The organism is candidate division WOR-3 bacterium (assembly GCA_039802005.1).
GTDB lineage: Bacteria > Hydrothermota > Tepidihabitantia > SM23-42 > JAOAFX01 > JAOAFX01.
The window spans coordinates 115,344-156,351 of the sequence record JBDRVV010000001.1; the positions used below are offsets into that span (position 1 = coordinate 115,344).

Annotated in this window: 39 protein-coding genes, 1 tRNA gene, 3 pseudogenes and 1 riboswitch (1 of these 44 running past the window's edge); of the genes and pseudogenes, 32 read left to right on the top strand and 11 right to left on the bottom strand. The window is 36.7% G+C overall.

Annotated elements, in window-relative coordinates:
- Both ABIL69_00565 and ABIL69_00570 read left to right on the top strand, forming a co-directional pair.
- Positions 1-1,591: the 3' portion of a hypothetical protein gene (locus ABIL69_00565; protein ID MEO0122486.1), read on the top strand. Its footprint begins 131 nt before the window's first position; 1,591 of the gene's 1,722 nt are visible here — the last part of the coding sequence; the start codon falls outside the window, past its left edge; the stop codon is at positions 1,589-1,591.
- Positions 1,588-2,121 carry a small multi-drug export protein gene (locus tag ABIL69_00570; protein ID MEO0122487.1) on the top strand — a complete coding sequence of 178 codons (534 nt, stop codon included), beginning with the start codon at positions 1,588-1,590 and terminating at the stop codon, positions 2,119-2,121. Before ABIL69_00565 ends, ABIL69_00570 begins: the two co-directional genes overlap by 4 nt.
- Before the next feature lie 3 nt (positions 2,122-2,124).
- On the opposite strand, the gene ABIL69_00575 is transcribed toward ABIL69_00570, so the two are convergent.
- From ABIL69_00575 to ABIL69_00585, 3 genes are read right to left on the bottom strand one after another with little or no spacing between them, the layout of a single operon-like run.
- Positions 2,125-2,697, bottom strand: a complete 573-nt coding sequence (locus tag ABIL69_00575; GenBank protein ID MEO0122488.1) for a hypothetical protein — start codon at positions 2,695-2,697, stop codon at positions 2,125-2,127.
- Between the two features lie 9 nt (positions 2,698-2,706).
- Positions 2,707-3,639: a hypothetical protein gene (locus tag ABIL69_00580; GenBank protein MEO0122489.1), complete on the bottom strand. Its 933-nt coding sequence runs from the start codon at positions 3,637-3,639 to the stop codon at positions 2,707-2,709.
- Positions 3,624-4,913 carry a FlgD immunoglobulin-like domain containing protein gene (locus ABIL69_00585; protein ID MEO0122490.1) on the bottom strand — a complete coding sequence of 430 codons (1,290 nt, stop codon included), beginning with the start codon at positions 4,911-4,913 and terminating at the stop codon, positions 3,624-3,626. Before ABIL69_00585 ends, ABIL69_00580 begins: the two co-directional genes overlap by 16 nt.
- An 84-nt stretch (positions 4,914-4,997) precedes the next feature.
- Between ABIL69_00585 and ABIL69_00590 the strand changes: the two genes are divergently transcribed.
- From ABIL69_00590 to ABIL69_00600, 3 genes are all read left to right on the top strand, one after another.
- Positions 4,998-5,171 carry a hypothetical protein gene (locus ABIL69_00590; protein ID MEO0122491.1) on the top strand — a complete coding sequence of 58 codons (174 nt, stop codon included), beginning with the start codon at positions 4,998-5,000 and terminating at the stop codon, positions 5,169-5,171.
- A 6-nt stretch (positions 5,172-5,177) separates the two neighbouring features.
- Positions 5,178-7,139, top strand: a complete 1,962-nt coding sequence (locus ABIL69_00595; GenBank protein ID MEO0122492.1) for a diguanylate cyclase — start codon at positions 5,178-5,180, stop codon at positions 7,137-7,139.
- A gap of 35 nt (positions 7,140-7,174) precedes the next feature.
- Positions 7,175-7,268, top strand: a tRNA-Sec gene (locus tag ABIL69_00600).
- On the opposite strand, the gene selB is transcribed toward ABIL69_00600, so the two are convergent.
- From selB to pyrR, 5 genes and pseudogenes are all read right to left on the bottom strand, one after another.
- The gene (gene selB / locus ABIL69_00605) at positions 7,253-9,175 is read right to left on the bottom strand and encodes a selenocysteine-specific translation elongation factor (GenBank protein MEO0122493.1); all 1,923 of its coding nucleotides are present in this window, start codon (positions 9,173-9,175) and stop codon (positions 7,253-7,255) included. The genes ABIL69_00600 and selB overlap by 16 nt on opposite strands.
- Positions 9,172-10,557 (bottom strand): L-seryl-tRNA(Sec) selenium transferase, encoded by a 1,386-nt coding sequence (gene selA, locus ABIL69_00610; protein MEO0122494.1) that lies wholly within the window; start codon positions 10,555-10,557, stop codon positions 9,172-9,174. Before selA ends, selB begins: the two co-directional genes overlap by 4 nt.
- Positions 10,554-11,837 (bottom strand): dihydroorotase, encoded by a 1,284-nt coding sequence (locus ABIL69_00615; protein MEO0122495.1) that lies wholly within the window; start codon positions 11,835-11,837, stop codon positions 10,554-10,556. The genes selA and ABIL69_00615 overlap by 4 nt, the downstream gene beginning before the upstream one ends.
- A complete protein-coding gene (locus tag ABIL69_00620; protein MEO0122496.1) occupies positions 11,830-12,753 on the bottom strand; it encodes an aspartate carbamoyltransferase catalytic subunit in 924 nt (307 codons plus the stop codon). Before ABIL69_00620 ends, ABIL69_00615 begins: the two co-directional genes overlap by 8 nt.
- 104 nt (positions 12,754-12,857) lie before the next feature.
- Positions 12,858-13,373 (bottom strand): annotated as a pseudogene (pyrR, locus tag ABIL69_00625) (bifunctional pyr operon transcriptional regulator/uracil phosphoribosyltransferase PyrR).
- 75 nt (positions 13,374-13,448) lie between these two features.
- Between pyrR and arcC the strand changes: the two are divergent.
- Complete coding sequence (gene arcC, locus ABIL69_00630) at positions 13,449-14,387, top strand: carbamate kinase (GenBank protein ID MEO0122497.1); 939 nt, start codon at positions 13,449-13,451, stop codon at positions 14,385-14,387.
- A 4-nt stretch (positions 14,388-14,391) separates the two neighbouring features.
- Here the strand turns inward: arcC and ABIL69_00635 are convergent, their stop codons facing one another.
- Positions 14,392-14,982 carry a Yip1 family protein gene (locus ABIL69_00635; protein ID MEO0122498.1) on the bottom strand — a complete coding sequence of 197 codons (591 nt, stop codon included), beginning with the start codon at positions 14,980-14,982 and terminating at the stop codon, positions 14,392-14,394.
- 131 nt (positions 14,983-15,113) lie between these two features.
- Between ABIL69_00635 and ABIL69_00640 the strand changes: the two genes are divergently transcribed.
- From ABIL69_00640 to ABIL69_00765, 26 genes and pseudogenes are all read left to right on the top strand, one after another.
- Entirely contained in the window at positions 15,114-16,058 is a 945-nt protein-coding gene (locus tag ABIL69_00640) for a GNAT family N-acetyltransferase (GenBank protein ID MEO0122499.1), read from the top strand.
- A gap of 61 nt (positions 16,059-16,119) precedes the next feature.
- Positions 16,120-16,962 carry a hypothetical protein gene (locus tag ABIL69_00645; GenBank protein ID MEO0122500.1) on the top strand — a complete coding sequence of 281 codons (843 nt, stop codon included), beginning with the start codon at positions 16,120-16,122 and terminating at the stop codon, positions 16,960-16,962.
- Between the two features lie 208 nt (positions 16,963-17,170).
- Positions 17,171-17,320: a hypothetical protein gene (locus ABIL69_00650; GenBank protein ID MEO0122501.1), complete on the top strand. Its 150-nt coding sequence runs from the start codon at positions 17,171-17,173 to the stop codon at positions 17,318-17,320.
- Positions 17,321-17,409: 89 nt separating this feature from the next.
- On the top strand, positions 17,410-18,180 hold the full coding sequence (locus tag ABIL69_00655; GenBank protein ID MEO0122502.1) for a hypothetical protein: 771 nt from the start codon (positions 17,410-17,412) through the stop codon (positions 18,178-18,180).
- 114 nt (positions 18,181-18,294) lie between these two features.
- A pseudogene (locus ABIL69_00660) lies at positions 18,295-18,540 on the top strand (T9SS type A sorting domain-containing protein).
- 360 nt (positions 18,541-18,900) lie between these two features.
- Positions 18,901-19,755, top strand: coding sequence for an ATP phosphoribosyltransferase (hisG, locus tag ABIL69_00665; GenBank protein ID MEO0122503.1), 855 nt, complete (start codon positions 18,901-18,903; stop codon positions 19,753-19,755).
- Positions 19,752-20,810, top strand: a complete 1,059-nt coding sequence (gene hisC, locus ABIL69_00670) for a histidinol-phosphate transaminase (GenBank protein MEO0122504.1) — start codon at positions 19,752-19,754, stop codon at positions 20,808-20,810. The genes hisG and hisC overlap by 4 nt, the downstream gene beginning before the upstream one ends.
- 1 nt (position 20,811) lies before the next feature.
- Positions 20,812-21,396 (top strand): imidazoleglycerol-phosphate dehydratase HisB, encoded by a 585-nt coding sequence (gene hisB / locus ABIL69_00675; GenBank protein ID MEO0122505.1) that lies wholly within the window; start codon positions 20,812-20,814, stop codon positions 21,394-21,396.
- On the top strand, positions 21,393-21,989 hold the full coding sequence (gene hisH, locus ABIL69_00680; GenBank protein MEO0122506.1) for an imidazole glycerol phosphate synthase subunit HisH: 597 nt from the start codon (positions 21,393-21,395) through the stop codon (positions 21,987-21,989). The genes hisB and hisH overlap by 4 nt, the downstream gene beginning before the upstream one ends.
- Positions 21,983-22,738 carry an imidazole glycerol phosphate synthase subunit HisF gene (gene hisF, locus ABIL69_00685; protein ID MEO0122507.1) on the top strand — a complete coding sequence of 252 codons (756 nt, stop codon included), beginning with the start codon at positions 21,983-21,985 and terminating at the stop codon, positions 22,736-22,738. The genes hisH and hisF overlap by 7 nt, the downstream gene beginning before the upstream one ends.
- Positions 22,732-23,724: a phosphoribosyl-AMP cyclohydrolase gene (hisI, locus tag ABIL69_00690; protein ID MEO0122508.1), complete on the top strand. Its 993-nt coding sequence runs from the start codon at positions 22,732-22,734 to the stop codon at positions 23,722-23,724. The genes hisF and hisI overlap by 7 nt, the downstream gene beginning before the upstream one ends.
- Complete coding sequence (gene trpD / locus ABIL69_00695) at positions 23,721-24,767, top strand: anthranilate phosphoribosyltransferase (protein MEO0122509.1); 1,047 nt, start codon at positions 23,721-23,723, stop codon at positions 24,765-24,767. The genes hisI and trpD overlap by 4 nt, the downstream gene beginning before the upstream one ends.
- Positions 24,742-25,515 carry an indole-3-glycerol phosphate synthase TrpC gene (trpC, locus tag ABIL69_00700; GenBank protein MEO0122510.1) on the top strand — a complete coding sequence of 258 codons (774 nt, stop codon included), beginning with the start codon at positions 24,742-24,744 and terminating at the stop codon, positions 25,513-25,515. Before trpD ends, trpC begins: the two co-directional genes overlap by 26 nt.
- Complete coding sequence (locus ABIL69_00705; protein ID MEO0122511.1) at positions 25,503-26,591, top strand: prephenate dehydrogenase/arogenate dehydrogenase family protein; 1,089 nt, start codon at positions 25,503-25,505, stop codon at positions 26,589-26,591. Before trpC ends, ABIL69_00705 begins: the two co-directional genes overlap by 13 nt.
- A complete protein-coding gene (locus ABIL69_00710; GenBank protein ID MEO0122512.1) occupies positions 26,578-27,201 on the top strand; it encodes a phosphoribosylanthranilate isomerase in 624 nt (207 codons plus the stop codon). Before ABIL69_00705 ends, ABIL69_00710 begins: the two co-directional genes overlap by 14 nt.
- Positions 27,183-27,962: a shikimate dehydrogenase gene (aroE, locus tag ABIL69_00715; GenBank protein MEO0122513.1), complete on the top strand. Its 780-nt coding sequence runs from the start codon at positions 27,183-27,185 to the stop codon at positions 27,960-27,962. Before ABIL69_00710 ends, aroE begins: the two co-directional genes overlap by 19 nt.
- Positions 27,955-29,022 (top strand): chorismate synthase, encoded by a 1,068-nt coding sequence (locus ABIL69_00720; GenBank protein ID MEO0122514.1) that lies wholly within the window; start codon positions 27,955-27,957, stop codon positions 29,020-29,022. The genes aroE and ABIL69_00720 overlap by 8 nt, the downstream gene beginning before the upstream one ends.
- A complete protein-coding gene (aroB, locus tag ABIL69_00725; protein MEO0122515.1) occupies positions 29,015-30,565 on the top strand; it encodes a 3-dehydroquinate synthase in 1,551 nt (516 codons plus the stop codon). Before ABIL69_00720 ends, aroB begins: the two co-directional genes overlap by 8 nt.
- Entirely contained in the window at positions 30,547-31,005 is a 459-nt protein-coding gene (gene aroQ, locus ABIL69_00730) for a type II 3-dehydroquinate dehydratase (GenBank protein MEO0122516.1), read from the top strand. Before aroB ends, aroQ begins: the two co-directional genes overlap by 19 nt.
- Positions 30,986-32,189: pseudogene (gene trpB, locus ABIL69_00735) on the top strand (tryptophan synthase subunit beta). The gene aroQ and the pseudogene trpB overlap by 20 nt, the downstream one beginning before the upstream one ends.
- A 27-nt stretch (positions 32,190-32,216) precedes the next feature.
- Entirely contained in the window at positions 32,217-32,927 is a 711-nt protein-coding gene (gene trpA, locus ABIL69_00740) for a tryptophan synthase subunit alpha (protein MEO0122517.1), read from the top strand.
- 52 nt (positions 32,928-32,979) lie between these two features.
- Positions 32,980-33,990: a 3-deoxy-7-phosphoheptulonate synthase gene (aroF, locus tag ABIL69_00745; GenBank protein MEO0122518.1), complete on the top strand. Its 1,011-nt coding sequence runs from the start codon at positions 32,980-32,982 to the stop codon at positions 33,988-33,990.
- A gap of 53 nt (positions 33,991-34,043) precedes the next feature.
- Positions 34,044-34,331, top strand: a complete 288-nt coding sequence (locus tag ABIL69_00750; GenBank protein ID MEO0122519.1) for a hypothetical protein — start codon at positions 34,044-34,046, stop codon at positions 34,329-34,331.
- Between the two features lie 12 nt (positions 34,332-34,343).
- Complete coding sequence (locus ABIL69_00755; GenBank protein MEO0122520.1) at positions 34,344-35,945, top strand: AarF/ABC1/UbiB kinase family protein; 1,602 nt, start codon at positions 34,344-34,346, stop codon at positions 35,943-35,945.
- A gap of 18 nt (positions 35,946-35,963) precedes the next feature.
- Positions 35,964-36,152: riboswitch (cobalamin riboswitch) on the top strand.
- A gap of 24 nt (positions 36,153-36,176) precedes the next feature.
- The gene (locus ABIL69_00760; GenBank protein MEO0122521.1) at positions 36,177-37,880 is read left to right on the top strand and encodes a hypothetical protein; all 1,704 of its coding nucleotides are present in this window, start codon (positions 36,177-36,179) and stop codon (positions 37,878-37,880) included.
- 11 nt (positions 37,881-37,891) lie between these two features.
- Positions 37,892-38,878 (top strand): hypothetical protein, encoded by a 987-nt coding sequence (locus tag ABIL69_00765; protein MEO0122522.1) that lies wholly within the window; start codon positions 37,892-37,894, stop codon positions 38,876-38,878.
- Positions 38,879-39,252: 374 nt separating this feature from the next.
- Here the strand turns inward: ABIL69_00765 and ABIL69_00770 are convergent, their stop codons facing one another.
- On the bottom strand, positions 39,253-39,516 hold the full coding sequence (locus ABIL69_00770; GenBank protein MEO0122523.1) for a T9SS type A sorting domain-containing protein: 264 nt from the start codon (positions 39,514-39,516) through the stop codon (positions 39,253-39,255).
- A gap of 174 nt (positions 39,517-39,690) precedes the next feature.
- The coding region (locus tag ABIL69_00775) for a DUF5916 domain-containing protein (protein MEO0122524.1) at positions 39,691-41,008 on the bottom strand (1,318 nt) is incomplete at its 5' end.

The window sequence follows — 41,008 nt, forward strand, 5'->3', positions numbered from 1 at the left end:
TGCATTGCGATACGCTGAAGAACTTTCCCCGTCAAGTATTATTCTGATTTCGGATGGCAATCACAATTTTGGACCTGCACCAGAAGAGATTTTTGACAATTTCAAGACGCCTGTTTATTGTTTTGCTGCAGGCAATAAATATATTAAAGACCAGTCAATTGTAGATGTATTTTATTCTGATTACACATTTCTAAATGATACGGTTAAAATTGAGGTTGTACTCGAAACAAGGGGGTTAGGTGGTAAGATCGGTAGGATTGATTTAAAAAGTGATGGGATACAAATTACGAGGGATTATAAGTTATCTGAAGAGGTGTCACGACAATCAATTGAATTTAGGGTTTTGCCCAATAAAATTGGTGAACAAAAATTTAATGTTGTTCTCAGACCTCAGGTTGATGAATCTGATTATAACAACAATGATTTTAATTTTGTAATAAAGGTATTTGAACGTAAGATTTTAGTGCTTTATTATACAGACCATCCTTCTTTCAACACACAATTTATCATAAATTTTCTTAAAAGAAATATTGATGTGGAATATGCGGAGATAATTCGTATTTCAAAAGATAAGTACCTTACTAAAGGGAGAGGTGTTAATAATGGTAATATAGATTTAAACAAGTTTGATATAATGATTATTGATAATGTTGATGGAAATTTAAATTGGGATTTAAAAGATTTTCTTAATGGTGGTAAGGGAATTCTTATTATGGGAAATATCACCGGGATGAATAATGTTTTAAACGAAATTCTACCTTTTTCGGTAACTGGTTCGCAACTTGAGGAAGAATTACGGATTAAGATTTTATTACCGTTTTCGGTACTTTCACCTAAAGAAGAATATGCACCAGTCTCAAAGATAAATCGTGCCCTGGGTGTGAAACAGAATACAACACTTATAGCCCGGGCAGGTGAATTCCCTTTGATTGGCTACCGAAAGGTTGGCAATGGCGTTGTTTTTCAAATCAATGTTTCAGAACTTGGCATATGGCATTTTACGCAAATTAATTTAAAAAATAAAGATATTTTGAATCCGTTGATTGAGGATGTTTTAAGATTTCTCTCACCTTATGGAAAAAGTGAACGGTTATTAATGAGAACAGCAAAAAATCAGTATCGGATTGGTGAACAGATAAAGATTGAATTGAAGGCATATGACCAAAATCTTCTGCCCGGCACGGGAGGCGAATTTTATATTAATTTTCAAAATAAAAAAATTCCTTTCTTTGAGGTAAAACCAGGAATATATGAAACATCCTTTTTTTCTGAGAACCCCGGCGAATTTGTTATATCTGCAATGGGCAATCTTTATAATGATACATTGAGGAGTAATAAATTAAATTTAAAGATTGTTGAAATCGAGACCGAGCCCGAGGAATTGGTCAATGAGCAATTGCTTGAAAAAATTGCATTGAAAACCAACGGCGGATATTACGATATTTCTCAATTGAAGAAATTTAATCTCATTGAAAATAAAAAAAGATATGAACTTGTAAAATTTTCCTTTGATAGACCGATTTTTTATTTTTTGATATTTCTCTTAATTCTTATTGACTGGATTATCAGAAAAAAAGGAGGTTCGATATGACACCGCAAGACCTTGTTGCAAAAGGATTCACTCCTGAATGGGCAGTTTTTTTCACCTCAATGATTCCGGTTGTGGAATTGCGTGGTGCATTACCACTGGCGATAAATCTATTCAAAATTCCCTGGCAAAAGGCATTTATTATCTCTTTTATTGGGAATATACTTCCTGTTCCTTTTATTTTACTTTTTTTAAAACCGGTTACTGATTTATTATGTAAGGTATATCTGTTTAAAAGATTTTTTGACTGGTTATTTAGCAAAACCAGAAAGAAGAGCAGGGTGATTGAAAAATATGAAGAACTTGGACTTCTTATATTTGTTGCAATTCCTCTGCCGGGGACTGGAGCCTGGACTGGTGCCCTGCTTGCTTATTTAATGGGGCTTGATTTCAAAAAGTCAATATTTTTCATCGGTATTGGAGTATTTATTGCGGGTGTGATTGTAACTTCTCTATGTCTTATCGGCTGGATAGGTGCAATAATTGCTGTATGTGCAATGGTGATTTTTGTATTGATAAGGATATTTTATTAAAAACTACATAATCAAACTCATTCCAATACCGGTGAGTATTGGAACTGAAAAATTGTCATCCCAGGGAAGAGGCAGGGCTTCAAATATCGTTGACATAAGAGCACCAGAAAAGAGAATCCATAACGGTACGTTTAATAAAGAATGGAGAATAATAACAACAATTAAATTTGAACAAAAATAGGCTATGCTTCCAATGAGTGTTTTTTTAAATAATTTTGGTCCTCTTATATTCTGTCCGAACATTGCAGCAAATGTATCGCCGACAATGACAAAAGTACAGGCAGAAATTACAATGGGACGGGAGAATAGTAATGCCGTAATCAAACAACCTAATAATAAAAATGTTGCACCGCTAAGATTTGTTAATTCTCTTCTCCTTAAAAAAGAACCGAAGAAAAGGATAAATCCTTCTTTCACACCATTTACATGAAGACGAATAAAGTCAACCGCAACAATGACTACTGTTACAATGATTAGTAAAGATCTTGCTGATGGCTGGGGTAGAAGATAATATAAGACTGGTATAAAGATTGCCCAGAGGTTCATTAATTTACGAAAAATTTCAGCCTTAAGCATTATTTTTTATTAAAATTCAATACCGGCAGAGAATTTGTTTGATATCCCAAGATCCTGGTGGGTTATGAGACCATAATCAAAGGTTAGTTTTTTATATTTTAAACCCACACCTGCGGTATAACGATTATTACTTTTACCCAGCCTTCCATAAATTTTATTTTGATATGCAATTTCTATTCCATTATTCAACATAAAATCATTTAAAGAAAGGTCTTTTACAATATCTGATTCTATTGTCAAAACTAAATTCATTTTTGTTATAGGAATATTCGGTGCTATGCCAAGGCATATCTTGGGTGATATATACTCCTTTGTTTCGCTTTCCCAGTAGATAGGGGCAAGAACAAAATCACGTATGCTAATACCGGCATTTAGATTGCTTAAATTCAATTTCAATCCGATATCAAACCCGCCACCAATACCGGTGAGTACCGCGAGGTCGCGATAATATATTTTCAGATTCATTCCATAAGAAAAAATATTTTTTAATTTACTGAAATTTAGATAAAAGACCATATCCTTTGTTGATACTGTATCATAAGGAATGGGTATATTTTCATCCCCGGGCTGTTTGGTTGTATCGGGAAGGGTTGTTAATTTAATGCTGCCGACATAAACCATTTGAGCCCCGACACCATAAATAATACTTTCCTTTGGAATAACTATAGCACCAAACTCATTTTTTACAATACCGGCAAAATTCTCTGCATGCATAATGTGAAGGGATTTATTAATGAGAAACGAACCTGCAGGGTTTAAAACAATATAACTTGGGTCAATGCCCTGTGCAACGCCGGTACCACCCATACCGCAAGTCCTTCCGCCAACGATTAACTCCTGAAATTCACCTGCATATTTTGTGCCGAAACAAAGACTGACACAAAAAAAGATTGTGCCCATAAAACAAAGACAAAAATTATTAATTTTTATGTTCCTATACATTTTACAACACCCCTTAAATATTTTTTTACCCTTGCGCCATGCCCGTGGCGAGCCCTGACAGTTATTCTGAATTCATATTCCCCGGGTGGCACAACATTACCTTTATCATCCAGTCCATCCCAGACAATTAGAACTTCACCGGCAGGTTTTTTTAATCCGTCTATCAAATTTGCTATTTTCTGTCCTGCCTGATTATAGATATCAATATCAATCCTTGCTTCGTCTGTAACATATAGTGCCAGTGTTGTTCCTGGTTGTTTCGCCGAGAAAACGGATGGGAAACAACCAACAAATATTGCGTCTATTGAAATCCAGAGATACTGTCCGCCTTCTTTTTCGGTGATAAAAACCTGACCATATCGTCTTCCAATAGTAATACCACGCGGTGAATGGAATTCTCCCTGTCCAACCCCGGTTCTTCCTTCAGATATTATATATGTTAAATTACGATCAAACTTATGTATCTGGTCATTTTTCTCATCGGTCACATATATATTCCCAAAGTAATCAATCGCGCAATACAGAAAGTTCGCTTCAGCAAGACCAATTTCAAAACTATATAATGAGTTCAAAAATCTCCCAGAAGTCGCAAATCTGGATACCCTTTTACCATCGTTATCAATTATCACAATAAACTCATCTTTATAATGGTTATTAGGTGCATCTGCATCAATTACTTCAATGCCCATTGGATGGAAGATTTCACCATAAGATTGCCCTTCTCTGCCAAAAGATCTCAATAGAGAATCTGCAGGAGAATAAACATATATTTTTGAGTTATCGTAATCTGTGATATATAAGTTATTCTTTGAATCAAGGGATACATCAAATGGCCTGCCTGGAAGTTGTATCTCGCCAATCAACTCTAATTTACCTTTTGCGTATTGCAATTTTACAACCCTCTTATTTCCAAAATCAGCAACACATACTAAACCATCTTCATTGGCAGTTATTCCTTTGGGCTGGGAAAACATTTTCTCATTTCCAAATAATTTTACAGCCGATAACCCAATATTATAAACAATTTGTCCTGAGCCGGAATTCACTGCAAAGACGGTTAATTCATCATCGTCTTTCTTTGTCTTTGGGTCATCAAGTTCTTTTAACTTTACTGCGGCAATACCCTGAGGGTCATTGTAATCGAAATTTGGTCCGATATACAATCTTAAATAATACTTTGATGCACGATAAAAACCAAATGTATGTTCAAATGGTGGTACTGCCAGGGTTTGGGGCTGATACTGGCAGATAATGAAAAAAATTAACCTGAACACTTGATAATTATAAAGATTTTTTGCCATTTGTCAATAAACAAATACCATTGACATTATAATAAAAATTTATAAAATAATCAATATATGCAACAGACGATAGTTTTAGATAATAATATAGAAGGGCTAGTTGAAATTATTGTTTCAAGGGGACAGACCTGGGGATCTCCATTGATTATCGGTTATTTAAGAAATTGTACAAATGTTTCTGATATATTCCTGGCTGATTTGGTACCACATTTGATAAAAAGAACCGGTTGAAGCAGAATGATATTTTTTTATATTGCCGCCCTTATCTATGCCATTATATCGGCGCGGGGAATTTTACAATATAATATTGATATCAGATTTGGCTATGTATTACTGGGTGTAGTAATTGCATATTTTTTACTATACACGCTGAGAAAAAAAATTCAATTACATCACACGTTAATTGCGGGTATCATACTGAATCTATTAATTCAGTTAACGGGTGGATTAAAATCGCCATTTTTTTTACTGTACTTTCCAGCCATACCAATTATTGGTTATAAAGAAACTCAAAAACATTACTGGATTTTTGCTGGTATATTGTGTTTGACGGAATTAAGTTCAAGTATCTTTAAAAAACAATTTAACCCCTTTTCTATTATATTTTTTGTAATTACCATTATTGTGACAGCGGTAATAATTGATAAGATAACTAAACGTGAAGATAAACTAAAAAAATCTTTAGCACGATATGAAGCAAGGGATTATTTCTTTGGACCCGCAAATTTTGAAGCAAAAAATCTTATCACATCAATAAAGGATATTGACCGTCATCCCGGGATTGAAAGGCCATTACTTTTTTATGTAAAATTTGTTCATAGTATTTTTAAATCTCATACCACTGCAATTTTTTCTTATAATGAAGATAAACTCATTCTTGTGCAGGGTTTTTCTTGTTCAGAATTATTCCTCTCTGACTCTGTAATAAATGTGGAGAGGGGACTATATCGCCAGATAATCTTAGAAAAGAAATCTGTGCTTATAAAAGAATTTGTTCAGAGCTCGGAAGAACTCGGTTATTATCGTGGTGATGTCAGAATTAATTCGGTAATGATTGCGCCAGTTTTAATACTCGATAGAGTGGAAGGTATTTTTGTTGTTGACCGCAGGGGAGATGGTTTCACCGATGAAGACAAGATTCTTTTTGATGAAGCAACGAAGGGAATAGGATTTTTGATTTCAATGCTGAGATTGTATGAAAAAGAACGATATGAATCTAAATATCTTTCTTCTATTGCAGAACTTGCGCGCAGATTGCAACGCGGATTGGAATTAAAGACCATTGTTAGCGATACAGTAAGATCGTTTAAAGCCGTCTTAAATTGTGATGAGTTATCCATTGCCTCAGTAGATGAATTGAATAATCAGGGAACGGTTCTTGAATCTACCTATCTCAAAGAAAATACAAAATTCGGGCTCGATGAAGGGCTTGTGGGATTGGTTGTTAGACATCGTAACTATATAATGAAAGAAGATTTGAGTGAAGGTAATCTGATTGTATTAAAGAAAGGTGAGAAGAAAAATCGCGGGTCATTTCTTGGTGTACCGGTCAAGGGAGATAATGAAGTCCTCGGGGTGATATGGCTTGAGGACCACAGACGAAAAAGATTTGGTGAGGAGGATGTTGAGGCATTACACATACTCGCCTCTCAGCTTACCCTTGCCTGGCAGAGGGCAATCCTTTATGAGAGGGTAAAAGAACTTTCAATAAGGGATGGCCTTACTGGTTTATATAACCACAGGCATTTTCAGGAATTGCTTGAACAGGAGATAAAAAAACAAAAAGAATTTGTCCTTATGTTATTTGACATAGATTATTTTAAAAAGATAAATGATACATATGGACATCAGGCAGGTGACGAGGTTTTGAAATTCATCGGAAGATTGATTTCGCAAACTGGCATTGCCGGTCGATATGGTGGAGAAGAATTTGCAATAATACTTCCTAATAGTAATTTGAAGAAAGGGGTTGAAATTGCGGTGAGGTTAAAGGACCATATCAATAAATCTGAGGTGCTATTTAATCAGGTGAAGATAAAATTTACAATAAGTGTTGGTATTGCTCACTATCCAAAAGATGCAAAGAATAGGGTTGATCTCATAGAGCAGGCTGACCGGGCCCTATATTCAGCAAAAGAAACAGGCAGGAATAAAATCGTTATTGCAAAATCATTGAATGAAAAAAAATCTAATAATTGACAAAATTGTTTTGATAAATATAATACAATATGTTTGGAGGCGGATGGGTGCTGGTGTGCCTGACGGGCTTCAAACCCGGTTATCCCTCGAAAGGGGGATGGTAGGTTCGATTCCTACACGCCTCCGCCAGTTCCTAACACTCTGATTTCTCCTCGTTTAATGGTGATGCCTTTTGAATCAAAATAAATCAAAAGTGGAAGTGCAAATTTTCTGCTGGCGTTTAATAAATCCCTGAATTCAGAAACCCTAATTTCTTTATGCTCCATCAGGAAATTGATTATCTTCTTTTTTGCTTCTTCAACCATTTCTTTGTGGAATACAACACCTTCCCCAACGTTGACAAGGGTCCCATTATCAAGGAGATAACGGTATGCCTTCTTTACGAGTTCAGGGGGTCCAATTCTTTGTTCTATTATTTTTTCTAACTCCGGGGGCTGAAACCTTGCATCAATATATATATTTTCCAGTTTTTTAACCATTCTGCCAAGTTCTTCATCAAGGGCAACTTGAAAATCATAAAGGCTTATTTTCCCATCGTTGGAAATCTTAATCTTAGATACCTCTTTTAAATGCTGTATGGTAAAATTAAATAAGGTATTATCCAATCCTTTGGGCAATTTATTTAACAATTCAAGTCTTGGTATGCCAACAAGGGTTGGGTTATTCTGATGAAAGGTTTTAACAATTCCTACTATCATCTCTTCAAGTTTATCTAAATTTTTACGGGAGTAATATAAGTTGCGTTTTTCATCTACCACAAGCAATGTTTTTTGATTCAATAAATCTTGAATTATATTTTTCACATTATCAACCGGAAGATTTATATCATGCGCAATTTCTTCGGGTCTTAAGGGCAAGGTAAAACTTTGATTCAAATTTTCTTCTACGATTACCGCAGGCTCCTGGGTTTCAATTTTTTGCAAGTGTGATAAAATCTCTTCATCGAATTCTTTTATTTTATCCGCTTTTGGAACCAATATAACACCACCACCGATTGTCACCGGTGGGGAATAGGTTCGGATTACAAATCTGTCTCCAATATCACAAACTGCAGGTGTTTCAAGCCGGAATTGTACCATTAACTTTTCGCCGGGTTCCATTGTTTTCTTTTCTAAAATCACAACCCTTGCGAGAATTTCGCTCGTCCCGAGATGCAGTCTTATTCGCGAGAAGGTTTTTAATGGATGTGATGAATGCAAAAGGTACAGGGAGCCATTCATAAATAGAGAAGGTTCAAAAAATCCCGGCTGGGCAATTACATTGCCTCTTTCAATTTCTTCTTTCTCAGCACCCGCAATATTAATTGCGGCACGAAATCCGGTACCAACTTCTTCAACTTTTTTGTTATGAACTTCTATGCCGCGTATTTTTAATTCCCTTTTTTGGGGAAGCAGTTCTACTGTGTCGCCGACTTTTATCTTACCTGAAAGTACTGTTCCAGCAACAACTGTGCCAAAACCCTTCATTGTAAAACATCTATCAATCGGCATTCTAAAAATGCCTTTGTCCGTTTTTGGCTCGGTCTGTTCAATCATCTGTTGGAGAATCATTTTTAAAGTATCAATGCCATCTCCAGAAACATTTGATACAGGGATTATAGGTGCTTCTTGTAGAAATGAATCTTTAGTTAAATGTTTTATATCATCTACCACCAGGTCAAGTTGTTGGTTGTCTACCAGATCAATCTTGGTTATGACAATGACCCCCCTTTTTATCTGAAGTAATTTTAATATTTCAAAATGTTCAATTGTCTGGGGCATTACCCCGTCATCCGCAGCAACAACAAATAATACAAAATCTATTGTGCTGGCACCAGCAAGCATATGACGGACAAACTTTTCGTGTCCTGGAACATCAATTATTGTGACATCATCACCATAAAATGCAAAACCCAGATCCGTAGTCATTCCCCTTTCTTTTTCTTCCTTCAATCGGTCCGGGTCTGTCCCGGTCAAAGACTTTATCAATGCACTTTTGCCATGGTCTATGTGTCCTGCTGTTCCAATGACGATGTGCTTCTTAATTGACTCGATCATTTATTACTCAAAATATTTAATATTTTATCAATGATAATTTTTTCCTCTCCCTTAAATATGGTTCGGAAATCAAGTAAATAATGGCCATTTTCAATCCTGCCAAATATTGGTGGATTAGAAAGGCGCAATCTTTTTGCAAGATGCTCAACCGAAAAATTTTTGGGCTTGATTGCTAAAACATATGTTGGCAATTGTTCAGTGCTCAATGAACCACCACCTATTTCAGATACCGACCATCTGACCTCCAATTTTAGATCAGGTAAATCCTGTAATTTTTTTGCACACCACCGTGCCTGTTTTTTAATATCCTGAATTGGTTTTAAAAGTAATGACATAACGCCGTGATTTTCTAAGATTATTTCTTCCTTTCTTAAAAATAACTGGAGTGTTGCTTCAAGGACAGCACTCGTTAGTTTGTCACATCTCAATGCCCTTGTCAGCGGGTTCTTTTTTATTTTTTCAATATATTCTTTTTTGCCAATGATTATTCCACACTGGGGACCACCAATCAACTTATCACCGCTGAAACAAATTATATCTGCACCGATCTTTACGCTTTCCTGAACCAGGGGTTCTTTAGGTAGATTATATTTTGAGAAATCAATCAAAGCGCCACTTCCTAAATCATCAATCACCGGTAAATTATATTTCTTTCCCAGCATGACGAGTTCTTCAAGTGGCACCTGTTTAGTGAAACCCGATATCCGATAATTTGATTGATGAACCCTCAAAATTGCAGCAGTATTTTCGTTTATCGCTGACTCATAATCTTTCAAGTGGGTCCGATTTGTTGTTCCAACCTCACGCAATATCGCACCGCTCTGAGCCATTACATCAGGAATTCTAAACGAACCGCCGATTTCAATTAATTGCCCGCGGGAAATAATAATTTCTTTGCCTTTACCAATGGTATTGAGTATCAATAATGTTGCTCCGGCATTGTTATTTACAAACATTCCAGCCTCTGCACCCGTTATGATCTGGAGTAATCTGCTTATTTTTTTATAGCGGTCAGCCCTTTTCCCTTCTTCATCTATCTGTAGTTTTGAATACCCGATACTAACAGAATACAATGATTGTAATATACCTTCAATATATGGTGCCCTACCCAATCCAGTGTGAAGGATAACTCCCAATCCGTTTATTGCGTAGGTGTAATAAGGCTTTATTAAATCATTTAATTCCTCAATAATTGAGTTTTTTAAATCATCAATACTTAAAGTTTCTTTATCAATTATCCTTTTTCTAAAATCTTCTGTTTTCTCACGAATAACTTTTATTATATATGCATGCTCTAATTCGTCAGTAAAATCTTTTAATTCAGGAAAATTCAATATTTTATCAACAGAAGGAATTTCCCTTACATCTTTTATTTCATTCATATTTGAGCTTGATATTTTATCTCGCCATTTCTAATTACATATTCGGCTCGGCCGGTGAGTTCTTTATTCAAAAATGGCGTATTTCTTGATTTTGATTTTATATTTTCCGAACTTAATATCCATTTGATACCTGGATTGATTATTACAATATCGGCAATTGTCCCTTCTTTTATTACACCAAGTTTTTCTTTTAATATCTGAGCGGGCTTCACGGTAAGTTTATCAAGGACCTCAAGCCAGGAAAATCTTTCCAGATTAATCAGTTGCATTATTATCATAGAGAGTGCGGTCTCAAATCCAATAATCCCAAATGGTGCTAAGGCAAATTCAAGTTCTTTCTCAGCCTGTGTATGTGGGGCATGGTCAGTGCTGATGCAATCTATAGTTCCGTCGCGCAATCCTTCAATTATTGCCCTTCGGTCAATCTCGGTCCTTATCGGTGGATTTACTTTGTAATTTGTGTTATATGTTTCAAGGACGCTGTCATTGAAGAAAAAATAATGGGGACAGGTTTCGCAGGTTACATCAATGCCTTCTTTTTTTGCCTTTCTTATCAGTTCTACAGAACCCTTTGTGGAAATATGACAGAGGTGGAGTTTTGCACCGGTAAATTTACTAAGCATCAAATCCCTCGCCACGATTACCTCTTCTGCAATGGCTGGTGACCCTGAGAGCCCGAGTCTGGTTGATACTTCACTTTCATTCATCACCCCGCCCTTACTCAAATTTTCATCAATGGGATGTTCAAATATTGGTACGTCAAAAATCTTTGAATACTCCATAGCATAGCGCAGGACCCGCGCATCGCTGACAGTATTGCCATCATCAGAAAAACCTTTAACTCCGGCTCTTATTAACTCACCGAATTCAGAAATTTCTTTCCCTTCCCGTTTTTTGGTGATTGTTCCAATCGGGAAGACCCTGCAGAGATTTACCCTTTCTGCCTCTTTTATTATATAATTTACAATACCTTCGTTATCGATTGGTGGTTCTGTGTTGGGCATACAACAGATAGTAGTAAATCCACCGGCGATTGCCGCCCGTGAACCACTTTCAATAGTCTCTTCATCGGGACGACCCGGATCACGGAGATGACAATGAAGGTCGATAAAGCCCGGACTTATAATCATTCCGCTTGCGTCAATAATTTTGTCGGCATCAATCTTAAGATTACGCTCAATCTTCTGTATTTTATTTCCTTCAATTAGTATATCAGTAATGCGGTCAAATTTTGATTTTGGATCAATCACCCGTCCATTTTTGATCAACAGGCTATTCAATTTTACCCCCCGCATGGATAAATAGTATTCCCATCCTCATTGCCACTCCGTTCTTTACCTGTTTTAGAATTACCGATTTTGGTCCATCTGCTACCTCCGGGTCTATCTCTATGCCGCGATTAGTTGGACCCGGGTGCATAACGATACTCTTTGGTTTCATTTTCTTAACGCGTTCAACAGTCAAACCATACAAATTGCGATATTCTCTAACCGAAGGGAAAAGTCCTGATTCCTGTCTTTCCAACTGTATTCTTAATACCATTACAACATCAAAATCACCAATAATTTCATCAAGATTATAAAAGACTTCTACACTTAACTTATCAATATCAATCGGTATAAGGGTTGGTGGCGCGCAGACCGCGACATTTGCCCCGAGCGTTTTTAATCCAAAGATATTGGAACGGGCGACCCTTGAATGAAGTATATCCCCTACAATCAATACATTGAGATTTTTAATATAACCAAAATGCTGACGCATCGTCATTATATCAAGTAATGCCTGAGTAGGATGTTCATGTGTTCCATCCCCGGCGTTTATGACAAATGCATTAAGGTTATCAGCGAGAATCTTTGGCGCACCTGAAGCAAAGTGTCTCACAACTACACCATCAACCTTCATTGCTTCAATATTCTTTGCGGTATCTAAGAGTGTTTCTCCTTTTTTAACGCTTGATGTACTTGATGAAAAATTTACAATATCTGCAGATAATCTTTTTGCGGCCATGCTAAATGAAATTTGGGTTCTGGTGGATGGTTCAAAAAAAAGTGTGAGTATTGTTTTACCACGTAACGCAGGAATGATGGGAATGGGACGTTCCAATACTTCAAGAAATTTTTCTCCAGTATCTAAATAATTGATTATATCTTTGCTACTTAACCCCTCAATCCCCAAAAGGTCTTTTTTTGGATTCATTATTTTTCAGTTATTTTTAATTGTTCAATTTTTGGTCGGGAATGATGAGCCATCTTTATCCGACCTTTTTTTACCTTTATATTTTTTGTCTTTGCTTTTCTGTGGACAAATACGAGGTCCTTACCATCAATTTCTTTAAGATATACATCCACAATTTCTTTTTCTAATGTTGTTATCCGTTTACCAACATAATCTGCCTGGATGGGAAGTTCTCTATGCCCGCGGTCAATGAGGACCGCAAGTTGAATCTTTTTTGGTCTACCAAAATCAAGGATTTCTTCTATTGCGGCACGAATCGTTCGGCCGGTGAATAAAACATCATCAACGAGGACTACGATGCGATTATTTATATCAAAATTTATATCAGTTCCTTCTATTATCGGTGTTTCTGATACAAGCTGCAGGTCATCACGATAAAGGGTTATATCAAGGGCACCAATCGGAACTCTTGTCTTTTCACAATCATCAATCTCCGTACCAATACGCTGGGCGAGTATATCACCGCGCCTTTTTATGCCGATCAGTGCTAAATCCTTTGTTCCTTTATTTCTTTCAACTATTTCACGGGCAATCCTGGTGGTAATCCTTTTTATATCAGTGGCTTCAAGAATTTTTTTCATAACTGAATTTAATTATAAATAAAAATTGACCGAAGTCAAGACTTGACGAAAAAAAGGGATTGGGTATAATAAAAAATGAAGAAGGCAGTTATCGCCCTTGGCGGAAATGCTATTTCCATGACCGGAAGGGATGATATACATGTCCAGTTTGCCAATACGAGGAAAAGCCTTGAAATAGTTGTAGAGCTGATAAAGCAAGGATACCATATTGCTATTACCCACGGCAATGGTCCCCAGGTGGGTAATGCCCTTTTAAGGGTTGAGAGAACTGCCCAGGAGATTCCTGCCCTGCCACTCGGTGTGATTGTTGCGGATACCGAGGGTGGAATGGGATATATGATTGAACAGAGTCTACAGAATAAATTGAAAAGATTGGGTATTGAAAGGGATGTTGTTACGATTGTAACGCAAATAATTGTGGATGCCAATGACCCATCAATAATAAATCCTACAAAATTTGTAGGTCCTTTTTATAATGAAAAACAGGCAAATAAACTGGCTGAATTATTTAACTGGACAATAAAAGAAGACCCGGGACGGGGTTATCGCAGGGTTGTTCCTTCACCTAAGCCTGTAAAGGTAGTAAATTCCAAGATCATTAAACAGCTTGTTGATCAGGGGGTGATAGTGATTGCTGCCGGGGGCGGTGGGATTCCTGTTTATATTGAGATTGATGGTACCTATGAGGGTATTGATGGGGTAATTGATAAAGACCTTGCTTCGGCAGTCCTTGCTATTGAAATAAAGGCACAGATTCTTGCTATCTTAACTGCTGTTGATTATGTATATTTAAATTTTAAAAAACCTGACCAGAAGAAACTTGATAGGATTACTTTAAGTGAGGCAAAAAAGTATTTAAGTGAGGGACATTTCCCAGCAGGCAGTATGGGGCCAAAGATTGAGGCCGCAATTAAATTTTTAGAGTCAGGGGGCCAAGAAGTAATAATAACTTCGCTTGAGAATGCTAAAAAAGCATTTTTTGGAGATTTCGGAACTAAGATCGTCTTAGATTAATTTTTTAAAACCTCCAGATAGGACGATATGTTGCAGCAAGTATGCCACCAGCAATCGCGCCCACAATAATATTTATAACAAACATTACAATAATAGCGACGATCATATATCCAATAACCTTTTCTTTAGGGGTGGACATCATAACCGGCATTCCCAGATACATCAGATATAATCCGTAAAGTGAGGCGAGAAGAACGAGTATCCCGAGAACTGGAAAGATATAAAGAACTCCAGCAACAAAATAAGGGGTCATAGAATAAACTGCAAGCTTAAATGCATTTGTAACATTTGGCGCTGAATCAAAAGATGGAGCAAGTGCATTTATTACGATTCCTTCAATATAAAGCCCTATGAGTGTAAAAATAAACCAGACTATAGCCCAGACAATGGCAGATGCAAATGGGTATCTTATTACACCCAGCATTCCGAAATTAACACCAATGAGTACATAGCCCAAGAAACCGAATATTGCCGGGATTAAGGCAAGGGGTATTGCATAACCAGTCAATACCTGGGCTATATTTGTTGGCTCTGATTTTATTTTTTCCCATTCAGTCTTTGGACTGAACAGAATTCCTTTAATTCTCTCAATCATTAAAACCTCCTTATTGTCAAAGTATATACAAGATTAATATAAAGTCAATAGAAAGGTGTGGAGATTTAAGATACAATACGATTTTCTTTTTTGTGTTGTTGACTTTGAGGTTCTTTTGAATAAAATTGGATATGGAAGTAATCAAATTTACAGAGAAAGATCATAAGGTTTGGGAAGAATTTGTAAAACAGGCAAATAATGGAACAATCTTCCATACCTTGAAATTCCTGAGCTACCATCCACCGGAAAGATTCAAAAGTCATCATCTTTTAATAAAAGAAAAAGAGAACATAATTGCACTCTTTCCTGCAGTGATTGAGGATAAGACCATTATCTCACATAAAGGTGCATCTTATGGCGGATTTGTTTTAAAGCAAGGAATTGGAATACATGATATCTATCTCTGTGTCGCACATCTAATTGAGTTTTTAAAAAAAGAAGGAATCAGACAGGTCGTGCTTACCCAGACCCCCCTTGTTTATTATCACCAGCCAAATCAATATATAGATTTTGCATTGATGAAGCACGGATTTAAGTACAGAAAAAGAGAGATAACTGCAGTCATACCTTTGGATATCGCAGAACCACTCCTTGTGTTCCATCCGGATGCACGGCGCTCCACAAAAAAGGCAATTAGAGAAGGCGTGAAAGTAAGAATAACAGATGATTATGCACAATACTATGAGATATTGAAAAACAATCTTGGGATGCGACACAATGTATCGCCAACCCATACCTTGAGCGAACTTTTAAGACTGAAAAATCTGTTCCCGGATGATATCATTCTTTTTGGTGCCTATCTCAAAGAGAAGATGGTCGGTGGAATGGTCATTTTTGTGACCAATCCCAGGGTGATACTTGCCTTTTATATCAGCCATGATAATCAATATCAAGCATACCGCCCGGTTAATTTATTATTCTATGAAGTGATAAAATGGGGCCGGCTAAGAGGTTTTCAATATCTTGATTTGGGTACATTTACTTTGAATATGGAACCAAACTGGGGACTCGGGAGGTTTAAAGAGAACTTCAACGCGAGGGGATTTTTGAGGGATACATATGAGAAAGAGTTATGAAAATACCTTAAAGTCCAAAACTTTTTCTGATGAAAATCAGGAGCCCTAGATACCTAAAACAATGAAAGCTCTTTTTTTCATATTTCTATTTATATTCCAGTCATCTGGTGACAGAGTCAATATTTGTAAATTAGACAAACACCTTTGTTATGAAAATCAGGTAGTCAATAACAATTCTGACAGTCGTCCTATAATTTATGGATTGGAATTTTTAGCCAGCAATGCAGGTGCTTTGATTTCACATTTTTCACTATATTCGCTCAATAATAAAAAACAATGGACAAACGGGCCTGAGCCATGGATATATGGAACTGGATATGCGCTCACAACTACTGCACTGACAACCGCTGGAACACACCTAATTGGCAAATTATTTAAACAAGGTGGCAACTGGAAAAAGGCGGCTATTGGTGCGGGCATCGCCAGTTCTTTTGTTTCTTTTGTTGAATATAATTTCCATCGGTTTGGTGTTGAATATTGTTTACTACCGAGTATCGGTGCAACAGTTGGATACAATTGGGACCGTAGTAGATTTTTTAGACAAACTGGAATTTATATTTTTGAGTGTATGGGGGGATGTGCTGGTTTAGGGATTTCTATCTTTATTACAAGTTTTTATTGGGCCTTCAATTATGAATACAGCGAAATTGATGCTTATATCCCAATATACACGATTTCAAATATGATTTTTACAAGTACAACAACGACAATCACTGGCAAATTGTTCAAAGAAAAGGGAACTTGGTGGAGGGCGGCGCTCGGTGCCGGTGCTGGGGCATTAATAAGTTCGTATGCGGCATATTATTGGGATTCCCATAATTGTAAACCCTGGCCAAAGATTGTTGTTATACCGCTTGTATTACTTCCTTCTACGGGCGCAGTAATTGGATACAATCTGCGTTGATCAGAATTTATTGATTCTTGGAAGAAAATTATAAAGGGGGGGTAATCAATGAAGAGAAAAGTAATTAGTATATTTATTTTCTTATCATCGTGTTTTTTGAATGGGCTGGAGATAGATACGGCACGCATATATCGTGTGCTGTCCTTATGGCGTAGAAATAATGGTTAAAACGAGTTGTGGCTGAGGAGAAAGGGGATAGTGCAGAGTAATGCTTGGTGAAGATGAATTAGAACATAGAATAAAGGCAAATCTTGACGGACTAAATCAGTTAATCAAATCAGGAATCAGCGTTAGTTTTCAGGTTTATTCAGGTTATGGCCATACAATTCCGGGGGATGTGGAGCTTGAAATTAAGTGAGTGATTGATTGGTTAGAGAAATAGTCAATTTTCACCCTTGACAACAGTCTTTATTTGAATATTATACTAATATAGATGAAGGAGGCATTATGAACAAAAAAATTATGTTGGGAAGCCTCATTCTATTGCTCTTTGCTACTTCTTTCTGCTTTGCGGCTGGTGAGAGATACTGGTTAAGAGGTGTATATCCCCAGGGAACATACGGAATTACATATAATCCCAATACAGATCGTATCTATTATGTCAATTATACCACGCAGGTCATTTACATCGCCTCTTCAGATAGTTTCGTTACGAGTTATGGAACAATTCCAGCACCTAACAATGACAGTGGTTGTATTGATTTGAAATATTGCTCTTATGATAATACCTTCTGGGTTCTCAATAAGAGGCATAAAGCGGTTTATAAAATCAATACATCAGGAACCGTGCTGCGGTCATTCAGTGTATCATATATAGATTATCCCTGCGGTCTTGCCTGGGATAATACCAACCGTCAAATTTATATTTCGGATAGGAGAACGACCGGTGGCCAGACCCAATACATATATTGTGTTGACACGATGGGCACGGTAATAAGACAGATGACCCATCCGTATCAGGGTGCCTATTATGGAGCAAGATGTCTTGATTATGTTCCAGCGATTGGCTCAAATCCTGCACATTTGTTGAATGCCTATACATTCTTTAATAGCAGTTCCACCCTTGATAGTGCGGGTGTCTTTGCACTCAACCCCTTGAATTGTCAGAAAATAAACTTTTTCAGATTGTACCCTGCGGATTCCTGTAATATTCGTGGTGTTGTAAGGGACCCAAGAGATGGAACATACTGGCTTACCCTCTATCAATATGGTACCTGAGCGTCCTGTCCAGGGGCGGTCCTAAAGGTCGCCGGCTTCTACGGTGTAGGAGCTCAGGAAGATGCAAAAAATAAAGATGTAAAAGTTACTACCCATTTAAGCGTATATCCCAATCCTGCGAAAAGAACAGTTTACATCTCTTGTCCTGTTGAAAAGGGAATGTTAATAGAATGTAATATTTATGATATTACTGGAAAACTCGTGAGAAAATTGTATAAGGGAATTTACAACTATGATTTCTTAAAACTTGTCTGGAATGGAAAGGATATAAATGGAGATGATGTGAAATCCGGAGTGTATTTTGTGCGATTGATTACACCAAAATCTTATGACTGCGCCAAAATCGTGATTACAGAATAATTCTGAACGAACCTGAAAGGGGGTGGTGAAGGCCACCCCTTTTTTATTTTTGATATGAATTGCATACTTGACAATAATGAATTTTTGAATATACTTGCATCGTGGTTAAGATTTTAATGGATAAAAAAGTTCTCACCGATTGCTCTTTAAGGGCAATATCGGATATTAATTGTCTTAACCACAACCACACTACATTCCACTTTAATCATTACTGGTATTGGCACTTCCGGGCCCAATAAGGGTCAATAAATCCTTTTTGGTCCCGGAAGTGCAACCACTTTTTTACCACATACAAAAACCATAAACTTTAAAAAATAAAAAAACAAATCTTTAGAATTATTTAAACGAAAGGAGGTTTGATTGAAGAGATTGAAAATTGTCATTCCTAAAGGCAGTATCTTTGAGAACGTGATCAGACTTTTTAATGATGCCGGGATTTATATCAACATTGGTGAAAGGGTGTATAGGCCGTTCGTTAATGACCCTGAACTTCAAATAAAGATACTGAGGCCGCAGAATATACCGGATTTGATTGAGATCGGTTCGCATGACGCTGGGTTTACGGGTAAGGATTGGGTTATAGAATCTAATGCAGATGTGATTGAGGTTATGGATTTGAAATTAGACCCGGTAAAGATTGTCTCAGCGATTCCTGAAGATGCAGACATTGCCACTTTGCATAAAAAGATAATAATAGTTGCGTCAGAATACGAAAGGTTGACGAAGAATTTTTTGAAAAAAGAGGGATTCAAATACAAATACCTGCGGACCTATGGAGCAACAGAAGTCTTTCCGCCTGAAGACGCTGATATGATAATTGATAATACTGCCACAGGAAATACATTGAAAGAACACAAATTGAGAGTATTTAAGGTAATTATGGAATCAACTACGAGATTTATAGTTGGTAAAAGAACACTTAAAGACCCCTGGAAATGCAATAAGATTGAAGAACTGAAAATGCTTTTTCAGGCAGTGCTTGACGCACGAGAAAGGGTAATGCTTGAAATGAATGTGCCCAGAGATAAATTTGATAAGATAGTAAAAATTCTTCCCTGTATGCGTTCACCAACCGTTGCACCATTGTATGGAGAAAAAGGATTTGCGGTAAAAGTTGCGGTAAAAAAGAGTGAGGTTGTGAAATTAATTCCTAATTTAAAAAGGCTTGGTGCTACTGATATCCTTGAGTATGAATTCAGGAAGGTTGTAGTATGATAAATATTAAGGAAGCGATAATTACATTGCCTGCTTATGAAGTCCCCCAGCAGGCAAGGATAAAACTGAATCAGAATGAGTCTCCTTATGATATACCCGTTGAATATAAAAAAGAGATATTTAGCAGACTACAGAGGATACCCTGGAATCGCTATCCGGTTGAGAATCCCGAAGGATTAAAGAGAGAACTTTCTGATTATACTAATTACCCTGCGGATGGAATTGTTGTCGGGAATGGTTCCAATGAATTGATACTTGCGATTATGCTTGCTATTTGCAATAAAGGAGATACCATTACCGTTATAAAGCCGGGTTTTGCAATTTATTCATATCTTGCGCGGGTTCTACAATTGAAGGTTGACCAGGTACCATTGAAAAGTGATTTCACATTTGATGTAAAGGCATTCTGTCGTAGCGCATATAATTCAAAATTGGTAATCTTCGCATCACCAAATAATCCAACTGGTACTGCAATGGATATTGATGGGATAGAAGAGGTTGTGAAAATGAAGAAATGTATAGTAGCTGTGGATGAGGCGTATTATGAATTTCATAGATTGACCTGTCAGAAACTGCTTGACAGATACCGCAATCTTATAATTCTCAGAACTTTTTCTAAAGCATTTGGCATTGCTGGAATAAGGCTGGGCTATTTGCTCTGCCAGTCTGAAGTTGCAAAACAACTTGTCAAGGCAAAACTTCCATTTTCCGTTGGAATATTCCAGCAGATATCTGCGCAATATTTGCTTACAAAAAAACGATTTTTTTATGCGACGGTGCAGAAGATTGTTGCTGAGAGAGAAAATGTCTTCAATAAATTGAAGGATATTTCTGGTATAGTTCCAATTCCATCTCGAGCAAATTTTATTCTTTTTGGGATAAAAAATAGTTCATCAGTCCGACTTTTTGAAGAACTTTATAAAAGAGGAATTCTCGTTCGCAGATTTAGTGATCCTGCTTTAGAGAATATGTTGAGGGTAACCATGGGAAAACCAGAGGAGAATAAGGAATTTATAAAAGTAATGAAACAATTAATGAAAAAAATTGGGGGTTAAAATGCGTAAATCTGAGATAAAACGCAAAACAAAAGAGACCGATATTACAATTAAATTAAAGATTGAAGGTACTGGAAAAAGCACTATTGATTCTCCTATAGGATTTTTTAAACATATGCTTGAGACATTAGCCAAACACAGCGGATTTGATATTGTAGCAAGAATAAAGGGAGATATTGAAGTTGACCAGCACCACATCATTGAAGATACGGGTATCTGTTTAGGTCTTGCATTAAACAAAGCGCTTGGTGATAAAAAAAGTATGAATCGCGTTGGGTTTTTTATCCATCCAATGGACGAGGCACTGGCAATGGCGTCGTTAGATATATCGGGGAGGACTTTCTTAAAATTCTCGGGGAATTTCAAAAAGCAAAGAGTCGGCGATTTACAGACAGATTCAATTGAAGATTTCTTTGCAGGATTTACAAATGGTTGTCCCTGTACATTACATATCAAATTGTTTTCAGGGAGGTCTGATCACCACAAGATTGAAGCGATATTCAAGGCATTTGCCAGGGCACTGAGCCAGGCATGTTTGATTAATAAAAAAATAAAAGACATTCCGAGCACAAAGGGTGTCTTATGATTGGCATAATAGATTATGGTGCAGGCAATATTCATTCGGTTAAGAATGCGCTTGATTTTCTTAAATTCAAAAATTGCATAATAAAAGAGCCTGAAGATATGAAAATTGCAGATAGGATTATCCTGCCCGGGGTCGGTGCCTTTGGTTTCGCTGTGAAAAAACTTAAGCAAACAGGACTATTTGAAAAAATCATGGAATGGCTTAAAAGAGACCGTCCCTTTCTGGGAATATGCCTTGGTCTTCAGTTATTATTTGAATCAAGCGAAGAGTCAAAAAAAATTAGAGGATTTGGCATATTTAAAGGCTGCATAAAAAGATTTGATGAAAATAAAGTTCCCCAGATCGGATGGAATAATGTTGATATTCTTAAAAAATCACGAATCTTTCATTTTAGAAAAAGTCAATTTTTTTACTTTCTCCATAGTTATTATGTAGATACACCAGAAAAGGAACTGATCGTTGGCATTACTGAATACGGCATAAAGTACCCATCAGTAATTAACCGAGATAATATCTATGGGGTTCAGTTCCATCCTGAAAAGAGTGGAAGGGTCGGTCTTGCATTATTAAAGAACTGGGTGGAAAGATGTTGACCGTAAGAATTATCCCCTGTCTTGATGTGGATAAGGGACGGGTCGTGAAAGGAATAAGATTCAAAAATTTAAAGACGGCTGGAGACCCTGTAGAATTTGCCCGATACTACAATGACCAGGGTGCAGATGAACTTGTATTTCTTGATATCACCGCCTCTTTTGAGCGTAGAAAGACTATGGTAGATATTGTAAATGAAGTGGCAAAGAATGTCTTTATACCATTTTGTGTTGGTGGTGGTATTAGGAATGTAGATGATATGCGCAATCTGTTAAATGCTGGTGCGGACAAGATTGCAATCTGCACTGCAGGGATACAAAACCCGGCTTTGATAAGAGAAGGTGCGGTGCTATTCGGTTCCCAGTGTATAGTCGTTTCAATTGATGCAAAGAGGGTAAAGAATGGATGGCATTGTTATACACACGGTGGAAGGTTTGATTCGGGCATTGATGTTCTAAAATGGGCGAAAGAATGTGAGAGGCTTGGTGCCGGCGAGATTTTACTGAATTCCATTGACCGCGATGGGACAGAAAAGGGCTACGATATTGAATTGACAAGGGCAATAAGTTCCATTGTGAAAATTCCGGTTATTGCCTCGGGTGGTGCAGGGAATTTAGAACAGGTTTATGAGGTCGTAAAATATGGAAAGGCAGATGCAGTGCTTTTCGCATCAATCCTACATTTTAAAAAATATACGATCAAGAAAATAAAAAATTTTCTTTCAAAAAAAGGAGTTAATGTAAGATGGTAATAGGGTCTATAGATTTAATGGACGGAAAGGTCGTCCAATTAAGACAGGGTAGAGAGAAAATTCTTGAGTTTGATGATGCCCTAAATTTTGCAAAGGAATTCAATAAATACAATGAGGTTGCAGTGATTGACCTTGATGCCGCAATGGGCAGCGGTGATAACCTGAGTACCATTAAAGAATTATTAAGGGTGGCTGATTGTCGTGTTGGAGGTGGCATAAGAACAATTGAAAAGGCTAAAGAATTGATTGACTATGGTGCAAATAAAATAATTATTGGTTCAAAGGCATTTGAAGAGAAGAAGATTAATCACGAATTTCTTTCTGCCTTGAAACAAAAATTGGGAAAGGATAAAATTGTGATTGCACTTGATACATACAATAGTAAAGTGGTTGTGAGTGGCTGGAGAGATTACACCGGTATAGACCTTTTTGATGTAATAAAAGAATTTGAACCATATACAAACGAATTTCTCTTTACATTTATAGAAAGCGAAGGAATGATGCAGGGTATTGATATTGCGAAGGCAAAAAAAATTCGTGAGAAGACCGATAGAAAGATAGTGGTAGCGGGTGGGGTATCTTCAGTAAGTGAAGTAAAAATCCTTGCTGAAATGAGTATTGATGTTCAGTTGGGAATGGCATTGTATACAAAAAGAATTTCACTCGCTGATGCATTTATAGAATCATTGAATTGGAAAAACGAATTGATTCCAACTATAGCTCAGGACATATCGGGTGCTGTATTGATGCTTGCGTATTCAAATAAGGAATCATTGAGAAAGATATTTGAGACCGGTAATATGTGGTATTTTTCAAGAAGCAGACAGGAGTTATGGTTTAAAGGCAAGACATCAGGCAATATACAAAATTTAATTAAATTAAGAGTTGATTGCGACCGCGATGCGATCCTCGCGGTTGTAAGACAGAATGGCAATGCCTGCCATAACGGAAATTTTTCCTGTTTCAATATAAGGAGGCCAGAATGAACTACGAGCATAAGAAAATTACTGAGACAATAAAAAAATTGGTTGATAACCAATCCTTAAGTGAAAAAGAATCTTATGATATTTGTACAATGATAATGGATGGCAAAGTATCACCGGCACAGATTGGTTCCTTGCTCACTGCACTCAGGATCAAGGGCGAAACGGTTGATGAAATAACTGGATTTTGCAGGGCAATGCGTGAGAAGATGGTATCAATTAAACCTTCCGCAACTACAATAATTGATACTTGTGGTACCGGTGGCGATGGCATGCGCACCTTCAATATATCAACAACCTCGGCATTTATTGCCGCGGGGGCAGGTTGTTTTGTGGCAAAACACGGCAACCGGTCAGTTTCAAGTCTCTGTGGAAGTGCTGATTTAATATCAGGACTCGGAATCAAGATTGAACTTGAGCCAGAATTGGTAAAAGAGTGTATTGATAATATTGGTGTTGGGTTTCTCTTTGCTCCATTATTCCATCCTGCAATGAAATATGCAGTCGTGCCGCGGAAAGATATCGGTATCAGGACAATCTTCAACTTATTAGGTCCGTTATGTAACCCGGCAGGTGTAAAGAATCAGATTATTGGTGTGTGCAGGAAAGAATTTATGGAAAAAATCGCAAAGGCACTAATAAATCTAAATATCGAAAGGGCACTGATTGTATATGGTGGTGACGGGCTTGATGAGATAACGACCACCACCAAAACATATGTTTTGGAGATAAAACATGGCAATATGACAGATTACGAAATTTCACCTGAAGAATTTGGTATGAAAAGGTGCCGTATGGAGGATTTGGTAGTGAACGATAATAAAGAAAATCTTGAGGTATTTATGTCAATTTTAGAGGGCAAACCAGGTGCTAAAACCGATACCGCCGTATTAAATGCAGGTGCCGCAATATATATTGCGGGAAAGGCTGAGTCTATTAAAGATGGGATTGAAATTGCGCGGCAATCAATATTGTCGGGTTCGGCATTGAATAAACTAAAAGAATTAAGGAGGTTTGTAAATGAACATGCTAAGCGTGATAATTGAGGAAACAAAAAAAGATTTATACAAAAAAAAGAGTCAACATCCGATGGAACATTTTTTAAAAGCCACCAATAAGATCAAAAATGATTTTAAAAAGATTTTTAAAGAGAAATCACTGGCACTGATTGCTGAGATAAAAAATGCATCTCCATCAACCGGAATAATCAGGGATGATTTGAATCCGGAAAAAGTTGCCCGTATTTATGAATCAGCAGGTGTGAATGCTATATCGGTCGTAACTAACGAGAAGTTTTTTAAAGGGAAAAAAGAATATATTGAAATAGTAAAGAAATCAACAACCCTACCAGTTCTGAGAAAGGATTTTATCATTGATGAGTATCAGATTTACGAATCATACGCGGTAGGTGCTGATGCAATACTATTCATTAGTTGTATATTGCCACCTGTAAAGTTAAAAAAATTTGTAAAACTCGCTCACAAACTTAGTATGGCGACAATTGTAGAGATTCATACAATTAATGATTTAAAAAAGGCATTAGATACAGAAACCGAGATAATCGGTATTAACAATCGGAATCTGAATAATTTTTCAGTTGATATCAATAACTCTCTGCACCTGATACAGAAAGTGCCAGAACATTATTACACGGTTAGTGAAAGTGGAATAAAAGATCAGGATGATGTGCAAAAGTTGAAAAACGCTGGTTTTGATGGTTTGCTTGTGGGAACTTCTATCTTAAAGGCAGATAATATGGTAGCAAAAATAAAGGAACTAAAATGGATAAATTAAGCTCTTTAAGGAAAGAAATAAAAAAATTGGATCGTAAAATATTAAAATTAATCCAAAATCGAATGATATTAAGTGAAAAGATTGGCAAAATAAAGAAAAAGAATGATATCCCACTTTTGGATTGGAGTGTGGAAAAAGAGGTGATTAACAATGCAATTCAATATGCTGAAGAACATAATCTTAATAAAAACTTTGCCCGAGCAATCATCACTAAAATAATTGAATACTCCAGAATCGGGCAGGAAAGACTGCATTTTTCAGCATATTCAGGAAAAAGAGAAGATATACTCATCGTAGGGGGACTGGGTGGAATGGGACGCTGGTTTGCTTATTTCTTTCAGAATCAGGGGCACAGGGTGTCGATCAATGACTTAAAAAGTTCTGGTCTCCCTAATTTTAAATATTATCGTAATCTTGAACAGGCATTAAAGGAAAAATCAATTGTTATTATTGCTACACCTCTATCAACCGTGCCCGCTATTATTGAAAAAATTGCTAAATTAAAATGCGATTCGGTGGTTTGTGATATTGCGAGTGTTAAGAGTCATATAATCCCCGCGATAAAGAAGGCAATGCAGAAAGATATTAAAATTACAAGTATTCATCCAATGTTTGGCCCTGCCTGTCATACCTTGAGTGATAAGATTATCTGTCTATGCGATTGCGGTTCTCCAGAGGCGAATAATAAAATTTTGGGTCTTTTTAAAGATACCGCAGCAAGACTTATTAAACTTCCATTTGATGAACATGATAAGCGCATTGCTTATGTCCTCGGACTCTCCCATTTCTTGAATATTCTTTTTGCTAAGTGTCTTATAAATAGTGGTTATACAATAAAAGATTTAGAAAATATTGCCAGCACTACATTTAATGCCCAGTTAGAGACAACGAAGAGCGTGATCAAAGAAAATCCAGAACTTTATTATGAAATCCAGGCGCTAAACCCCTATAATGATGATTTATTTAGCAATTTAAAAGTCTGTGTTGACTCATTGGTGGAGACGATTAAAGCCGGTAAAAAGTATGCATTTATAGATATTTTTAAAGAAGGGAGCAGGTGGCTTGGTCAGTATTAAGATAAAAATCTGCGGAATAACCAATCTTGATGATGCATTAATGGTATCAAAATTTGGAGTTGATGCTTTGGGTTTTATCTTTGCTCCATCTCCGAGAAATATTGAGCCTGTGATTGCAAAAAATATTATCCGGAAGCTTCCTCCTTTTATAATAACGGTCGGAGTATTTAAAGACCAAGAACTTGAACTGGTAAATAAAGTGGTTCGTTTAACCGGGATTGATGTAGTTCAGTTACATGGTTCTGAATCCCCGGAATACTGCAGGTTCATAAAGAATGCCCGAATAATCAAGAGGATTAAAATTGATGATGATAAAGTAAAAGTGAAGAAAGTTATTAGTGATATTGATAAATATTCGGTAGCAGGCTATCTATTTGATCCTGGAGAAGGAAGTGGTAAGGTATTCGATTGGAACATGGTAAAAGGAGTAGGAGGTAACATAATCATCGGTGGTGGACTTAATCAAGACAATGTAAAAGATATGATTGGTTTATTGAAACCTTATGGAGTTGATGTGTGTTCCGGAGTAGAAAAATTTCCCGGGAAAAAAGACCCAACAAAAGTTAAAGAATTTATAAAAGAGGTGAGGAAATGTTCATTACAGGTGTGATTGGTTATCCTTTAAAAATGACTTTTTCTCCACTACTCCATAATAATGCATTTATACATTTGGGCTTGAGTGGACAATATTTTCCGTTATCTGTTCCAGAGCAGGATTTTGAAACGATAATCAAAACTATTAAAAAACTAAAATTCGCAGGGTTAAATATAACCAATCCGTATAAAATGAGAATTTTGAAATATCTTGATGGAGTAAGTCCAGTAGCGAAGAAAATCGGTGCGGTGAATACGGTGGTTATTAGAAAAAATAAATTATTTGGTGAGAATACAGATATCTACGGGTTTGATAAGTCGCTTAAAGAACACAATATAAATATTACTGGGAAAAAAATAATGCTTATCGGTGCGGGCGGGGTTGCCCGGGCAATCGCCTATGTAATTTTTAGAAAAAAACCACAGTCTTTTTTCATTACAAACCGCACAAAAATAAAATCTCTATATCTTACAAAAAAATACAATGGCCAGCCAATAGATTTTAAAGATATTTTCACTATCATACGAAATGTTGATGTAGTAATAAATGGAACATCAATTGATATTCATAATTTAATCTTCCCTCATATGAAAGATGGAAGTGTGTATTATGACACTAATTATCGTTTTAATTTATTGAACTCACAAAATATATTGGTGGTTAATGGAATCACAATGTTGGTTTACCAGGCGGCATTTTCATTCAGTATCTGGACTGGAAGAATGCCGCCGGTAAACATAATGAAGAATGCAATCAAGGAGGTGCAGATTGGTTAGAATCTTAACGGCTGGTGAATCCCATGGGCCAGGATTGACAGCGATAATAGATGGGATGCCGGCAGGCATAAAAATAGAGGTTGATTTTATAAACAAAGAATTAAAAAGACGTCAATCCGGTATGGGCAGAAGTGAAAGGATGAAGATAGAAAATGATGAGATTGAAATCATTTCTGGTGTTAAAAACGGAAAAACGATTGGTTCGCCTATCACGCTTTTTATAAGAAATACCGATTACCGAAAAGCCCATTTTTTATTAGAAAAGAAAAAAGACAAAGTGGTTACAATTCCAAGACCGGGGCACGCAGACCTGCCGGGTCTATTAAAATTTGGTTTTTTTGATATTCAAGATGTTCTGGAAAGGGCTTCCGCAAGAGAAACCGCTATGAGGGTTGCAGCGGGCGCTGTTTTTAAAATTTTTTTGAATGAGTTTGAGATCAATATTGGTTCAAGGGTTGTCTCAATTGGTTCTGCAAAAAAGAAAAACCAGTTCTTGAATTTAATAAAAAGGGCACAAAAAATCGGTGAAACAGTTGGTGGGATTGTTGAAGTTTATGCTGATAATGTATGCCCTGGACTTGGAAGTTATACACAATTTGACAAAAGACTTGATGCATTGATTGGGCTGGCAATGCTGTCAATACCATCGGTAAAAGGAATTGAAATAGGCGAGGCAATAAAAAGTACTATTATTTTTGGCTCAAAATTCCACGATGAAATATTTTTTAGTAAAAACAATGGTTTCTATAGAAGGACGAATAACGCAGGTGGAATTGAAGGGGGCGTAAGCAATGGCGAAAGGATTTTGATAAGGCTCTATGCAAAACCAATTCCTACCCTCGGGAATCCTTTGTATTCGGTTGATATAAAGACCAAAAAAAGAACTTTAGCTCCAAAACCCAGGGCGGATGTATGCGTTGTCGAATCAATTTGCGTGATTGCTGAAGCAATGCTTGCGTATGTTATCGCCTCTGCAATTTGTGAAAAATTTGGAGGTGATTGTCTTGCCGATATAAAAAAGAATTATCGTTTTTATCAAAAGAGGATAAAGAATGTCTGAAAATATCATTTTAACAGGATTTATGGGTTCGGGCAAGGATACCATAGGAAGATTGCTCGCAAGTAGATTAAATATGGGTTTTATTTCCACTGACCAAATGATTGAACTGGCTGAGCAGAAGTCGATTAAAAAGATTTTTGAAGAGAAGGGCGAAGTTTATTTCCGAAAAAAAGAAAAATGGGTGATTGAGAAGATAAAGGGATTGAAAAATGTTGTTATAGCCACCGGTGGCGGTATGGTGATTGATATGAAAAACAGAAAAGAATTGCAAAAAATGGGAAATGTGATACAACTATCAGCAAATATTGAAACCTTGAAAAAAAGGATTATCACCAATGGAGAAAGACCGTTGATAAGAAATGTTTTTGACATTGATAGATTATACAGAAAAAGAAAGGGTATATATGACTTTGCCAAGATAAAGATTGATAATTCAGAAAAAAAGCCAGAAATGGTTGTAAATAAGATTATTGAAGAACTGAATTTTGAAAAACCTCAATCGTTTAAAGAAAAAGCAGAGATACGAATTAAAACGAAATTAAAAAATTACCCGGTAATCATTGGTTATGATATTATGGAGCATTTACCCATTTTTAATAATAAGGTGGTGATAATCACAAATCCACTGGTGGGCACACTTTATATGAACGAACTCATAAATTATCTCAAAAAAGGAAATAATGAAATAGATTATTTTATCATCCCGGATGGAGAGGAATTTAAGAATTTTGATACTGTGGAGAAAATATATGACTTTCTTTTTAGGACCAATTTCCAGCGACAAAATTTTATAATAAGTTTAGGGGGTGGTGTTATCACGGATATTGCAGGTTTTGTTGCATCCACATTCAAAAGGGGATGTAGAGTAATCCATATTCCGACAACACTTCTCTGCCAGGTAGACGCAGCAATCGGTGGTAAGACTGGTATAAACACAGATTACGGCAAAAATATGCTGGGTACATTTTACCAGCCTGAACTCGTCCTATGCGATTTGAAAAAATTACTAACCCTTTCGGACAAAGAATTTTTAAACGGTATCGCCGAAGTCATAAAATATAGTATAATACATTCCAAAAGATTGTTTTACATTCTTCAAAAAAAGAAAGAACAGGTCAAAAATCGCAATTTACAGCTCTTATTTGAGATTGTGAAGGCGTGTGTATCTATAAAGGGTGTGATAATAAATCAAGATGAAACCGAAGAAAAGGGGATAAGGGAGATTTTAAATTTTGGTCATACAATCGGACATATCATTGAAACGATAACGAATTATAATATCTATTCCCATGGTGAGGCAATATCAATGGGAATGGTTGAAGAAATGAAACTATTTGGCAGAAAAATAAACGAGATGCGCGAAGTTAAAGAACTGCTGAAGGAATATTGCCTACCAATATATGTGCCGTGTGATCTTAAAAACAAGATGAAGAAATTAATCTCACATGATAAGAAAATGAAAGGTAAATATATAACCATCGCTGTTTTTGAAGGGATTGGCAAAATAAAGATAAAGGAGGTTTTATGCAGAAAATTCTTTTAATAAATGGTCCTAATTTAAATCTTCTGGGCAAGAGAAATCGATTTTTTTACGGGGATTTATCGCTTAAAGAAATAAATGAGAAAATTCTTAACCATGCAAAGCAGATGGGAATAATGGTTGATATATACCAATCAAATTCCGAGGGTGCGATAATTGAAATCATACAGAATGCGGAAGGATATGATGGACTCATTATAAATCCTGGTGCCTACACCCATACTTCGGTAGCAATAAGGGATGCAATTGAGTCGGTTGGTATTAAAACGATAGAGGTTCATATCAGCAATATCTATGCTCGAGAATCATTCAGACACAAAAGTTTTATTGCACCAGTATGTATCGGGCAAATAGCGGGGCTGGGTTGGTATGGATATATTCTGGCAATTGAATTTTTTATTCATTTTCATTACGGAGAAGAAAATGTATCGCCAGCCGAATAAAAGTGGTTATTTCGGAATATTTGGTGGTAGATTTATACCTGAAACATTGATGCCGGCATTGATAGAACTTGAGAAGGCTTATAGAAATTTTAAAAATAATAGTGAATTCAAAAGAGAATTAAATTTTTATTTAAAACATTATGCTGGCAGGCCGACACCACTATACTTTGCAAAAAATTTATCAGAAAAGATGAATGGGGCAAGGATATTTTTCAAACGGGAGGATCTTCTTCATACCGGTGCCCATAAGATAAATAATACAATCGGTCAGGTTTTGCTTGCAAAGAAAATGGGCAAAAAAAGAGTAATCGCTGAGACCGGTGCCGGACAGCATGGTGTTGCCACTGCGACTGCCTGTGCCCTTTTAGGATTGAAATGTATTGTATATATGGGGAAAAAAGATATGAGTAGACAGAAGATGAATGTCTTGAAAATGAGGCTTCTTGGTGCCGAAGTTATTCCTGTAAATAGTGGAACAGAGACCCTGAAAGACGCAATAAATGAGGCAATAAGGGATTGGGTTACAAATATCAAGACCACCCATTATTGTATTGGCTCGGTTGTGGGACCACATCCCTACCCAATGCTTGTGCGTGATTTCCAAACGGTAATAGGCAAAGAAGTAAAAATACAGATAAAAAAAATAGTGGGTAGATTACCCGACCTACTCATTGCCTGTGTTGGCGGTGGAAGTAATGCCCTTGGCTTCTTCTATCCATTTTTAGATACAAGTGTAAAGATGTTAGGGGTTGAGGCCGGTGGGTTTGGTATACATACAAAGAGACATTCTGCAACACTATCTTGTGGAACGGTCGGAGTTCTACATGGAGCAATGAGCCTTGTTCTACAGAATAAATACGGGCAGATTATGTCTGCTCATTCCATTGCCCCGGGGCTTGATTATCCAGGAGTCGGTCCGGAGCACTCCTTTCTAAAAACAAGCAAGATAGTAAATTATACAACCTGCACCGATAGGCAGGCGATTAAGGCATTTAAAATTCTATCGGAAACCGAAGGGATTATCCCCGCCTTAGAAAGTTCTCATGCCCTTTATATTGCAATCCAGAAGGCAAAAGAAATGGACCGAAAAAAAATTATAGTTGTTAACCTTTCGGGCAGGGGTGATAAAGATTTAGAGATTGCGGAGGAATTTTATGAGCGCGATTAAAGAAAGATTTAAAATACTTGAAGAAAATAACGAAGCAGCGCTCATCGCATATCTAACTGCTGGATATCCCACACTTGAAAAATCAATGAGATACATTCAGACAATTGGGAAATATGCTGATATAATTGAAATCGGTATTCCTTTTTCAGATCCGATTGCAGATGGTAAAGTGATACAACATGCTTCACAAATTGCCCTGGAAAAAGGGACAAATTTATTTTCTATATTTGGCGCACTTGCAAAGATAAGGATTGATAAACCCCTTGTGATTATGTCCTATTTGAATCCATTGCTCTCTTTCGGTATTGATAGATTCTTTATGGAAAGCAGTAAGATCGGTATTTCAGGTGTGATTGTGCCGGACCTTGTGGTTGAAGAGACGGGATTATTAAAAAAATATGCTCATAAATACTCAATTGATCTGATTCAACTAATTGCACCTACATCAAATAAGGATAGAATAAATTTGATTGGTAAAATTTCTGATGGCTTTGTCTATTGCGTATCTATAACCGGTACAACAGGGATGAAAAAAAGTCTGCCTGATACACTTCCATTATTTATTCAGAGGGTGAAATCAATGGTGGATAAACCCGTGGTTGTAGGATTTGGAATATCAAGAGCAAGTCAAATAAAAGAACTGTGTAGATTTGCAGACGGCGTGGTAATAGGCAGTCGGATAATTGAGGCAATTAAAAACCGTGAGGATATGAACGCATTGTTGAAAAGTTTTAAAAGGTCCACAATTAGATGAATTTATATTTTGATATTTGTGACCTTTGAATAATCTATGTAAAGGAGGTTTTATGCTCGTTGTTATGCATAAAGATGCAACACAAAGACAGATACGAAAAGTTTGTAAACTAATAAAGGAAATGGGACTAACACCCCACCCAATAAAAGGTGCCCAGCGTGTAGCAATCGGCATAACCGGTAATAAAGAAATGGTTGATACAAGAAGGATAGAAAATCTGGAGGGTGTAATAAATATCATTCATGTTACACAACCTTATAAATTGACCGGCAGAGAAATGAAGCCCGATGATACAAAAATAAAGATTGGTAATGTGGTGATTGGTGGTAAAAAGGCAGTAATCATTGCTGGTCCCTGTGCTGTGGAGTCTGAAAGGCAGATGATTAATATTGCCAGGGCAGTGAAGTCAATCGGTGCTGATATGCTACGGGGTGGGGCATTCAAACCGAGGACATCCCCATACTCATTCCAGGGACTGGGTGAAGAAGGGCTGAAGATACTTGCTCGGGCAGGTAAAGAAAACAAACTGCCAGTCGTATCTGAGGTAGTTGATACAGAAATGTTTTCGCTTGTTGAAGAATATGTTGATGTAATTCAAATCGGAGCAAGGAATATGCAGAATTATGCCCTGCTAAAAAGGGCGGGTAAAAGTAAAAAACCAATATTATTAAAAAGGGGGATGGCTTCAACAATCCAGGAATTTCTACTTGCCGCAGAATATATTATGTCTGAAGGGAATTATAATGTTATTCTCTGCGAACGGGGGATAAGGACTTTCAGTGATTTTACAAGATTTACGCTTGATATTAGTAGTATTCCTGAACTCAAGAAAATATCACATCTGCCTGTTATTGTGGACCCAAGCCATGCGTCAGGAAAAAGAGATATGGTATTGCCACTTTCAAGGGCGGCGATTGCTGCAGGTGCAGATGGAATCATAGTTGAAGTTCACAACAATCCTGAAAGGGCACTTTCTGATGGCCCGCAATCTTTAACAATAAAAGGGTTTGAGATTTTAATGAATGAAATAAAAACGATTGCAAATGCAATCAACAGAATTTAATAGACCTTGACAGCTGTGCATTTTTCTTATATAATTTAATGAAAGGAGTGGCTATGCAGGAAATTATTAAAAATTCAATATTGGTTGGATTGGGTATCGCCGCCGTAGGGAGGAAAAAATTTAAAAAGGTGTATGAAACATTAAAGGATGAAGGTGAGAAATTCAGGGATGAAATCCCTGTGATCCAAAAACGGTGGCAGAGGATAGAAATGATTTCCGATAGAATGGAACAGATAGGGCAGAAAGTAATGCAGAGGTTGAATATTGCTACACAGAAAGAACTCTCTGAATTGAGTAAAAAAATTGAAAAGATTTTAAAACAAAAATCTGTTGTTGAGTAAAATTCATAATAAATGTTCATCAATCCATTCAGGCGGTTTAACCGCTATTTCCAAATTACCCACACACTCTTAAAATATGGATTTGGTGAATATGTAAAGACAATTCATCCCGCATACCTTCTTGCCCGTCTGGGAATTAAGAAAAGTAAGATTTCAATCCGTCCTATACCTGAACGCATAAAACTCGTCTGTGAGGAACTCGGTCCAACTTTTATAAAACTCGGACAGATTGCGTCTACAAGAACCGATATTTTTTCTGAAGAACTGACTGAGGTACTCAGTCTTTTACAGGATCAGGTCAAACCAGAACCATTTTCCATAATGAAAGGTGTAATAGAGAATGAAATTGGACCGATTAATGAGGTGTTTACAGAGTTCAATAAAAATCCGATAGGGTCTGCATCTATTGCCCAGGTATATTTTGCTAAATATAAAGATATTCCCGTTATTGTTAAGGTGCGCCGACCTAATATTGAAAAGATAATAGAACTGGATATTGATATGCTTAAAAGAATTATAACAATTGCGGAAATAAATATTCCCGGAGTAAAAGAAAGAAATCCTAAGGAAATGATTGATGCATTTGCACGAACTATATTTAAGGAAATTGATTTTTTGAATGAAGTGGCAAATGCCGAGAAGTTCAGCGAAAATTTTTCAAAAGATCCGAGGATAAAAATCCCTAAAGTTTTTAAAGAAATCTCTACCTCAAAAGTTTTGATTCAAGAATACATTGATGGAATAAAAATAACCGACCTTAAAAGAATAAAAGAAAATGGGATAGATCCCAGAATCATTGCTGAAAATGGTGCTGATATCTTTCTTAAACAAGTTCTCATAGATGGATTTTTCCATGCGGATCCCCACCCGGGGAATATCTTTGTGTTAAAAGACAATGTAATAGTACCGATTGATTTTGGAATGGTTGGTAGAATAACACCACAATTGAAAGAAAAACTTGTAGCTCTTGTCATTGGTGTAGTCAATCGTGATGCTTATCAGGTTGCACGGGTGATATTAAAGATGGGAATTGTAAATAAAAATGTAGATGTGAATATGTTTCAGGAAGATATTCTTTATATACTTGATAAGTTTGAAGGGAGGTCAATAAAACATATTTCAATAAAAGACTTTATAACTGATATAAATCGGGTCATTAGAAGGTATCAAATCATTATTCCACAGGACTTGCTTTATTTAGGAAAATCTTTATCCCAGCTTGAATCAATCGGCAGGGAACTTGATGAAGATTTTGATATCATAAATTTTGCAAGAAATTTTGCACACAGGCACCGTCTTGGTAGGGTATCATTCGATTTAATGATTAATAAAAGTAAAAAATGGTTTGAAGATATGATAAATGCAATATTTGACTTACCTGAGAATATAAACAATTTATTTGAAACCATAAAAAGGATTGATAAAAAAGAAAATGATAAAAAACCCGAAAGGTATTTGCACTGGTATCTTAGTGGTTTCGGAATAATGTTTATTTCGATGTTTATAATAATGGTGATAAACCATCCTGTAGCAAAAATTGCTGGTATTGCTGGAATTGTCGTTGCCTTTCTCATATTTATGATACAGTTATTGAATTCTTTTATTTCATATTGACACTTTTCCTTTTTTAAATATAATCGTCTGCTGAGGGATGTAAGGGAAGTGCCGTGAAAATCGGCCGCAGTCGCCGCTACTGTAACCCCAACCTTTTCCAAAAGAAAAGGGACTCTTTTAGCATTTAAAAGCCACTGCCCTTTTGGGTGGGAAGGCTGCTAAAAGAGTGGGGAAGCCAGGAGACCTATCCCCAGTAAATAGGGAAGTCCTTCGGACGAAAGGAGGTACCTTTTGATTTCCCTGATATTTTTAATTTCATCTATATTCTTTGTTGGGGACTCAACCTATGAGTTAGAACCATTATACATTACTGCCTCGCGTTATAAATTAGACATATTACATACTCCTTTCAATGTTGAACTTCTTCCTAAGGATGTGACTTCGCTTTCCGAACAACTGACAAAAATTCCAGGTATCTCTTTGCTTGACTATGGCAATCTTTCCACTATCTCTATAAAAGGACCAAATAGTAAATCTACCACAGTCTCTCTCAATGATATACCGCTGAACTCAGTCCAGTCAGGAGATTTTGATATCTCACTAATTCCTTCTTATTTTATAGAAGAAGGTTATATCACCAATATCAGTCTTGCTGGTTTGCATCTCTCCGGGAATCTTGGAAATACGGCGGCTCTTTATATAAAAGATAAAGAAAAGAGTGCATTTCTAAAAAATGGAAGTTTTGGAAAAATCGCATTTGGTAGTATCTTTGGTTGCTACTCAATGGCAGGTGGATTTTACATTGAAAAAAACAAGAATAGATATCCATTCAAGGATGAATTTAATAATCTCTATTACCGAGATAATGCCCAATACTGCCATTGTGCAGGTTATCTTATATCAAATTCGCCTGTTAGAATTAATCTCTTTTCCACATTTCGTGACGCTGATGTCCCCGAAAAATTGGGAAGTATTGCAGGACTGCCTCATAAAAACGAAGGTTCTATCGTCGGCTCAATTTTCTATGACACAAAGACTTTAAGAATCGGTAGTTATGGAAATTTTTACGCTCTTAATTATGAAGATACTATCTTTGGCAACGACCAACACAAAAGTTTTTTTGAAGGATTGGATTGTTCTTTTAAAACAGGAGAGCGAGATTGGGGATTTTACTTAACACAAGAACAGACATCATCGACAAAAATCGGACAGCACTCAAGAACTATTGCGGGGATAAATTACCTTCAGAGAACAAATATCAAATTTATATCCATTCTGCCTTCAGCAAAAATCGCAGTCGCAAATGACAAATCTTATGGAATGAGCATAGTATTACCATTTTCATTTTTCTTTAAGAATAACCTCGGGACATATCATAATATTTCAATTGGTTACAGATATCCAACGATGAATGAACTCTATTGGCCCGAAGATAATTTTTCTGAAGGTAATCCTGATTTAAAAAACGAGACTGAAATTACAATTGAATCTGGATTACGGAGACTTTCATCATACTATTTTAAATGTGGAGGATTTATTAAATTGGGCAGAGATATAATCGTTTGGATGCCTGACTATGATGGAAAATGGCGACCGTTCAATTCAGCCAAGTTCCGTGCATGGGGCACAGATTTTAGTGTTTCATTTATACATCCATTGAAAACATCTTTTGGTTATAGCTTTTTGTTTGCCAGAATTGATGAAGGCGTACTGCCTTACCGACCAAACCATAACATTATTTTTAATATTGAAAAATGGGGATTTTTTAGCGATTTCGTGTTTTTGTTAAAAAGGCCAGCAAATGCATCTGGTGTTTTGTTCTTAGAAGATATTTACCTTATAAACACAGGTTACCATTTGACCCGAAAGGTAATGAATCTCCTTTTAGCATTGGATCTCAGAATTAAAAATATTGTTAACAAAAATTACCAATTTGTTGAAGGGTACCCCCAGCCAGGAAGACATTACGAAATAACCCTTAAGATAAATTGGTGAAAGGAGAAAATATGAAAAGATACTACATTATTTTGTTTACCTTTCTTTACTTTTTGGCGTGTGCACATAAAGAAACAGGGAAAGGAGATGTTTATATTCTTCTTCAGAATATAAAGGGTGTTGATATATACGACCCCAAAGAAGATTCTCTTTATACCGGGGTCATTTTAACCGGAACTACTCCGAACTACCTTCTTTTCTCTGATGAACGGGGTTATATTGTAAACTCCGGCTTTGGTGGCACACCGAGTATTCAAGTTTTCAAAATTGAAAATAACGAATTGATTGCCACTTATCCGCTTCCTCAAGGTTCAAATCCTTATGCCGTTGCCCTGTTAGAAAATGAAATGTATATAACTTCGTATCTTTTTAATAAGGTGTACATCCTTAATGAAAATGGAACAATCACTGATTCTTTGAATGTGGGTCGCTCACCAGAAGGAATAATAAGTGATAGTAGTAGGATCTATGTTGCTTGTGCAAATGTTTCTTATGATACTGCGGGATATCCTGTGTATGGTGATGCATATCTTTATGTGATTGAGAATAGGAATGTAATAGATAGTATAAGGGTTGGCAAGAATGCCCAGTGGGTGCAGAATAACGGTAATGAGATTGTTGTCCTCTCCACCGGTGATTATGGAATGACCCAGGCGGGCAGGTTATACATCGTTCAGGATCGGCAATTGAAGGATTCCATTGATATCGGCGGTTCACCAGGGTATTTTGTGGTAAAAAACAGTAAGGCATATGTTGTGGGTTGGTCCGATTCTTTAAAGGTCGTGGATTTAAAAAACAAACAGGTCAATAAAATTTCACTTGATACTCTGGGCGGATTTATGGGCTGTGATGTTGATGAGGATGGAAGGATATTCGTGGTTCAGGGAGATTGGACTGGTCAGAATAATAATCTTATTGTTATAGAAAATGGTGTTATAACAAAGAGAATTCCCTTGGGAAATGCAACTGGTGCAAGTTTTGTCAGAGTAAAGGATTAAAATGTTGATATCCCTGGCTGGGGCATAAATAAACGAAGAGACCTAAGTGCCTGAGTGAAAAATGGTTAAGGGTTAAGATATTACCCCATTAGGATAGATTGACTATTTTAATAAAATTTATATAATATCTTATGCGCCCGTAGTTCAATTGGATAGAACGGCGGACTCCGGCTCCAATTCCACCCCTTTTTAATACCTCTGAAATTCCGTCAGAAATCGCACAAACATAGGCCAGTCCTTGATTTGCACAATTCTGTCCATTTTTGGGGAATTCTGTCTATTACCATACATTTTGGCACAAAAATGGCACAAATCTGGCACAAGGGGTCGGCGTAAACCGACCCCCATTGAATTTATTGCGAATCAAAATTTCTTTATTTAGCCAAAATGACTTTCTGATTAATCTTCTTACCCCCAGTTTCAAGCCTTACAAAACAAATTCCGTTGGAGATTTCCCCTCTCTGTTCATCAGTGCCCTGCTGAGTAATGTGGTTGGATTGCCCGCTTGTCTTATCATTCCATTGTTTAACCAATCTGCCTATTGCATCATATATTGAGAGATTGACTATTCCTGCTTTAGCAGTGCATATCCAATTATTATAAATTCCTCGGTATTTTTCAGTCTGCTTGAGAAACACTAACTTTTGAATCCCTTTTCGCCTCAATCGCCTTATTGCCTTTTGTGCCTTGTATTGCCCTCTCTTGCCCTCAATTGCCTTGAAGTGCCCTATCCGTGTTTCCTACTATACCTTTCACCTTAAACTTTTCACTATTCTACCACTCATAACCCTTCATACCCCTTAATTACCCAATTAGAAATAGAGGAGATACTTCGCCTTTATTGCCCCGACCTGATTTTGAAGTTGTAGTCCTCGCCCTTGATTTTCCCGGTAATCATTTAAGGCAATGTAAACCCAGCTCTTGGGCTTGAAGTTGTAAGAGAATAAAAAGCCAAAACGGTTGGATAAATATTCGGTTTTGTTAAAATCCGCTCCTGGTGTATTAAAGACAAATTCATTGAAGATTCCAAAGGTAATCGTTGGCGTGATTGTAAAATCTATCCTCGGTGTTGCTGAAGGCCAAATGGTGATGATTACATCTAAAGTATCCCATTCAAACCAGAAATAGGAATCAAAATTCATTGAAAGCCTCGGTATAATCGTCCAGTAAAAACCATGATAGGTGTCTGCCTGATACGCAAGAAATCGGCGATAGTAGTTATAAGAGTAGTTAATTTTAGCACCACCCCAGATACTATACTTTGATCCATTTCCCCAAATAGATAGATTCGCACAGCGAAACAAAAAGTTTGTATCTGCCTCACAATATGGACCTGCCTCAAGTTCTATATTACCACCCCAGTTATTCCTGAAATTGGGATTAAAACAGAAGAATCCCACTTTTGACCATTTGGTATTCCCAGGTTCCTGAATAACAATGCCACCAAAAGAAGTCCAGAGATTGCTTAAAAACCCTTTTTGATATGTTTTATATGGTCCGGTAAACAACATAATCTTCTTCATTCCTGCCCAAGGAACATAGCCAATATCCCGAACATCAAATGAATCCCCAATCACTTGGATACCAGAGAGCGTAAGAAAATTCTTTATAAATCCCATAAAACCAGATGTAAATCCAAATCCCCTTTTATTATTTTTGTCACTAAACGCACTCTGAATGATAAGTTGACTCGGTCCTGACCGATATACCCCATCAACACCAATCGCATAATTGTATGTATCACTATTCACCGCTGTCCCACTGAATAATATCCCCATATCCGAATTCTCTAAGACCTTATATTTTCCACGAAACACACCAAACCCACGCCTCGGCTCAATGACTATATTGTTATCTCTAACCTCATCGGTATAGGCACCAAATAGGCCATAGTTTAGTTTCTCTGATTTACTGGTCAATTTTAAGCCACCAATTATCGGTACAACTTCACCATCAACAGATTTACCAATCCTTCGGGAATAAAAGATTCTCAAAGGCGAGAAGAACCCTTTACCTTCACCAAAATCCGACATCCTGAATATCTCTGAACCCTCAATGAAAAAAGGCCTCCGCTCGCTCAAATATGTCTCATACCTTGATAGATTCAGAATAAATGGGTCGGATTCAATC

Bases quoted from the DNA above. Each gene is read 5' to 3' on its own strand.
- ABIL69_00765 (MEO0122522.1), top strand. From the start codon at position 37,892: ATGAAAAGATACTACATTATTTTGTTTACCTTTCTTTACTTTTTGGCG.
- trpC (MEO0122510.1), top strand. From the start codon at position 24,742: ATGAACATGCTAAGCGTGATAATTGAGGAAACAAAAAAAGATTTATAC.
- ABIL69_00635 (MEO0122498.1), bottom strand. From the start codon at position 14,982: ATGATTGAGAGAATTAAAGGAATTCTGTTCAGTCCAAAGACTGAATGG.
- ABIL69_00645 (MEO0122500.1), top strand. From the start codon at position 16,120: ATGAAAGCTCTTTTTTTCATATTTCTATTTATATTCCAGTCATCTGGT.
- ABIL69_00590 (MEO0122491.1), top strand. From the start codon at position 4,998: ATGCAACAGACGATAGTTTTAGATAATAATATAGAAGGGCTAGTTGAA.
- ABIL69_00705 (MEO0122511.1), top strand. From the start codon at position 25,503: ATGGATAAATTAAGCTCTTTAAGGAAAGAAATAAAAAAATTGGATCGT.
- ABIL69_00750 (MEO0122519.1), top strand. From the start codon at position 34,044: ATGCAGGAAATTATTAAAAATTCAATATTGGTTGGATTGGGTATCGCC.
- selB (MEO0122493.1), bottom strand. From the start codon at position 9,175: ATGATCGAGTCAATTAAGAAGCACATCGTCATTGGAACAGCAGGACAC.
- aroQ (MEO0122516.1), top strand. From the start codon at position 30,547: ATGCAGAAAATTCTTTTAATAAATGGTCCTAATTTAAATCTTCTGGGC.
- arcC (MEO0122497.1), top strand. From the start codon at position 13,449: ATGAAGAAGGCAGTTATCGCCCTTGGCGGAAATGCTATTTCCATGACC.
- hisC (MEO0122504.1), top strand. From the start codon at position 19,752: ATGATAAATATTAAGGAAGCGATAATTACATTGCCTGCTTATGAAGTC.
- hisH (MEO0122506.1), top strand. From the start codon at position 21,393: ATGATTGGCATAATAGATTATGGTGCAGGCAATATTCATTCGGTTAAG.
- aroF (MEO0122518.1), top strand. From the start codon at position 32,980: ATGCTCGTTGTTATGCATAAAGATGCAACACAAAGACAGATACGAAAA.
- ABIL69_00655 (MEO0122502.1), top strand. From the start codon at position 17,410: ATGAACAAAAAAATTATGTTGGGAAGCCTCATTCTATTGCTCTTTGCT.
- hisI (MEO0122508.1), top strand. From the start codon at position 22,732: ATGGTAATAGGGTCTATAGATTTAATGGACGGAAAGGTCGTCCAATTA.
- ABIL69_00570 (MEO0122487.1), top strand. From the start codon at position 1,588: ATGACACCGCAAGACCTTGTTGCAAAAGGATTCACTCCTGAATGGGCA.
- trpD (MEO0122509.1), top strand. From the start codon at position 23,721: ATGAACTACGAGCATAAGAAAATTACTGAGACAATAAAAAAATTGGTT.
- hisB (MEO0122505.1), top strand. From the start codon at position 20,812: ATGCGTAAATCTGAGATAAAACGCAAAACAAAAGAGACCGATATTACA.
- hisF (MEO0122507.1), top strand. From the start codon at position 21,983: ATGTTGACCGTAAGAATTATCCCCTGTCTTGATGTGGATAAGGGACGG.
- ABIL69_00755 (MEO0122520.1), top strand. From the start codon at position 34,344: ATGTTCATCAATCCATTCAGGCGGTTTAACCGCTATTTCCAAATTACC.
- selA (MEO0122494.1), bottom strand. From the start codon at position 10,557: ATGAATGAAATAAAAGATGTAAGGGAAATTCCTTCTGTTGATAAAATA.
- ABIL69_00620 (MEO0122496.1), bottom strand. From the start codon at position 12,753: ATGAATCCAAAAAAAGACCTTTTGGGGATTGAGGGGTTAAGTAGCAAA.
- ABIL69_00580 (MEO0122489.1), bottom strand. From the start codon at position 3,639: ATGTATAGGAACATAAAAATTAATAATTTTTGTCTTTGTTTTATGGGC.
- ABIL69_00640 (MEO0122499.1), top strand. From the start codon at position 15,114: ATGGAAGTAATCAAATTTACAGAGAAAGATCATAAGGTTTGGGAAGAA.
- ABIL69_00595 (MEO0122492.1), top strand. From the start codon at position 5,178: ATGATATTTTTTTATATTGCCGCCCTTATCTATGCCATTATATCGGCG.
- aroB (MEO0122515.1), top strand. From the start codon at position 29,015: ATGTCTGAAAATATCATTTTAACAGGATTTATGGGTTCGGGCAAGGAT.
- ABIL69_00575 (MEO0122488.1), bottom strand. From the start codon at position 2,697: ATGCTTAAGGCTGAAATTTTTCGTAAATTAATGAACCTCTGGGCAATC.
- aroE (MEO0122513.1), top strand. From the start codon at position 27,183: ATGTTCATTACAGGTGTGATTGGTTATCCTTTAAAAATGACTTTTTCT.
- ABIL69_00650 (MEO0122501.1), top strand. From the start codon at position 17,171: ATGCTTGGTGAAGATGAATTAGAACATAGAATAAAGGCAAATCTTGAC.